Genomic DNA, 57671 nt, shown 5'->3' with positions numbered 1-57671 from the left:
AGGCGGCAGCACCCTGAGCACCACGCAATTGCGTCCCTCATCCTTGGCGTGGTACAGCGCGGCATCGGCCAGGCGCAGAAGGGCGTCCGGATCGGCGGCTCCCGGTGCCGGCTGGACCGCGATGCCGACGCTGATCGTCACCTGCCGCGCCTCCGCGTTCGCGTGGGAGATACCCAGATCTTCGATCGCCCGCCGCAGTGCTTCGCCGATCTGGCGCGCTTCGTCCGCGCCGGTGTTGGGCAGCACGATCGAAAACTCTTCGCCGCCATAGCGCGCCGTCAGGTCGCCCGCGCGCCGCATGCCGGCCGCCAGCGCATGCGCGACCCGGACCAGGCATGCATCGCCGGCCTGGTGGCCGTGACTGTCGTTGAAGCGCTTGAAGTAGTCGACATCGAGCATGATGACGGCAAGCGGCCGGCCGACGCGCGTGGCACGCGCACATTCGGCACGCAATACGTCGTCGAAATGACGCCGGTTCGCCAGGCCAGTCAGACCGTCGGTGATGGACAAGGTCGCCAGTTTGCGGTTGGCGTCTTCCAGCTGTTCCGTGCGTTCGGCAACGCGCCGTTCGAGGCTGTCATGCAGCCTGGCGCTGGAGATCGAGATCATCGCCTGGGCGCCGAGCATGCGCAGGAACGCCACGCGTTCCTCCGTGAACGAGGCTTCTGCAAGCCGGTTCTCGAAATACAGGATGCCGCCGATCTGGCCGCCGTGCCGTATCGGCAGGCACATGACGGCGCGCGGCAGGTGCAACTGCACGTACGGATCGGCGGCAAAGCGCGAGGCGCCCGTGATGCAGTCTTCGATCACCTCGGCGCCGGTGCGAATGACGTAGCGCAGCAGCGACAGCGGGAACTGCGGGTCGCTGGCGGCGTTCAGGTCGAACTGGCGCGATTGCAGGACAGTGACGACATCGCCATCGATATTGGCCTCCAGCTGGTAGCTGCCTTCGGACAGCAACAGCAGGCGCGCCACCTGCGCGCCGGCGTTTTCGCACACGATGGTAATGAGGCGCGTCAGCACGCTGCGCAGGCCCACTTCGTTCGACAGGATCTGCGACGCTTTCAGCAGCGACGCCAGGTCGAGCGCTGAACTGCCGTGCGTGTGGGAGACGGAATGACGTTGTGCGCCGCGGCCATCCATCCTTGACAGCAGTGCGCCATGGCGCGCCTGCAGCTGCGCTACCTTGCCCTGCGCACCCCACTGGCCGTAGTGCGCGATGGCGTCCTGGATGAAGATGCCGGCCACGCGCGCATGTCCTTGGTCGAACCAGCATTCGCCGCACAGTTCATTGCCCAGCGCTTGCATGTTGACGTAGCCCGCCAGGCCGGCCGCGTCGATCGCCTGCTGGTAGCAGCGCGTGGCCAGCTGCAGGTCTTCCCGGTAGCGTGCCATCTCGGCCATCACCAGCAGATGCTTGGCGTCGCTATTGTCCGAGCCTTGCCTGGACCACTCGGCGAGGCTCGTTTGCAGCGTGTCGACCACGGCCAGCACATCGTTCGCATCGGCACGCGCAGGATCGCGCCGCAAGGCGCGGATCAGGATCAGCGCGGCGTAGAAGCTGCACTCGGCAACCTTAGCCTGACCGCGCATGATCTGGGTGACGCTGCCAAGCTGGCCGGCCAGCGGCTCGGCGTCGGCGCTGTCGAACAGGTAGGCGTTGCGTATTTTCCCCTGCAAGAAGTAGGCGCGGTACAGCTGCGAGCCGCCATACTGATCGAGGAAGCGCGCCTCGCTGAAGACCCCATCGTCATAGCTGTCGTGACGGGGCAGGAGACCCATCAGGCATTTGATCGGCTGGACCGCGGCGGCGACGCAGCAATCGGCCATCGCCTGCTGGCCGTTGGCGCGCATCAGCGCCAGGTCGTGCTCGATGTCGTGCATCAGGTGCGGCAGGTAGTCGCCGAGGATGATACGGTCGGTGGCGCGCACGGCCGCCACCACGCCGACCTGCACGAAGTCGGCGATTTCCAGCGCCCAGCCAAACGCTTCTTCGTACAGGGCGTCGGAGCTGCGCAGCGGCTGCGTCCAGTGGTTGCTGAGCGCGCCGAACATCAGGCCCGTGAGCGTGCGCGTCTGCAGGTTGGCACGGCGCCTGGCCAGCGCCATCGCCATCGCCCCGAAGGCGTAGCCGCGCGCGATGTCGCCGCTGTACAGTGCAAGCATCATCGCGTAGCCGACATAGGCGACAGCGCTGAAATCGCTGTTCCCCCGCTGCATCGACAGCCGCGTCATCGACACCACCATCAGCGCGCTCAGATCCTGCTGGCCGGCGTAGTAGCTGGCCATCCACAGGCCCTGCATCATCTGCATCGCGGCCACGGCGTCCGGCTCGCACATGTCATCGGCCGCCAGCAGGGTGCCGGGCGCGTGCGCGCCAGGCTGCTGTCCGATGTCGGCGAGAATGTCGCTGAAGCGCGCCTTCATCTGCGCCACATCGTGCGGAATGTCGATGTGCAGTAGCGCCAGGCCGTCGCGCTGCACGGCAATGGCGTCGAGCAGGCGGCCCTGCAATTGATACTGGTGCGCCTGGATGGCAATGCAGCGCACCTGCTGCAAGGGGCTCAGGGAGCGGGCGCGTACCAGTGGATAGATCGCCTCGGCCGTATCGAACTGGCCGCACAGGTAAGCCGCTTCGGCCGCGCCCAGCTGCAGGTCGAGCCAAAGGCTGGCGTGGACGCTCCATGCCTGCGCCGGCAGCAGCTCGAGACCTATGCGCATGTGTTCCAGCGTGGACTGGAACGCGGCGGAACGCCGTGCCTTGACGCCGGCCTGGAGATTGAGCGTCGCCAGCTGCACGCGCTCGTCCGCATCTTTGATCAGCGCGCGCCCGGCGTTGAGCTGCTCGACGATTTCAAACAGTGTTGCGTCCTGGTGCTGCGGCGCCGTATGCCGCAGGAGCAAGCGGCCGATGAGCAGATGGTTGGCCACGCGCGTAGCGTCGTCGGCGACCAGGTAGGCGGCCTGCTGCACCCGGTCGTGCAGGAAGCGGTAAGCGACGCCGCTGTTGGCCGCATCGCTGTCGCCACTGACGTACTTATAGCGTTCGTCGAGCGGCTGGATCAAGCCTGCCCTGAGCGCCGGCCACAGGTCTTGCTGCGTTTTGCGGTGAGCGCGGTCCATTGCCAGCGCGAGCGTATCGAGCGTGAAGCGGTTGCCGCAGGAGGCGGCCAGTTGCAGCAGATGCTGCGTCACCGTGGGCAGGCGGCGGATTTTTTCCAGCAGCACCTCGACCACATTGTCGGTATATTTGGCCTGTTCTATCGCGGGCAGGTCCCAGTCCCAGCAATCGTCGGCGGCCCGGTAGCGCAGATGGCCCGTCTCATTGAGCGAAGCGAGGAACTGGTTGAGGAAAAAGGGATTGCCGGCCGTCTTGCGGTAGCAAATGCTGGTCAACGGCGCACAATCGTGGGTTGCCACGCGCACGGTGGCCGAGACCATTTGCGCCACCTGCGGCTCGGTCAATGCGCTCAGTAACAGCGTCGACAGGCGTACCTCGCGGGCGAGCAGCTTGTCGCGCAGCGCGATCAGCGGATGGTCGGCGCTCACCTCGTTGTCGCGATACGCGCCGATGAACAGCATGCAGCTCTTGTCGCAGGAGACCATCAGCAGTTCGATCATTCGCAACGTGGCCGCATCGGCCCATTGCAGGTCGTCGAGGAACAGCACCAGCGGATGCCCGGCGCAGGCGAACACTTCGACGAAGCGGGGAAAGAGGCGGTCCAGGCGCAGCTGGGCCTGTGCCGGGTCCGACGCGGGCACTGCGTCCGTGGGGCCGACGATCAGCGCCAGTTGGGGAATCAGTTCGATCAGCATGCCGATGCCGCTGCCCAGCGCCTCGTGCAGTTTGGCGGACCACTGCCGCAGCGTTTCCTCGGGTTGGCCGAGCAGCTGGCGCACCAGCTCCTGGAAGGCCTGGATCAGCGAGGCATACGGCACGTCGCGCTGGAGCTGGTCAAATTTACCGGACAGGAAGCAGCCGCGCCGCGCGATGATGGGCTTTTGCACTTCGTTGACGACCGCCGACTTGCCGATGCCCGAATGGCCGGCCACCAGCAGCATCTCGCACCTGCCCGCAGCGCTGCGTTCAAATGCCGCCAGCAGCACGGCGATGGCATCCTCGCGCCCGTGCAGCGTTTGCGGCACGAGGAAACGGCCGTTGTGGTCGGACAGCTTGAGCGTATGCGCCGGCTTTTGCGCGCGGCATGCTTCGAGATCGCTGCGCAAGCCCTGCAGGCTCTGGTAGCGCTGATCGGCATTTTTTTCCAGCAGCCGCTGGATGATCGGCAGCAGCTGGCCAGGCAAGCTTGCCAGCGCCGGGTGCGACCAGTCGGGACTGCGCGCAATGTGGCAATGCACGAGTTCCATCTCGTCGCCCGTCTCGAACGGCGCCTGGCCGGCCAGCAGCTCGTAGAAGGTGGCGCCCAGCGCATAGAAATCGGCGCGCCAATCGACGCGCCGGTTCATGCGTCCGGTCTGTTCCGGCGCCATGTAGCGCAGCGTGCCTTCCAGCGTCTGGAGATTGGCGATGCCATGGCTTTCGTACGGCAGTTCGCAGGCGATGCCGAAGTCGATCAGCTGCAGCAGGCGCCGGTCGCCATTCCACACCAGATTGGCGGGATTGATGTCTTTGTGGATCACGCCCTGACGATGAACCTCGTCCAGCGCCGCGCACAGTTGCAACGCGATGTCGAAAAAGTCGTCCAGCGCCAAGGCGGGTTGCGACGGCATCCTGCGCGCCGCCACCTGCGCACGCAACACCTGGTCGAGCGCCTGGCCGCCGCAATCTTCCACGATCATCGTCCAGCACCCGCCGTGCAGCTGCAGCGCCAGCGGATGCGCCACGCCAGGATGGCGGCAGCGGCGCGCGATCGCATACTCGCGCTTGAATTGCGCCAGTTGCTGAAAGGAGGGGAACTGCTGATTGGGTTTCTTGACGATCAGCGCGGTGCCATCGGCGGCCCTGGCACGATAAACCCGTGAGCGGACACCGCTGTGCAGCTGTTTGATGATCTCGTGGTCGAAAAGAGAGCGCATGGGCTAGCAGTACACAGACGGTTGCGGGAGCCTGGAGGCGCACATTTCGGAATATTACTTGATTGTAAGTATTATATCAGTAGGGGCCTTTGGAGGAGGGAGAGGGGGGCGGGGTGTTGTAAAAACGTCAGTGGGAGCAGGTTAGCCCGGGTGTGGGAATTGATCGTGATGACAGTCGCGGCAAGGTGAAGAAGTAGAGGTGATGGAGGTGTCGGAATTTACAGACAAGGAAGAGTTACGCGTAGATGCCGCACCTCGGCCAGCACATGCTATTGGGCAAGATACAAGAGGATTTTCTGGAATTGAGGAAGCCTCCATACCTTTCTTGAACTAGTTATCACTTAGGTGCAAGTCCATCGCCTTGCAATATGGGTAGCCACACATTGTGCGCAATTTTTTCGAAACCCGTCGACGTTGGATGAAGCTCGTTAGCCCAGTCGTCGTCACCTAAGGTGCCGCGACTATCGACAAGACGAACGCGGCCGGGATAACGAGCGACCAACCCCTTCAACCGCAAAGTGAACTCGTCGATCAAAAAACGGATGCAGGAATCCTGCAGGTGGGTAGGCACGTTTGCGACTACTAGCGATGCTCGCAGCCATTTGCTTTCGGCACCAAAGATGCCGATACCTGTTGGCCGAGCATAGTCGTAGTTATGTAAATAGATCTTCGTTGGACCGGTTGCATTTTGCGTCGTATTCCAAGTTGCACCAATTATCTTGTCGATAAGAGCGATGAAGCTTCCCGTAACTTTATTTAAAAATCGGTTCAGGCTTTGCTCGTCATCACCGGATCGGTAGCAAGCTTCAGCCGAAGTGCAGGCGGAGCAGTCTTTTAGCAGTAGCGGGCGCATATCGGATAGGCCGGCGAAGTCGTTCCCTCCACCGCTTATGAAAACAGCCGACAAAGAATCCCCATGTAGTTGTAATGCGGTCTGAATTCTTCTTTTATAGGTTCCGTAAACATAATCGTAGGCTTCGGCACCGTTATTTCCGTGAGCTAGAATGTAATGCTCCTTTTTTTCAACCAAATTTCCTAATTTGCTTAATAATGAGCCACCAGGAAGAGGATACCAGAACCAGCTGTCGCCGATTGCCAATATTGACGGCTGATGAAAATCGTTCTGCATCATGGTCTCGTCCCAATAAACATTTTTGTTGTGCATGATAATTTCTCCAGTATGAACCATCTTTGAATTCATGCTTAGGATTCTTGCTGGAAAGCGGACAGATCCCTAAGCATCACGAATATTTTTTCCTCTGGCGATGAGGTCAAGCAGGTGAGAATGCGCGAAACGCGCTTATGAAATTGTTTGATAATTTGTATTTTTGTATTTCATCGGTATAAGAAATGGTGCCTGATTCTATTGGTTGCTTCGGTGCGTCTTCCTTAATTGGCTGAGTAAATTTCTCAATCTGAAAATTTGATGCTAAATTAAATTTCATTCCGTCATCAGTTTTTTGAAACTGTGACTGTATATAATTTTCTTTTTTGATGGATTGTTAAGATTGGCTTTCTATTAGTCAGCAGAGAGCTAATTAGGTTCATTTTTTTGGATTCGAATGGCACCGCCGGCCTTGACGCCGGCGTGAGGCTGCTTGAACAAGCTGATGGTGCTCGCCAGCTCGTCCTCGCTGGCTTTTATCGCCGCCGCACGGCCATGGTCAGCCGCTTTTCTAGAGAGCGTTTGACGTCACTCTGTGGGCGGTGATGGCGGCGATCACGCCGGGGCAGGGGGCAGGGCGTCGTCCTCATGGTCGTACTCCACCACGTCGCCGTCGGGGTAATGCTTCGTGTGGATAGTGTCGTCGGACTCGCGTGCCTCAGACGCTTGCGGATACATCGCCGCGTAATCACGCCGCGCGTTAGGTGGTCTCTCGGGAAAAGACGATCAACTGTTCGCCCATGGTCCGCACCGACTAGGCGGGCGTGCTGTCAGCGTGCCGCGCGGCCCATTTCAGCAGGGGGGACGTCGTACTGCTGTCAGAACTTGTCCCGGTAGGGCGGCATGTGCTTTATCTCGGCCGGATGCTGGATGTCCAGGCAACCGGCCTCGCCGGTTTGACCGCGATGCGCTCGGTCAGGTTCAGCTTGATCGAGATATCGACTGTTTCACGGTTGTTGAATTCGAACTTGAAGGCGATGCCGTGCTTGCGCGTTTTCTCATTGGTCATCAGGTCGAGCTGGTGAACTTACAGCCAGGCGAGCAGGGCCACCATGATGGCGCCGGCGCCGGCGTCGCTCGCGTAATCACGGCGTAAATCTGGCGTAACCGCTAGAGGTTTTTGTCGGGTTTAATTGAGATTAAGAGAAATGCCCGGACGTAAAAAAGCCACTAACCCGCTGATTTATTGGGGTTAAATGGCTTTTTTGATGTTTCTGAATTCTGTGCGCTGGTGCCCGGAGCCGGAATCGAACCGGCACGCCCTTACAGGCGGGAGATTTTAAGTCTCCAGTGTCTACCAGTTTCACCATCCGGGCAGCGCGGCGAGATTCTAGCACAGGTGATGTGTATTACGCCATCTTGTGCCTGAGCGATGGGCCAGCATCAATGGCCTGTTATCAGCTTCCCGCCATCAAAACACTGCCTTGAACTGCACCCCATACGTGCGCGGTTCGTTGACGATGCCTGTCAGGTTGTCGAAATCGATCGCGCCCAGCGACTGGATCTGGTTGGTGATGTTGCGGCCGTACGCGGAGAGTTCGTATTTGTCCCATTTGTAGCCTACACGCAAACCGCCTTCGAGCAGTTCCTTGGCCTTGTATTCCTTCGCTTCATACAGGAAGAAGTTGTAGCTGGTGCGGTAGGCCCAGTCCGTGTAGGCGTAGAACTCGCCATTGGCGAGGGGAATGCTGTACTTTAATGTGAAGTTGGTTTGCCATTCCGGCGCGCGCGGCAGCGGGTTGCCGTCGATGTAGGCCGTGCCCTTGAACGGGCCCAGCGGGTCGGTCACGGTGCAGCCGCTGGCCGGGTTGTTTTGCGCGTTGCCGCAGCTTTGCACGAACAGCTTCTTGTCCTGGATTTCCGTGTGGTTGTAGCTGCCGCCCAGGGTCATGCTGAGCGAATCGCTGAGGTTCGCCTGGAAATCGAGTTCCACGCCGCGGCCCGTGGCCTTGTCTGCGTTGATCAGCTGGTTCATGTTGACGGCGCCGCTGCCGGCCGTCAGTTGCTTGTCCTTCACGCGGTACTGGAATATGGCCAGGCTCAGGCGCGCGCGCTTGTCGAACAGGTCTTGCTTGATGCCCGCCTCGACGGACAGCGCTTTCTCGGCGCCGGCAAACGAAGGGCGGTCGGCCAGGCCGTTCAGGCGGCCCTGCATCGACGGCGCGCGGTAGCCGGTGGCGATGCGCGCGTAGGCATTCGTTGCCGGCGTGAGTACATAGGTGCCGCTCAGGTCCCAGCTGACGTTGTGCGAGGTGTCGTGCAAGTCGAAGGGGCCGGCCGTGGTCGCCTCCACCCGCTTGGCGGAGAAATCCTTCTTGTCGGTCGTGTAGCGCAGGCCGGCGCGCAGTTTCAGGGCGTCCGAGACCGTGTAGTTGAGCGAGCCGAACGCCGCGTACGACTTCGAGCTCTGGTTTTGCGTGGCGTAGTTCGGGCTTTGCGGGTTGCCGGGCGCCAGGCTGTTGAAGCCGATGCTGTCGATCTGGATATCTTCCTTGAAGTAGAACAGGCCAGCTATCCATTGCAGCGGGCCGCGGGCAGACGACTCGGCGCGGAATTCCTGCGAAATCTGCTTGTGGTTGGGGATCACGTCGGCCGTTTCCACGACGAACGGGATGAAGCCGGGGCCCATCGGCGGCGCGGACACGGCGCCATAGCCGCCGTCGACGTCGGCGCGGCTGTAGAAATCGAGCTTTTCGTAGCCGGTGATCGAATGCAAGGTGACGCCGGGCAAGTCCCATTTCAGGCGCATGCTGGCGCCCTTGGTTTTCAGGTGCTGGCGGTTGATGCCGTCGGTCGGGTAGTTGTCGTAATCAAAGCCGTCGACGAGGTCGTTCGTGCCCTGTTTCAGGATATTCGCGCGGAACAGGGTGGCCGTGCCGTCGAGATTGCGCGCGTGCACGTTGAACAGGGCTGTGAAGTCGCGCGTGGGCTTGACCAATACCTGCAGGCGGGCGGCGCTGTCTTCATAGCCTTCGAAATCGCGCGTGCCGGTGGGGCGCGGGTTGTGCACGCGGTCGTCGCGGCGCTGCGTCTGGCCGGAAAAGCGCAGGGCGACCGTGTCGCTGACGGGCACGTTGAACGCGCCTTCCAGGTTCTTCATGCCATCCTTGCCGAAGCCGCCGCTCAGGTAGCCTTCCGTCTTGAAGACGGGCTTGGCGGAATCGAACTTGATCACGCCGGCTGGCGAGTTACGGCCGAACAAGGTGCCTTGCGGGCCGCGCAGCACTTCGACCTGATCCACGTCGAACACGGGAAAGCCCTTGAGCATGGCGTTTTCCTGCACTACGTCGTCCATCACCAGGCCCACGGGCTGCGAGGCGTTCAGGTCGAAGTCGGTATTACCCAGGCCGCGAATGTAGAAGCGGGGAAAGGTGCGGCCATAATCCGATTCGACGGACACGCTGGGCGAGCGGCTGTTGAGGAAGCGGATATCGGCGCCGCCGGCCGTCAGCGTGTCGAGCTTGTCGCCTTTCAAGGTGGCGATGGACATGGGCACGTCCTTGATGTTTTCCGCGCGCCGCTGCGCCGTCACGATCACCGTTTCCAGCTGGCCAGGGCCGGTCTGTGCCGCCGGGACGGCAGGCGCGTCGGCGGCTGGCGCCGGGACGCTATCCTGTGCCATCGCCTGCAGTGGAAAGGCGGCGCTGATTGCCAGGGCAATCAGGGTGTGACGTACTGTGCTGGCATGCGGTGTCATCATGAAACGGCTCCTGTCGGTCAAGGTTGTTGGGGGGTATGCAAGCTGGCGCTGGCCAGCTGAACGAAAAATCATGCTAGCACGGGAAATTTTGGTATTCATGCCATTTTCCAACGATGGCTATTCATATCCGTTTCGACTCAATACGCGAATAAAATCGTATTTGTCGTCACTATCTGGCGGGTGCATAGTGGAGTGCCGGCAGGCTTGTGCGGGAACAAAATAGGCTGGACAAGACGACGAGGTTTCCTGCGGCGGCGCAAAAAAGCATGCGCCATTTCGGCGTAGTAGCGAGATCCGGGGCGGCACAAATACAACAGTTGCCGCGGATTTTTTTATGTGAGGGGCGTGTTGTTGCAACGCGACAGGGGAGGCCGGCTGCGGCTCTCCCCTGTGCGTGTGAAGCGGGGCATGCGTGGCTGCATGCCTGTATGTGCTTAAAACTCTTCCCAGTCGCCGGCCGTCACGGCTTCCGCTTGCGCCGCACGGGGTTTTGCCGGCGCGGCCTGGCGCTTGGCGGGGCTGCTGGCCGCTGCTGCCGGTACCAGGCGCAGCGGCTTGTGGCTGGCGCGTGCCGGTGCTGGTGCGGGTGCCGCCACATGGCTGTCATGCGTCTTGAAGATGCTCACGGTTTCCACCAGGTGGCTGGCCTGCTCGCGCAGCGATTCGGCCGCCGCCGCCGCTTCTTCCACCAGCGAGGCATTTTGCTGCGTGACGCTATCCATCTGGGTCACCGCCTGATTGATCTGCTCGATTCCTGCGGACTGTTCCTGGCTGGCCACCGTGATTTCAGCGATGATGTTGCTGACGCGGGCGACGCTGGCGACCACCTCGGACATCGTCGTGCCCGCTTGCGCCGCCAGCCTGGAGCCCGCATCGACGCGGCTGACGGAATCGTCGATCAGCGCCTTGATTTCCTTGGCTGCGCTGGCGCTGCGCTGGGCCAGGCCGCGCACTTCGGTCGCCACGACGGCGAAGCCGCGGCCCTGTTCGCCGGCACGTGCCGCTTCCACGGCGGCATTCAGGGCCAGGATATTGGTCTGGAAGGCGATGCCGTCGATGACGCTGATGATGTCGACAATCTTGCGCGACGATTCGCTGATCAGGTCCATGGTGCCCATCACTTGCCCCACCACGGCGCCGCCCTTGCTGGCGACGTCCGATGCCGTCGTGGCCAGCACATTGGCTTCGCGGGCGTTTTCCGCATTCTTGCGCACGGTGCTGGTGAGCTCTTCCATTGAGGAAGCGGTTTCTTCCAGTGAACTGGCTTGCTGTTCCGTGCGCAGCGACAGATCGCTATTGCCGCTGGAAATTTCCGCGGCGGCAAGGGAAACGGTGTCGGAATCCTGGCGCACCGACGACACTACCGTGGTCAGCGACTCCTGCATGCGCTGCAGCGCCGACAGCACGCTGGCGGTATCGTGCGGTGCAACGTTGAGTTTGCCTGTCAGGTCGCCGCCGGCCAGCAGGCTGACGGCGTCGCACAGCTGCTTCGGCTCTGCGCCCAGCGCCTTGAGCAGGCTGCGTGTGATGAGCCAGCCCGCCAGGGCTGCCAGCACGATGGACAGCAGGCTGGCGCCGATGAGAATATTCCTGTTGAGCGTGTAACGCTCGTTGTCTTCCTGCAAGATGGCGGTAGAGCGCTGGTCCGTCAGGGCGAAATATTCATCGCTGGCGGCGACGAGGGCGGCCAGCAGCGGGCGGCATTCCTCATTCATCTTGACGATGGCCTGCTCGGTTTTCTTTTGCAGCGCCAGGTCCACGATAGCCATCGCGACGGGAGAATAGCGTTTTTCGATGCCGTCTATCTTGTTGACTATGGCGCGCACTTCATCCGATACCTCAGGCTGCTGTGTCAGCTGCAGCAGATGCTGCATGTTCTTGACGACCTCGGCCTGCGCCTGCAAGACCTGTTTGCGTTCGATCTCCAGGTCTTCCGGCTTGGTGACGAGCACCAGATTCCTGGCCGCCACGGCACGCATGTCGATTGCGTCACGTACGCGGTGCGCCGTATTGGCGCGGGCGGTGATGCCGTTGACATACTGGTCAAAACTGGCGTTGAAGTTGGAAAAGCTCCGCACGGACAGGATCGATATGCCGATGAGGAAAAAGACCAGCAGGCCGAAAGCCAGAGTGAGCTGGGTGCGTACGGTGAATTTGTCCATAATGTCTCTCCAAAATACGTGGTGATGATTAGAAAGGGGGCTTGCGTGAGACCGGTGGCAGGCGCTTGCCTGGCGACGGGTCGAGTCCTACGCAGTGCTTTTCTATCCAGAACACGGATTCGTGGTGCAAGGATGGAATTAATTTAAAAAACCGATTTCAATAATTTATTTGTTTTATTTATTAAATTCATTGTTGCACAAAAAATTCATTAAATCAATGATATTTTGCGTGTCAAAAAACAACTTTCGGCATGGATGCTGGTTCCTGCGCCGTTTGATCGGGCGCAGGACAGTATCTTCGGGGAGGTGGATCAGCCGGGAATGGGCGTGCCCTGGTGAAAAATCATTTGCCAGCGGCCATCGCGCCATTTCCACAAGGAACTGCGCAAGCTGGCGCTGGCGGGCAGGGTGCCGTTGGCGTGGCGTTGCGAGCGGTAGGTAACCAAGGCAACATCGTCCGCCAGCAAGCGGGCCTGAAAATCGTGGATGCTGCGCTGGCAAAAGTCTTCCACCGGCAAGTCCGCCAGGGTTGCCGCGCGCGTCCAGAGATTGCCCGAGCTGCCGAACTCGACGAAGTCGTCAGCCAGCAGGGCCGCCAGCCTGGCCCTGTCGGCGCGCACCGCCTGGCTTTGCAGCGCCGCTTCCAGCGCCTGCAGCTGCGCCGCCAGGCTGTCCTGCTGAGTATCCCGCGCGTCATCCATTGGCAAGATCTTCAGATAGGAAATGCGCCCGCGCCCGATACATTCAGGCAGGCGACCTTGTCGCTGGAAAAGTACTTGATTTGTCCCAGGCCGATGGCGTAGCAGCCGTCGCTGAGCGGGGAAATGGGGCCGGTGAGTTTTTCACCGCCGACCAAGGTCACCACCCAGGGCGTGGTGGCCGGTTTGCCCGCGTGGGCCAGGGCGTGTTGTACCAGGTCTGACATGCTGCCTCCGTTGGAAATCAAAATCCGATGATAGCAGTGTCCGGTGTCGGATAGCCGCTGGATTGACGACAAGAGGGGGGCGCTTTACGCGTCGGCCAGCAAGTTCTTTGGCAGGGCCACCGATACCAGCTTCCAGTGCCACAGGCCGTCGCGCGTCAGGGTCAGTTCGCCGATATGGCTTTTGCTATGGGCGCGCTGCACCACCACGCTGTTCCACGAGGTGTAGCGCAGCCTGTAGTCGGGCTTGGTGTTGCGCTTGCGGCCGCTGATGTCGCTGACCTTGGCGATCGGGTTTTCGTAGCGGTCATTGAGCTTCATCAATGCGACGATGCCTTCGGGCATCAGCATGGTGTCGAGCAAGGGATCGATGACCTCGGGATTGATATCGTCGGCCACTTCCGGCGCCGAGAACAGGGTGTGCAGTTGCTGCCCCAGGCTGCCGCGCAACTGGGCCAGGTCGATCTGCGCGGCCAGCGCCTGCGTATCCTCGTCCATGGTGGCCGCGCGGATCTTGTTCATGGTGAAGTACGGGCTGCCATAGAAGACGCCGGCCAGCGCGACCAGTACCGCTACAGCGAGAAGCATCATTCTTTTCATCGTGCAATCTCTCGGATGCCTGGCGACCCGGTGCGCCTGAGGTGTTGGCATTCTACATAATATTTCCCAAAATCAATATGACGGTTTAGGTAAGTGTTGTTTTAGATCAAGTTTCTTTAGAGTAATTCCGGCGGCAGGGTAATGTCCATCAGTTTCCAGTCCCAGATGCCATGGCGGCGCAGCAGAAACTGGCTGGCGGCGGGGCCGGCGCCGCTGCGCCGCAGCACCACTTCATTCCAAGAGCGGTACGCCATGCCGAAGTCGTGGCGCTTGCCATCAGCCCCCTGCTTGCCGTGCAAGATCAATACCGTGATGCCGGGCGGCGAGACGATGGTGTCGAGCATTTCCTTGAAATCATCGTCATTGGCCGTTTCGCCGCCCGCGCGCAGCTGGCGCGCCACGCTGGCGCGGATCGCAGGCAGGTCGGCCTGCTGCGCCAAGTTTTCCAGGCGCACGGATTTCGCCGCGATGCTGATGCGGTACATGGCGATGTAGGGGCTGACCCAGGTGAAGCCGATGGCGGCGACGGTAAAAATGATCGCGGTGGCGTACTTTCTTTTCATGCTATATCTGCCTGGATCGCAGCTTGCCCGCGAGTGTCAGTAGCCGCCAATGATTTGGTATTCCAGGCCCTGATTTCCTGCGCTACGTACTTGTATCTTGATTTTCCTGAAGGTGATTTCCGCAGGAAAATTTGTGATCTCGAATGATAAATCTTGCGAAAACGACGGCCTTGCCAGGCTGCCCGCATACTCCCGGTAGGCAATGCGCAAAGTCTTATTGCTGTAGCCCTGATATAGCAATTGTGAATTGATGGACCTGTCGATAGGTGCAGTTTCCACTCCCGGGCCGAATTTGATGCCGGGGCTGACGTCTTCGTGCCACCACGCCAGATCGCCTGCGATCATCACCTGGTCCAGCAGGCCATCATTGTTTCGGTCGGCAAAACAGGCATTCTTGGTCATTCCGGGCAGCAGCATATTGAATACCTGCCGTTCAGTGCAGTAAGCAGGTTTTCCCTCGACATCGGCGCGGTACAGGAAGTCGCCCTCGATGACAGCTACACGTCCGCCGCCAATCGACACGGCGCGTCCATCGTAAATCTGATAGCCCGTTTTGCTTGTGTATTGAAATGTGGACAACAGTGCTTCACCGGCAGTGACCTTTGAAACGACATTCAGTTGCGGATCATGGCCGATGCGTTCCATCGTGCGGGTGGTCTCGCGCACTTCCATGGTGGCGCACCCGCTGAGTACCAGGGCAGCGATGGCGACGCGGCATAACTTTTTCATTGATTTCCTTGTTTGTCTTCGAAGCGCTCATACGCAAGCAGGCGCGAGTAAGGGGAAGGTCGTTAAATATTGCCAAATGATAAGTTCAGTTGCTTCTGAAGGAAAGGAAAAATGCGCTTTTTTCTGCCGTGACGAGCGATGGGGACCTCGGTCAGCCTTATGGAGGGCGGATGGTGTAGCATTCGTGCCGGCGCGGACCATCGCGCCGCAATATTGAGGACAACCATGAATATCACTATCAATCAGGTGCTGCAGTCGTATATCGACCCGCTCACCGCCAGCGAGTACGCGGCGCTCGAGCGCAGCCTGCTGGCCGAAGGCTGCCGCGATGCGCTGGTGCTGTGGAACGACGTGCTGATCGACGGGCATAACCGCTACGCCATCTGCCGCCAGCACGGCATCGAATTCAAGACCATCCAGAACACCAGCTTTACCTCGCTTGACGACGTCATGCTGTGGATGATCGACAATCACCTGGCGCGCCGCAGCGTGTCGGACTTCCAGCGCGGCGTGCTGGCCTTGCGCAAGAAGGAAATCGTCGCCGCGCGCAGCCCGGCGCCCGTCAGCGCCCAGGACGCGCCCGATGGCGAAAACGCGCCCAAGCCTCCCATGAGCACGCGCGAAGAGGTGGCCAAGGCGGCCAGATTGAGCAGCAACCAGATCAGCCAGATCGAGAAGATCCAGAAGGCGGCCTCGCCGGAACTGGTGGAAGCCGTCCGTTCGGGCACGATCTCGATCAATGCGGCGGCCACCGTGGCATCGCTGCCGCCGGAAGAGCAGGTGGCGGCTGTCGCCGGCGGCAAAAAATTATTACGCCAAGCGGCCAAGGAAATCCGCGAACAGCGCGCCGCCACGCGCACGCCGCGCGAGCCGAAGGCGCCGCACGTGTCGCAGGATACGCCGGAGACGGGCAACGAACCGTGGGCGGAAAACGCGGCGCAGGCGCCGTCCGAAACGGAGCGCCTGCGCGGCGAGATCGCCAGCTTGAAGCAGAAAGTGGCGCAGCTGCAGGCGGAAAATGTGGAACTCAACCAGCGTATCGCCACCCTGATCGACGCATCCTGATATTGGAGTAGTGCATGCCAGTTCGCCGTGCCTTGTTCGCCGCCATCGCCTGCGGCATCGTTGCCGCTCCTCCCGCGCTGGCGGCGCCCGGCGCTTCCGTCACGGACGTGGCCCGTTGGCAGGCGCAGGCCGCCAACGTCAGCATCGCGCGCGACACCTGGGGCATACCCCACGTGACGGGCAAGACGGATGCCGATGCCGTCTTCGGCCTGATGTATGCGCAGGCCGAAGACGATTTTCCCCGCGTGGAATTGAACTATATCAATGCCATGGGGCGGCTGGCGGAAGTGGAGGGCGAGCGGGAGCTGTACCGCGACCTGCGCATGAAGCTCTTCATCGATCCGCAGGAGCTGCAGGCGCAGTACCGCGCCAGCCCGCCGTGGCTGCAGAAACTCATGGATGCCTTTGCCGACGGCCTGAATTTTTACCTGGCCACGCATCCGCACGTCAAACCTCGCTTGATTACGCATTTCGAGCCGTGGATGGCCCTCAGTTTCAGCGAGGGCAGCATCGGCGGCGATATCGAATCGGTCAACCTGACGCAGCTCGAAGCGTTCTACGGCCAGCAGGCAAGGCCCGCCGCCGTAGCGCTGGCCGGCGTGGAGACCAGGTTGGCGTCAGGTCTGGACCCCGAACCGAGCGGTTCGAACGGCTTCGCCATCGCGCCCGCGATTACCAAAAACGGCCATGCGCTCTTGATGATCAACCCGCACACCTCGTTCTACTTCCGTCCCGAAGTGCAGATGACCAGCGGCGAAGGCCTGAACGCGTATGGCGCCGTCACCTGGGGCCAGTTCTTTGTCTACCAGGGTTTCAATGAGCGCCTCGGCTGGATGCATACCTCGGGCGGCGGCGACGTCATCGACGAATACCTGGAAAGCATCGTCGACAAGGATGGTGCATGGTTCTACCGCTATGACGGCGGGCTGCGGCCCCTGAAAGCCGTGCCGATGACCGTGCCCTATAAACTGGCCGATGGCGCGATGGGCTCGACAACCATCACCGTCTACTACAGCCACCACGGCCCCATCGTGCGCGCGCAGGACGGTAAATGGGTGGCAGTGCGCCTGATGAATGAACCGTTGAAGGCTTTGACGCAGTCGTACACGCGCACCAAGGCGCGCGATTACGCGGCGTTTTATCAAACGATGGAACTGCGCACGAATTCGTCGAACAACACGGTGTATGCGGACGGGGATGGCAATATCGCCTATTTTCATGGCAATTTCATCCCCGTGCGCGACCCGCGCTTCAACTGGAAGCAGCCCGTCGACGGCAGCGACCCGGCCACGGAATGGAAGGGGCTGCACACGGTGGCGCAAACCATCACCTTGTTCAATCCGAAGAATGGCTGGATTCAGAACACGAACAACTGGCCGTATTCGGCGGCCGGGGCCAACAGCCCGCGCCAGCAGGACTATCCCGCCTACATGTCGGTCTACGGCGAAAACGCGCGCGGCCTGCATGCCGTCAAGGTTTTTCAGAACAAGACGGGTTTTACGCTCGACAGCCTGATCGCCGCCTCCTACGACAGCGAACTGACGGCCTTCGAAGCGCTGCTGCCGCCGCTGTTCGCCGCCTACGATGCCCTGCCGGCGGGCGACGCGCAACAGCTGGCGCTGGCCGACAAGATCGCCTTGCTGCGGGCCTGGGACTGGCGCTATTCGCTCACTTCCACGGCCACGTCCCTGGCCGTGTTCTGGGGCCAGGAGCTGGCGGAGCTGACGGGCAAGCAGGCGAGGGAACAAGGCGTGCCCGTGGTCGATTTTCTGGCGACGGACAAGGTCACGGCGGCGCAGCGGCTGGCTGCCCTGGCGACGGCGGCGGACAAACTGCAGCGCGATTTCGGCAACTGGCAAACGCCGTGGGGCGAGATCAACCGCTTCCAGCGCCTGACGGGCGACATCGTGCAGCCGTTCGACGATGCGCAGCCGAGCTTGCCCGTGCCTTACGCGTCGGGCAACTGGGGCGCGCTGGCCGCGTATGGCCAGAGCAGCAAGAGCCGCACGAAACGCATCTACGGCGAACGCGGCAACAGCTTTGTCGCGGCCGTGGAATTCGGCCCCCGCATCAAGGCGAAAAGCATTCTTGCCGGTGGCCAGAGCGGCGACCCGAAGTCGCCCCACTTCCAGGACCAGGCGGCCATGTATGCACGCGGCGAATTCAAGGAGGTGCTGTTTTATCCGGATCAGGTGGAACAGCACCTGGAGCGCAGGTATCGGCCGGGGGAGTGAGGTTTGTGGTGTGTCGGATTACGCCCGGCGTTGCCGAGCTAATCCGACCTACCGCCCTCGGTATGCCGTAGGTCGGATTAGCGCAGCGTAATCCGACACCTCTCCCCTCAAATCGCGTCCAGCGCCGTGCGCAGATCATGGCGCAAATCCTCGATATCCTCGATCCCCACCGACAGGCGGATCAAGCCGTCGCCGATGCCCAGCTTGGCCCGCTGTTCGGCGGGAATGCTGGCATGCGTCATCAGGGCAGGGTGCTCGATCAGGCTTTCCACGCCGCCCAGGCTTTCGGCCAGGGCGAACACCTCGCAACGCTCGAGGAAGCGCCGCGCGCCAGCCAGGTCGGTGTCGAGGTCGATCGAGATGATGCCGCCGAAACCATCCATCTGGCGCTGCGCCAGCGCGTGCTGCGGGTGCGATGCCAGCCCCGGATAAAACACGGTTTTCACTTCCTTTTGCTGCTCCAGCCACTGCGCCAGGGCCAGGGCGCTTGCGCAATGGCGCTGCATGCGGATGGCCAGGGTTTTCACGCCGCGCAAGGCCAGGAAGCTGTCGAACGGCCCGGCAATCGCCCCCACTGAATTCTGCAAAAAGCCCAGCTGCTCGCGCCATTCCGCCTGGCGTTCTTCCGCGCCGACGATGGCGATGCCGCCGATGATGTCCGAGTGGCCGTTCAAATACTTGGTGGTCGAATGCACGACGATGTCGAAGCCGTGTTCCAGGGGGCGCTGCACCAGCGGACTGGCAAACGTGTTGTCGGCCACGGCGATGATGCCCCGCTCGCGGCAGATGTCGGCGATCGCCCGCAAATCGGCCAGTTTCAGCATCGGGTTGGTGGGCGTTTCCACCCACACCATCTTCGTTTCCGGGCGCAGCGCGGCCAGCAGGTTCTCGGGATTCGTCAGGTCGACGTACGTGAATGCGTGGCCGGCCGAACGCCGGCGCACGCGCTCGAACAGTCGATACGTGCCGCCGTACATGTCGTCGCCGGCGACGATGTGGCTGCCCGCGTCCAGCAATTCCAGCACGGACGAAATGGCGGCCAGGCCCGAGGCGAACGCGAACGCCGCGCTGCCGCCTTCCAGGTCGGCCACGCAGCGCTCGAGCGCCCAGCGCGTGGGATTGTGCGAGCGGCCGTAATCGAGGCCCTTGTGCACGCCGGGGCTGTCCTGCACAAAGGTGGAGGTGGCGTAAATGGGCGGCATGATGGCGCCCGTCGACGGGTCGGGCGACTGGCCGGCGTGGATGACGCGGGTGGCCAGATGGCTCTTGCGGGTGGTTTCTTTACTCAAGATAGTGTCCTGCGTAAGTGGTTGAGAAGGTCGAAGCGGGTGATCAGGCCATAGAAGCCGGTATCGTCGGCGACGACGGCCGTCAAGCCCCGGTCCAGCGTGGCGCGCAGGGCGGGCAAGCCGCTCGATGGCGCCAGCGTTTCGATCTGCGTCGTCATGGTGGCGCCCACCAGACCTGCGAAATGGGCGGCGTCGCTCGAGACGTGCAGCAGCAAGTCCGATTCGTCAAGGATGCCGACCAGTTGACCTGCATCAATGACGGGCAGCTGGGCCAGGTCGCTGGCGCGCATGCGGTTGAAGGCCGTGAGCAGGGTGTCGCCGGGCGCCACGCTGACGACGTCGCCCTCGTCGTAGCGGCGCCCGATCAGGTCGCGCAAGTCGCCCGAGAGCGCCCGCTGCAACAGACCCTGGTCGCGCATCCAGCCATCGTTGTAGACTTTAGATAAATAGCGCGTGCCCGTGTCGCACACGAAGGTGACGACGCGCTTCGGCGTCGTCTGTTCGCGGCAGTACTTGAGCGCGGCGGCCAGCAGGGTGCCCGTGGACGAGCCGCCGAGGATGCCTTCGGCGCGCAGCAGGGCGCGCGCGGAATCGAAACTTTCCTGGTCCGTGATGGTGTAGGCTTTGGTGACGCTGTCCATGTCGGCAATGGACGGGATGAAATCTTCGCCGATGCCTTCCACGGCCCACGAGCCGCTCGTGTCGCTGACTTTTCCCGTGTCGATGTATTCGGTGAGGATGGAGCCTTGCGGGTCGGCCAGCACGAATTCGAGCTTGGGCTGTGTCTTGCGGAAGTAGCGCGTCAGGCCCGTCAGGGTGCCGGAGGAACCGACGCCGACGACGATGGCGTCCACGTCATGCCCGCTTTGCTCCCAGATTTCCGGTGCCGTCGTCGTTTCGTGGGCCAGCGGATTGGCGGGATTGTTGAACTGGTCGGCGAAGAAGGCGCCCGGCAGTTCGCGCGCCAGGCGCGCCGCGTAATCCTGGTAGTACTCGGGGTGGCCCTTGCCCACGTCCGAGCGCGTGGTGTGCACTTCGGCGCCCAGCGCCTTCAGATGCAGCACTTTTTCCGTCGACATCTTGTCGGGCACGACGAGAATCACGCGGTAGCCCTTGATGCGGCCCACCAGGGCTAGGCCGATGCCCGTGTTGCCGGCCGTCGCTTCGACGATGGTGCCGCCCGGCTGCAGGCGGCCGTCGGCTTCGGCCGCTTCGATGATGGACAGGCCGATGCGGTCCTTGATGGAACCGCCGGGATTTTGCGATTCCAGTTTCAGGAACAGCTGGCACAGGCCCGTATCGAGCCTGGTCACTTCGACCAGCGGGGTGTTGCCGATCAGCTTGTATAGCGCTGGCGGCTGGGAGGGGGATGGCATTCGATCATTCATGGTGGCTCCTGTCAGAGAAACAGCCGCTCAGGATTGTGTCCCGAGCCGCCTTCCGTGCCGCGCAGTGTAGGCGGGTGGACGAGTGCGGCGAACGAATGTTTCCATGCTTGCATATGCGCATTGCGCATATCGGTCGCAACGCGCGCGATTCGAGTATGCGCCGTTTTTGGCCCGCTTGCCGCACCAACGACGCGACTATTAAGCTGCCGCAAGCCCGCCATTGCGATTTATAATCACGCCTCGAAAAGATACTAAATAGTATTGAAATTACTCAGACAGGGCAGGCGGCAGTGGCAAAACTCTATTTCCGGTATTCCGCGATGAACGCGGGCAAGTCGACGGCCTTGTTGCAAGTCGCGCACAACTACGAAGAGCAGGGCCAGCAGGTGCGCCTGTACACGGCTGCCATCGACAGCCGCTACGGCGTGGGCCGGGTCACCTCGCGCCTGGGCCCGCAGCGCCAGGTCGATATCTTCCATGCCGACACGAATTTCCTCGACGATATTCCCCAGGTGGCCTGCCTGCTGGTTGACGAAGCGCAATTCCTCAGCACGGCACAAGTGCAACAATTGCACCAGCTGGCACAAGTGAAGGGCGTGCCCGTCATCTGCTACGGCTTACGCACGGATTTCAAGGGCGTACCGTTCCCCGGCTCGGCCTATCTGCTGGCGCTGGCCGACGATATCGAGGAATTGAAGAATATCTGTACGTGCGGCAAGAAGGCCACGATGAACATCCGCGTGGACGAGCAGGGCCGCCGCATCAAGGAAGGCGAGCAGATCAGTATTGGCGGCAACGAAAGTTACCGCCAGGCGTGCGGGCGCTGTTTCTACGCGGGTTGACGCTGCTTGCATAGCGTCCCGTCATATCGCTAGCCAACAGTCTCCATATTCGATGGTTTCTCGGCCGCTCGAACTTGATCTTTTTCTCGATAGCCGCACGAATTCGATTTACTGCAAATTCTGAATGCAGACTTGGGAGCTTTGACAAGCGAGCCACGATGACATCGCGGGCAAGGAATTCTTGCCTGTTCATGCTCAATCCACTCGACCGTTTGGTGCTGGATGCGTAGATTATCTAACTCCAGCACAAACTCGCTCGGCCTGCTTGTCGCCGTCAGCATGCTGACGGCATGGCGTGCGCGGGTCAGGCCAACGTAAAGCAACCGGCGTTCTTCCTCTACGTTATCGCCGAGTGGCGGCAGTACCAGATCCAGCAAAGGTTCTGCCGGGCGGTCATCTGGAAATCCTCTAAATCCAGAGTCCAGGCCGGGAAGTATGACGAAATCCGCTTCAGAACCTTTTGCCGCATGCACGGAATTGAATTCAATCGATAGTCTGCCCGCATATTGGGTCTTGAGCGTATGCAGATAGGCGGTCGTGAGGCCTTCAGTTGTCGTGGAATCCTTTTTTGTGCGCCGCAGAATTTGGACGCTGGGACAGGCGATATCAAGTTGACGACCAAGTGCGTACATATGCTCCAGTTCTTCCTGTAAGACTTGCCGCCTGTTTTCTGCGCTGTCAGGATGATGCACGACTCTCACGCAACTGGAAAATGGCGATGCGTTAGCGTAGACTTCTTTTGTCGATTGCCGCGAGTTTTGCATGACCAGTGCCCGGGAGACATCAGCGATACCTTGCGCACAGCGGAAAGTCCTGGAGAGCTTGAGCCTGCTGGTGTGCCTGCCAAGGTAATGGTCCACATTGTTAAAGATATCGATGTCTGATCCGGAGAAACGATTAATCGATTGCCAGTCGTCGCCGACGCAAAAAACGATGGATTCCTGTGGAGACTGGTTCAGAATGCTTTTTACCAAGTCGCCTTTCAAATGACTGATGTCTTGAAACTCATCCACCAACACGAATCGAAATGGCGACGCAACGCTGCCGGTCGCCAGGACGTTTATGGCATCACGCAGCATGTCGGCATAGTCGATCTTGCCCGCTTCTTTAAGCGCTTCCTGATACCCGTGGTATATCAGAATGGCAACATCAAGAAATAGTTCTGCACGGGCTGGGTTGACCGATCCGCTAGCGGCTTCGCGGACGTGCTGTTCGGTATATCCTGAGTTTTTAAATAACAGTACAAAATTGATTAACAACTGCTCAAGATAGCTGGCTTCGCGAAACTGCTGCAATGCGCAGGCCAGAATATTCTGATCAGAGTTGCCGATTTTTACACCGGCCGCTTGCAGGTTTTTCTGTAGGTGTAACCAAATGGAACCGTCGCGCACCTGGGCACTGGTGGTCTCGAAATATACGATGCGCTCAGCCGAATTTTCCGCTTCTCCCATCCATTTCTGATACATGGCGCGCTTCTGTGCTGCACGCTCCTCATATTTGCTTCCTCCCATCCATTCAGGGGCCTTTCCGTGCTCATTCAGCGCGAAATGCTCATGGATGACTCTCACGGTACGCATGCGTCCACCGGGCAGACGTTCTTGGTAAAGATAGCTAAAATCCGGATTGTAAGGTTTGCTCTTGCCGCTCGCGTAGTTGCCAAGTCCCAAGCGCTTTGCTCCGGCCCAATCTGGGCGCTCGTATTCAAAGACCACGCCGCGTAAAATCAGCCAATTTGCGATTGCGCGTTCTTCCAGCGATCGAACATAAATTGACTGGCTGAAAGTTGGAATGCTCGCTTCCCATGGTTTTTTCTTCGGATCACGGCGTAGCCGCAGACGTTCTCTGCAGCATTCCTCGTAGCGCTTTTCACACTCATCCAAATCGCCGCTTGCCCCTATGGGGTTTGGGTCGTCACAAGGGAAGAGACTGAACCATAAAGTTAATGCTTGTTGAAAACTTTCATTCGTATCTAGCAAATTATGAATGACGGATTTCATTAGCCGGCCTTCTTCGCCGTCGTCTTCTTTCAGGACTTTGGGTGTGTACGTGGCGCCATAATGCTCTGTCAAAATGGATAAGCCAAAGCTATGGAAAGTCTTCGATGCCACAGAAACGGGGCGTCCCAAAGCTTTGCTAAGTTTTTCCTTGAGCCTTTTCTTGAGGCCGTTTGCTGCTTCCTTGTTGTATGCCAGCGCAATAATTTCATGATCCTGAAACATTCCGCTCTTGAGGGCAAAGCCAATTTTTCCAACAATACAAGAGCTTTTTCCAGAGCCGGCTGCGGCGATAACCAGTGTAGCGTCCTCAAATGTGAGCGCAGTATCGATCTGTTCTTCAGTTAAGGCACAACTTTCCACATTGTGAAAATAGGCTGCTTCTGATGCTCTCCAATATGCCTTGTATTGCGTATTGTGTGCTTCTTGAGTTTGTTGGGGTGATTCGACAAAGGGAGCGAGGCTAGCCAGACGATGGTGCAGGGCACGAGCACACAGGCGTTGTTTGTCGGTAGATATGCGCAGCTTGAGCAGCGAAGCTGCCTGCATACAGCTTATCTTGAACATGGGCCTTTCCAGCTTGGCAAATCGGGTGGCGACGGAATGGCGGATATACGCATGCGGTTGATAGAGCAAGGACCTTCTTTCTTCCGCTGCGCTTGTATAGCGTTCGATACTGGACAGTTTCAGATCGATGAGGTGAGATGTCGCAGTATTGATGGCATTGGCGACTTCCAGCGTACTTGCTGCTTCTATCGTGAAAGATTCAAATAGCTCACATTTATCCTGTTCATATGATAATGTTATCGTCTCGCACTTGAGGAGCGATTGTAGCCATCCTTGGTTTTCAATACAGACGTTTGATATCCCTTCAATCGGAATCGAAGTATCTCCAATGTGGAGCTTATCGCTGAGAAGGTGGATGGCGCGTGCCTTGCGGAAATTAATCCAGGCGAACCACTTTGATTCTTTTTTCTGCAAAATTTTCTCCAGCCCTTCTTGAACCATGCTGCCAAGGTTTTCGGTGGACAGCGCACTTATTCAAATGATGTATTGCTGGCGTTTTCTCGTATTGTCAACGAGGCATATTCATGTCTGGAATGGCCAGCATATAAAAACCGGCAGTGTATTAATACAGCAATGAGTGTATATGCCGCAATGCCAGATATGCAATCTCAGCCGATCATGAATATGCGCCGATTGAAAGAATGTATGGCGAGAGAGGAGTAACTACGATTCAAGGGTAATGGCGGGGGAGCGAAGCGCGGGAAAGAGGTGGCTGAATGGAAATGCTACTCCACCTCCGGCGCGCCCACATCCGCATCGTCGGCCAGCGCCAGATCGCCCCGCTCGAAGGCGGCCAGGATGTCATTCGCGCGCGCCAGGTCGTGTTCGCGCACCAGTACGCGGGCGCCGCCGATGGCGGCTGCCAGCAGCATGTCGGCCTGCATATGCTGGTCGTCCGTCAGCAGCACGTCGATGCCGGCCGCTGCCAGGCAGCTGCGGATGACGTGCGCATCCGTGGGGATCATCAGCCGGGCAATCAAAACATAGTCGTCGTGCATCGTGTCTCCTGGCAAGTGGGTTCGTCCCCATCTTAGCACCAGGCATGGCCTTATAGCTTGAACACGCCCACCACCTGGTTCAGCTCATGCGCCTGCTCCTGCAAGGCGTCGGCGGCCGCGGCCGCCTCTTCCACCAGGGCCGCGTTCTGCTGGGTCACCTGGTCCATCTGGGCGATGGCCTGGTTGACTTGCTCGATGCCGCTGCGCTGTTCTTCGCTCGCCTGCGCGATTTCCGCCATGATGGTGCTCACTTGCTGCACGCTGGCCACCACGGTGTCCATGGTGGCGCTGGCCTGGCTCACTTGCGCGTGGCCCAGGTCCACCGTGCCGGCGGACGCCTGGATCAGATCCTTGATGTCTTTCGCCGCTGCCGTCGAGCGCTGCGCCAGGGTGCGCACCTCGGTGGCGACGACGGCGAAGCCCCGTCCCTGCTCGCCGGCCCGGGCCGCTTCCACGGCTGCGTTCAAGGCCAGGATGTTGGTCTGGAAGGCGATGCCGTCGATGACGCCGATGATGTCGGCGATCTTGCCGGATGAGCTGCGGATGGCGTCCATGGTGCTGGCCACCTGCGCCACGGCCGCGCCGCCTTCGGCTGCCAGGCTGGACGATTCATGCGCCAGTTTGCTTGCCTGCTGCGCGTGATCGACGTTCTGGCGCACGGTGGAGCTCAGTTCTTCCATCGAGGCGGCCGTTTCTTCCAGCGAACTGGCTTGCTGTTCCGTGCGGCTCGACAAATCCAGGTTGCCGCTGGCGATTTCACCGGACGCCGTGGCGATCTGCCCGGCGCTGCCGCGCACGTTGCCGACCACTTGCGACAGGTTGTCGCTGATGCGGTTCATGGCGCGCAGCAGGCGGCCGATTTCGTCCAGGCTGCTGGTATCGAGGTGCACCGTCAGGTCGCCGGCGGCAATCTGCGCGGCGGCCGTTTCGGCGGCGGCCAGCGGGCGCGAGACGAGGGTGCGCACCAGCCAGTACAGCAGCAGGGCGAAGACGAGCAGGGCGATGAAGCCGGAAATGGCCAGCTGGTTGCGCAGCTGGCGCGCCTCCAAGGTGATCTCGTCCGTGAACGTGCCGCCCGCGATGATCCATTGCCAATCCTTGAATTGACGGTAATACAGCTGCTTTTCGCGCGCGCTGGCAGCCGTTTCGCCGGGCGCCGTCCACGTGTAGCGCATGGCGCCGTCTTTCTGCGCCAGCATTTCCTGGATGAACAGGCGGCCGTCGCTGGCCTTGAACTCGAGCGCGCTCTTGCCTTCGCTGTTCGGGTGCAGCACCATGTGGCCGTAATTGGCGCCGGGGGCCGTGTCGAGGATATAGATGTAGCCCGTCTGGCCGATCTTGACCTGGCGAATCTTGTCTTTCAACATGGCCAGATTCTTGCTGATATCGAGGCCGATGAACAGCACGCCCACCACCTTGCCAGCCGCATCGCGCACGGGGTCGTACTGGGTAATGTATTGCTTGCCAAACAAGGTTGCCATGCCAACAAAACGCTGGCCCGCGCGCAGGGGCGCGTAGCTGGGGTGGTTGTGGTCGAGCTGGGTGCCGACGGCCCGTTCGCCATCCTGTTTTTTCAGCGAAGTGCTGATGCGCACGAATTCATCGCCGTTGGCGGCAAAGATGGTGGCGATCACGCCCGTCTGGGCCGTGTAGCGGTCGACCACGGCCGTGTCGAGGTTGAGCACCTTGCCGCCGTTGGCCAGGGCCGGCGTGGCCTTGCCGGCCACGGCCACCATGGCGCCCGCATCGACCGTGAACGGGCCGGGAAATTCGGCCGCGAACAGGCGCGCGAAGCTGGCCGCCTCGTTGACCATGGCCGTATGGAAGACTTCCGTGGTCGTCATGACGCTATTGAGCTCGCTGGTGACGGCCGCTTCGGCGCGCTGTTCCAGCACGCGCGAGGTGTTGATACTCATCAAGGCAGTCAGGCTGGCGAGGATCAGGCTGACCAGGGCAAACGTGAAGACGGTAATCTTGCCGCCGACACTCCAGTGGCGGGGGGAGAACGAAATTGTAGGCATAGTGTGAGTCTGGCAAAGGGTAATCAGCTCGGCCATTCCTGGTCATGACATGACACGCGGGGAGGGGATCTGGTGGGGAATGCTGTTGAAACGGAGGCGCGCCGGCTTTGGAGCCGCGCGCAGGCAAGCTGGATTTCAGGGCGCGATGATAGCATGTTGCTTGCCGTTTGTTACTAAGTGTTTCCCGCAGGAATCATTTTTTCGCATAAAAACATCACCTGGATCAAGGGTTGCCGCTTCAGCCTATTGACTTTTTTCATTTCAGTGGCGCCCGTGGATATTCGTCGCTGACGAATGATGCGATTTTTCTCACGAATGTTTCATTTTGTAATGAATGAGACGCCGCCTTTAATCCGCGTTTAAGCTTCCAGGAAGAAACTGATCTTCCATGGGAGACTGCCTGGCCGTATCCTGTAGAATAATATGCAGACCAGTCGCGTATTCCCCTTACTGTCTTGCTGGCTGGCGCATGAATAGCTGCGCCGCCTGGAATTGATTCAACTAATTTTCGGAGAAGCCGATGAAGAAGCAAATGATGCTGGTCACCCTGGTGCTTGCCCTGTCAGCCCACGCTGGCGCAGCCCAGACGGACAAGAGCGCCGCTCCTCCGCTCACCATGAAGCCGCTGGCCCAGCAAACGCAGGCCGCCTTGTGGGCATCGCGCGTCCTGACGCGCGTCCATTACAAGGCCATGCCGCTCGACGACGCCATGTCGGAGAAAATCTTCGACCGCTATTTCAAGTCCCTGGACGCGGAGAAACTGTTCTTCGTGCAAGCCGATGTCGACCGTTTCGCCCCCTTGCGCACCAAGCTCGACGACGCCATCGTCAATGAAGACCTGACGGCGCCGTTTGCCATCTACAACCTGTACCAGCAGCGTTTCGACGAGCGCATGGCGTATGCGCGTGAATTGCTCAAAACCAAGTTCGACTTTACCGCCGACGAGAGCTACCAGCTCGACCGCGAAAAGGCCGCCTGGCCGAAGAATGACGAGGAAGTGCGCGACCTGTGGCGCAAGCGCGTCAAGAACGACTGGCTGCGCCTGAAACTGGCGGGCAAGGAAGACAAGGCCATCCGCGAGACGCTGGACAAGCGCTATGAAAGCTACACGACCCGTTCGCGCAAGCTCAACAGCGAAGACGTGTTCCAGATCTTCATGAACGCCTACGCCATGTCGATCGAACCGCACACCAATTACCTGGGCCCGCGCGCCTCGGACAACTTCGACATCGCCATGCGCCTGTCGCTCGAAGGCATCGGCGCCGTGCTGCAGACGCGCGACGAGTACACGGTGGTGCGCGAAGTGGTGCCGGGCAGCCCGGCCGGCCTGTCGGGCAAGCTGAAAGTGGGCGACCGCATCGTCGGCGTGGGGCAGGGCGAAAGCGGCCCCATCACCGAAGTGCTGGGCATGCGCATCGACGACGTGGTGCAGCTGATCCGCGGCGCCAAGGATTCCACCGTGCGCCTCGACATCCTGCCGGCCGACGCCGGCCCGGACGCCAAGCACGTGGTCTTGCCGCTGGTGCGCAAGAAAATCAGCATGGAAGAGCAGGCGGCGAAGAAATCGGTCATCGAAGTGCGCGACAACGGCGTCAAGCGCCGCATCGGCGTCATTTCCCTGCCGACGTTCTACCAGGATTTCGAAGCGCGCCGCCGTGGCGACAAGGACTTTAAAAGCGCCACGCGCGACGTCAGCCGTTTGCTGTCCGAGTTGAAGAAGGACAAGGTCGACAACGTCCTGATCGACTTGCGCAACAACGGCGGCGGTTCGCTGAACGAAGCCGTCGAACTGACGGGCCTGTTCATCGACAAGGGTCCGGTCGTGATGCAGCGCAATGCCGAAGGCAAGGTCGACGTGGAAAGCGATACCAACTCGGGCCTGGCCTGGGATGGCCCGATGGGCGTGCTGATCAACCGCGGCTCCGCTTCCGCTTCCGAAATTTTCGCCGCCGCCGTGCAGGATTACGGCCGAGGCGTCATCATCGGCGAAGGCAGCTTCGGCAAGGGCACCGTACAAACCCTGTTCAACCTCGACCGTTTCGGCGGCAGCGAGAAAGCCCGTTTCGGCGAGCTGAAAATGACCATCGCCCAGTTCTTCCGCATCAACGGCGGCACCACGCAGTTGCGCGGCGTCACGCCCGACATCAAGCTGCCGGCCATGTCCGACACGGAAAACTTCGGCGAATCGAGCTATGACAATGCCTTGCCATGGGTGGCCATCAAGCCGGCGCAATACATGCCGACGGGCGACCTGAAGGATATCGTGCCGCTGCTGGACAAGAAGCATGAAGCGCGCGTGGCCAAGGACAAGGATTTCCAGTACTTGCTCGATGACATCGCCCTGGTCGTCAAGCAGCGCAAGGAAAACCAGATTTCGCTCAATGAAACCGTGCGCCGCAAGGAGCGCGATGCCCAGGAAGCGCGCGCCAAGGCCCGTGAAAAACGCCTGATCGCGCAAATTTCGAATCCTGCCGACGACCTCGTGGTGATTCCCGATCCGAAAGACGTGCTGAAGGGCGCGAAAGCGGCCAGCAAGACGGCCAAGCAAATCGCCGCCGTGAAGGGCGCCTTGCGCACCGATGACGGCTTGCAGGGCGACGAGCGCGCGCTGAGCGCCGAGCTCGATGCCGAAACGGCCGCCAAGAGCGCCAAGGACGTGCTGCTGAACGAAGCGGCGCGCATCCTGGCCGACGAAGTGGCGCTGATCAAGGCCGATACCCGCATGGCGGCCAAGGTCTTGCCGTATGGCGCGGACACCAAGGCGACGCCGGTGACGGCAGCGAAGTAAGGCTTTCATGCACTAGAAAACCGGCTCCTTGCGGAGCCGGTTTTTTTTCGCCCCGATCAGTTATCTGTTGGGTGTATTTCTGTCATTCCAACAATCAATTGGATTGATATGCCGCGATGCAGCATAATGCACTTGTCTCCTCTATTCTCCTCCAAGAAAATAGATTCAGCCCGCTCTCGCAGCGGGCTTTTTTTTGCCTCAGATTCTGTGCGTGGGCGCTTGCACGTCGGGCTGTGCCGCCAGCAAGGCCGTGATCCAGCCAGCAAACGCCTGCAGCTTGGGCGTGGCCAGGCGGCCTTGCGGCGTCAGCAGCGACATCGGCATGGGCGTGGGCGGATGATCGGCCAGCACGGCCACCAGCGCGCCGCTGTCGAGGTGCGCGCGCACCTGGTACACGGCGGCCTGCGCCAGTCCCAGGCCCTGCAGCGCGCAATCGACGCTGGCGTCCGCGTCGTTGACGGCGATGGGGCCGGCCATCTGCACGCGCAGCACTTCCTTGCCTTGCTGGAAATCCCAGTCGAAGGCGCGGCCCGTGCGGCCTGAGTAATGCATGATGCCCTGGTGCGCGGCCAGGTCGGCCAGGGTCTGCGGCGTGCCGTGCCGCGCCAGGTAGGCGGGCGCAGCGCACGTAACGAAGTGCATCAGGCCGACCTGTTTGCCGATGAAGGCGGAATCTTGCAAGGTGCCCACGCGCAAGGCGCAATCGATGCCTTCCTGCGTCAGGTCGACCAGGCGGTCCGTCAGGCTCAGCTGCAATTGCACATCCGGCCAGGCGGCGTGGAAGTGCGCGATATGCGGCACGACCAACCTGCGGCCCACCGTACTGGGCAGGTTGATGCGCAGCAAGCCGCGCGGTTTTGTCGCGTCGGGACCGCGAAATGCCAGTTCCGCCGTGTCGACGGCGCGCAGGATCTCGATGCAGTGGCGAAAGTACTCGGCCCCTTCCGGCGTCAGCGACAAGCGGCGCGTGGTTCGCTGCAGCAATTGCGTGCCCAGGTAGGCTTCCAGTTTCTGCAGGGTGGCCGTCAGCGCGGCGCGCGGCAAATTCAAGGTTTCGGCCGCCTTGGAAAAGCTGTTGGCTTCGACGATGCGCACGAAGGTCTGCATGGCCTTGATCTTGTCCATAGGATAACTTCCATTCTCATTGTTCATTTTATGTGAAAAGTATAAGTGGATTATGCCCTGATTATCTTTGCCATAGTTTTCCCTAGAATGGCGACATCCCTATCGAACCGAGGAAACAACATGAACAAGGCCTCATCTTCCGCTCCCCACGACATTGCACCGGCCATGGTGCTGCTGCTGGCCATCGCTTCCGGCCTCATCGTCGCCAATCTGTATTACGCGCAAACCCTTGTCGGACCCATCAGCGCCTCGACGGGCCTGTCCGCCAAGGCGGCCGGGCTGATCGTCACGCTGACCCAAGTGGGCTATACCCTGGGCCTGCTGTTTGTCGTGCCGCTGGGCGACTTGCTGGAAAACCGCCGCCTGATCGTCACGGCCTTGCTGGTGACGGCCACGGCCCTCGTGGTGGCGGCCCTCTCCACGGGCGCCATCGTCTTCCTCGCCGCCGCCCTGGCCATCGGCCTCGGTTCCGTGGCGGCGCAAGTGATCGTGCCGTTTGCCGCCCACCTGTCGCAGGAAGCGACGCGGGGGCAAACGGTGGGTAAGGTGGTCAGCGGCTTGTTGCTGGGCATCATGCTGGCCCGTCCCGTGGCATCATTGGTGGCCGCGCACGCCAGCTGGCACGTGGTGTTTGGCGGCGCCGCCGTGCTGATGGTATTGCTGGCGCTGGTGCTGCGTCGCGCCTTGCCCGTGCGTCAGCCCGTGTCGAGCATAAAATATCCAGCCCTGATGGCCTCGCTGTGGCACTTGCTGCTGGGCACGCCCGTGCTGCGCCGCCGCGCCGCCTATCACGCGGGCCTGTTTGGCGCTTTCAGCCTGTTCTGGACCGTCACGCCGCTGGTGCTGGCCAGCCCCGCATTCGGTCTGTCGCAAACGGGCATCGCCATCTTCGCCCTGGTGGGCATGGCGGGCGCCGTTGCCTCGCCCATCGCGGGCCGCCTGGCCGATGCGGGCCACACCTTGCCCGCCACGGCTGCCGCGCTGGCGCTGGGTATCGTCGCGTTTGCCTTGCCCATGTTCGCCCCGGAATCGAAGCACGTGGCGCTGGGCTTGCTGGTGGTGGCATCCATCGTGCTCGACATGGGCGTGGCGGCCAACCTGGTACTGGGCCAGCGCGCCATCTTCAGCCTGGGCGCGGAAGTGCGGGGCCGGCTGAACGGCCTGTATTTTGCGCTGTTCTTCGCCGGCGGCGCGGCCGGTTCGGCCATCGGCGCCTGGGTGTATGCCAGCTATGGTTGGCAGGCAACCTTGCTGACCGGCATGGCGTTTCCGGGCCTGGCCCTGCTGGTGTGGCTGGCAGAATTTTTACCCTTGGCCACGCGCCGCACGGCTTGAAACCCTGATGGCATCTCATTATCACTGATGGATATTTCTATCATCATGAATATAAAGTGGCGTGATATGCCGCGATGCCGCAAGATGCACTTGTCTCCTCTATCTCCTCCAAGGAAATAGATTCAGCCCGCTTCCATAGCGGGCTTTTTTTTTGCCTCTTTATTTGCGCTGTTTGCCATCGGCATCACAATAGCCATAACGTTGGGGACTGCCGCACCAGCCAGCTTCCTTTTGTGCTTCGGCTAGCTGGTTGCAATGCACGGTGCGGAAATGTGTCGGCAGATAGCTTTTTAATGTGGCATCAGAGATATTTCGAGGGGAAATTTTTTCGCCTTGCGGGGGCGGCGGGAAAGTCGCTGCAATCGCGCGATCCGCTACATTGTCAATGAAGAGGACAGTTTCGCCCTCCTGCACCTGGCACATATGATTGGTAGTGAAGTCATAACGTTCAGCGGCCTTGATCATGAACAGTGGCCCCTTGTTTGATATGCCCTGGATCATGGCCTGGGCCGCCGAATAACTTCCGATAAAGCCAGCAATGGAGATTGCAAAGAGGAAGTAAGTGGTTTTTTTATTGGTCTTGAAATCGAAAATAAACAAGAACAACAGGAAAATGACCTCAAAAATGATTGCCAGCACAGCATAGGCAAAGGCGCTGAACGAGAAGGCAAATATCAGGGTGGCGAGGCCAAACGAAAAGGGCAGGTAGGACGGCGGAAAAGGAAAATTGGCCGCAAAAAAATCGACAGCGCTCAGGCGCGAAAAAATCACGCAGGCAGACACCGCCAGGGAAACCCCCACTTTTGCCAGCAGGCTTGCAAAAACGGAATTCAGCGAAAAAAGTACCCATGCAATGCCTGACACCCCAACGACGAGAATGCCTGTGAGCGCCACCTGTTCGAGGATGTAATTTACATAATCCTCTGTTTCCTGGATATGCAGGTGCGAAACCAGGAGGATCAGGCCGCCTATCGTGGCAATGGAAAAAATAACAAGTGAAATAATGGTCTTGGGATCGTTATATCTTTCGATCAGCGCAGGGATGATTTTTTCGGTGTCGGGAGATATCTTGATGATAAATCTTCTGATGCTCTCCTTGTTTTCACGCAGCGCCATGAAACTAAAGATTATTCCGGCTGGCGGAATGGTGATGGACGTCAGGATGCACAGCAGTATGAATAAGATTATTTTTATTATCTTCATCATTGTTATTGGGCAGTATCGTCGGCGGATGTTAAATGGAAACCTGCGTGCGGAATATAGCACGCATTATTTGGCATGGACTGCGGTGAATCGCGTGGCGTGAGAAATTGTGTGCGCCTGAAAAACCACTGGCGAGCGACACAGAGTGGGCGATGGACATGGAACAAACAATACCACCAGCCCAGAACCCTTGGTTGCGGCAACCCGCTTTTACCGCAAGCTTGCTGTCAAGAACGGCTGTGGGGCAAGGCTTACATCACCACCAGATCCAGCGCCCGCATGAAGTTGGCCGCCTGCGCATGCGTGATGACAGCGCCTTTCAGCAGCGCAGCTTCGCTCAGTTTGAAACCGTCGATATCGGCGCCGCGCAAGTCCGCGCCCTGGAACTTCGCCAGCTTGATGGTGGCGTTGCGCAAGCTGCCCCCTTCGAAAACGGCGTCGCGGAAGTCGCAGCCGGCCAGGTAGGCGTCGGAAAAATCGAGCTGTTTGAGTATTGCCTTGCGGAACGAAAAGCCGCGCAGGTCGGCGCCCACCAGCAGGCTGTCTTCGAAGGTCAAGCCCAGGTGGGCCGCTTCCTCGAACGAGGCGCCCGTCAGCTTGCAGCCCCGGTAGGTGACCGAGGCCAGCTTGGCACGCCGCCATTTCGTGTTGTTCAAGTCGCAGCCTTCGAACGTGGCGTCGACGGCATCGACGGATTCGAAATCGGCGCTGCCGGCGCGGCAGCGGCGCCAGGTGCTGCGCGCGAGTTTGCTGGCGAACAAGCTGGTGTCGGCAAAGGTGCAGCGTTCAAACGTACAGCCCTGCAAGTCGAGGCGCGACAGGTCTTCGCCATCGAAGGCGCAATCGATGAAGTGGCGCACCGGCAGGGCCAGTTGCTGCTCGATGCCGGCGCGGTCCAGGGTCATGCCAGTTACTGCGGTGTCGTGTGTTGCCATCCGTTTTATATTCCTAATCAAAGCAGGGGAGGGATGGTGCGGCGGGAAAATGCACGAACCAGAACACCTCCCCGGCTGGTGTAACAGCCAAGGGTCAGCGCCGTGGGTCCGCGTGGGCGGGAGCATGCCGGACTGTGCCGGGCACTTACCGGGTTACCAACCGGTGCGCTCATTTTCGATCAGCGCGTATTGTAGCTTGTCCGAATCGGCCTTGCCAGTTCTTGCGAAGCCGGGTTAGTATCGTTGCAGGCGCAGCCACTGCGCCAACGTCGCTCGGACGGATCCGGGCGCTTACGTATAGAGATAACCATGACCGACAGCCAAGCTCCGCGCAGCTTTTCGCGCATCAATCGTCTTCCCCCCTACGTTTTCAACATCACCGCCGAACTCAAGATGGCCGCGCGCCGCCGTGGCGAGGACATCATTGACATGTCGATGGGCAATCCCGATGGCGCCACGCCGGCCCACATCGTGGACAAGCTGGTCGAGACGGTCAAGCGTCCCGACACGCATGGCTATTCCGCGTCCAAGGGCATTCCGCGGCTGCGCCGCGCGATTGCACATTGGTACAAGAAGCGCTACGAGGTCGACATCGACCCGGACAGTGAAGCGATCGTCACCATCGGCTCGAAAGAGGGCCTGGCGCATTTGATGCTGGCGACCCTCGACCGGGGCGACACGGTGCTGGTGCCGAACCCCAGCTACCCGATCCACATCTGGGGCGCCGTCATCGCGGGCGCCGATATCCGTTCCGTGCGCATGGGGCCGGGCGTGGACTTCTTTGCCGAACTGGAACGCGCGATCCGCGAAAGCTACCCGAAGCCAAAGATGATGGTGCTGGGTTTCCCGTCCAACCCCACGGCGCAATGCGTGGAACTGGAGTTTTTCGAGCGCGTCGTCGCGCTGGCGAAGCAGCACAATATTTTAGTCGTCCATGACCTGGCGTACGCCGACATCACCTTCGATGGCTGGAAGGCGCCGTCCATCATGCAGGTGCCCGGTGCGCGCGACGTGGCCGTGGAATTTTTCACCATGTCGAAAAGCTACAACATGGCGGGCTGGCGCATCGGCTTCATGGTGGGCAATGCGGAACTGGTGGCGGCCCTGGCGCGCATCAAGAGTTACCACGACTATGGCAGTTTTACGCCCGTGCAAGTGGCGGCCATTGCCGCGCTGGAAGGCGACCAGAGCTGCGTGACGGAAATCTGCGCGCAGTACCAGCGCCGCCGCGACGTGCTGGTGAAAGGTTTGCATGAAGCGGGCTGGATGGTGGAAAAGCCGAAGGCCTCGATGTATATCTGGGCGCATATCCCGGAAGCCTACCGTCACCTGGGCTCGCTGGAATTTGCCAAGCTGCTGCTGCAAAAGGCCAAGGTGAGCGTGTCGCCCGGCATCGGTTTCGGCGAGTACGGCGATGAATACGTGCGCTTTGCCCTGATCGAAAACGAGGCCCGCGTGCGGCAAGCCTTGCGCGGCATCAAGAATATGTTGCGTTCCAGCGACGGAAAGACGGAAGCGACAGCATAAAAGTTGCCGCATGGAATTGTCTGTTGCCCCTAATATCACTGCTGCGTATTTCTGACATCACGAATATAAAGTGGTTTTATATGCTGCAACGCGGCATCATTCATCTGTCTCCTCTATCTTCCTCCAAGGAAATAGATTCAGCCCGCTCCCGCAGCGGGCTTTTTTTTTGCCTGTCGTTTTGGTCCTGGGCACCGGCCGGCACGCGCGGCGAACGAGGCGCCCGCCCCCGCGCGGCGCGGCCTCGTGAATACGTTCAGCATGCTCATGCATGAATATTAATAATGGATGCATGAAGTTTTACCATTATTTTTCATGGATGAAAGCCTCTATGATGACCCCACACTTCACTGGGAGGCAACCGCCATGACCGTCACGACACACAATTTGGGCTACCCGCGCATCGGCGCCAAACGCGAACTGAAATTCGCCCTGGAAGACTACTGGAAGGGCCACAGCAGCCTGGACGCGCTGGAAGGCCAGGGCGCTGAGTTGCGCCAGCGTCACTGGCAAGACCAGCATGCACTTGACTTCGCGCCCGTGGGCGACTTTTCCTTCTATGACCAGGTGCTGGACCTGAGTTTTACGCTGGGCAACCTGCCGCAGCGCGTGCGCGGCCTGGAAGGCGCCGCGCTCGACAACTATTTCCGCGTGGCCCGAGGCCGCTCGGCCAGCGACAGCGATTGCAGCTGCGTCCACGCCGGCGAGATGACGAAATGGTTCGACACGAATTACCACTACATCGTGCCGGAATTTTCGGCCGAGACGCAATTCAAGATAGACAGCAGCCGCCTGTTGCGGCAACTGGCGCAAGCGCGCCAGCTGAACGTGAAAGCCAAGCCCGTGCTGATCGGCCCCGTCACCTATTTGTGGCTGGGCAAGGCCAAGGATGATTCCGACAAGCTGGCGCTGCTGCAAGCCTTGCTGTCCGTCTACGTGCAATTGCTGCAGGAACTGGCCGCGCAGGGCGTGGAATGGGTGCAGATCGATGAACCGGTACTGGTCACGGAACTCGACGGCGCCTGGCGGCAGGCGCTGGTGACGGCCTACGACGCCTTGAGCAAGGTCAAGCACGTCAAATTGCTGCTGGCCACGTATTTCGGCAAGCTGCAGGACAATTTGCCGCTGGCGTGCCAGCTGCCCGTGCAAGGCCTGCACCTGGACGCGATCAATGCCCGCGATGAGGTGGAGCAAGTAATCGCGCAATTGCCAGCGTCCAGCGTGCTGTCGCTGGGCGTGGTGAATGGCCGCAATATCTGGAAGACGGATTTGAACGACGTGCTGGCGTGGCTGGAACCCGTGCACGCCAGCCTGCAAGACCGTTTGTGGATCGCCCCGTCGTGCTCGCTGCTGCACGTGCCTGTCGACCTGGACAGCGAGCAAAAGCTCGATGACGATATCCGGTCCTGGCTGGCCTTTGCCCGCCAGAAGCTTGATGAAGTGCACACCATCGCCGGCGCCCTGAACCAGGGCCGGGCCTCCGTGCAGGCGGCACTCGATGCTAATCTTGCGGCCGTGCAAGCGCGCCGCCAGTCGACCCGCGTGCACAATCCCGATGTGAAAGCGGCCGTGGCCCGCATCGATGCGACGTTGGGCCAGCGCGCGAGCGCTTATGCCGAGCGTGCCGTCAAGCAAGCTGCGCTGCTGCAACTACCGCTGTATCCGACGACGACCATCGGCTCCTTCCCGCAGACGGCGGAAATCCGCCAGGCGCGCAGCCAGTTCCGCAACGGCCAGCTGGACGAAGCCAGCTACAAAAAGCTGATGCAGGGGGAAATCGCCCATTGCGTGCAGGAACAGGAAACCCTGGGCCTGGACGTGTTCGTGCACGGCGAAGCGGAACGCAATGACATGGTGGAATACTTTGGCGAACAGCTCGACGGCTATGCCTTCAGCCAGTTCGGCTGGGTGCAATCGTATGGTTCGCGCTGCGTCAAGCCGCCCATTTTGTTTGGCGACATCAGCCGCCCCCGCGCCATGACGGTCGAGTGGAGCACCTACGCCCAGTCGCTGACGGACAAGCCGATGAAAGGCATGCTGACGGGGCCCGTCACCATCCTGAACTGGTCCTTCGTGCGCGACGACCAGCCCCGTTCCGTCTCCTGCCACCAGCTGGCGCTGGCCATGCGTGCCGAAGTGCAGGACCTGGAGCGGGCCGGCATCCGCGTGATCCAGATCGACGAGGCGGCACTGCGCGAAGGTTTGCCACTGCGCAAGTCGCACTGGGCCGACTACCTGCGCTGGGCCGTGGAATCGTTCCGCATCACGGCCAATGGCGTGGCCGACGAGACGCAGATCCACACGCACATGTGCTATTCGGAATTCAACGATATCATCGCGCAGATCGCGGACATGGATGCGGACGTCATCACGATCGAAACTTCGCGCTCCGACATGGAATTGCTCGATGCCTTTGACGAGTTCAATTATCCGAATGACATCGGCCCCGGCGTCTACGACATTCACTCGCCCAACATTCCAAGCCAGGAACAGATGGTGAATCTGATGCGCAAGGCGGCCGAGCGCATTCCCGCGCAGCGCCTGTGGGTCAACCCCGATTGCGGCCTCAAAACGCGCGGCTGGAAAGAAGTGATTCCCGCGCTGGCCAACATGGTGGCGGCCGCGAAAACCTTGCGTGCCGACAACGTGGCATAGGAATCGCAGGGGCAGGGGAGGCCGCTATGGCTGAGATATAGAACAATCGTATTTCTGTCATCACAACATGCAATTGGATAATGATGCTGCGATGCGGCATCATTGCACCTGTCTCCTCTACTTCCTCACAGGAATTAGATTCAGCCCGCTCCCGTAGCGGGCTTTTTTTTGCCTGCTTCCGCGACCGCATCCCTTAATATAAGCTTGCTTAACCATAAACATACAAGGTGACAAGTTGATGCAGCCTTTGTTTCGCGCCGCGGGCATGCTCGCGCTGATGGCGCTGGGCGCCTGCTCGGACGAGCGGCATCCGCTTGAGCGCCATCTCGCCCTATTGCGGCCGGATACGGTCGCAGCGCTGCCTGATATGGGGTGGCCGGCCGGCACGCTGCTGTGTCCGCTGGCGCTGTATCAGAACGAGTTGCCCGGTTCGGCGCCGCCTGCGGACAGGGTCAACACCTTCCTGAAGCAAAAGCAGTTTCTCGGTGACGAGAACTGGTCGCTCATCGTCGTCAAGCCGCAACCAGCGGAAAACGCCGGTGCCGGTATCGAGCAACTGTTTTTCAAACGTGCCGATTATGACGTGATCAATGAGTCGCCACGCATCGCGCGCGATGCGCAGACCTTGCCAGCGGGGTTTGCGCCGCAGGTTTGCGTAAGCGTGGAGCAAGCCCGCGTGCTGGTGACGCGTGAACAACGATCGCATCGAAAACTCGTCATTTTTGTCACGGCCTGAACGAGATATTGATAAAGCATATTTCTATCATCACAACATGCAATTGGATATATATGTTGCGACGCGGCATCATTGCACCTGTCTCCTCTACTTCCTCACAGGAATTAGATTCAGCCCGCTCCCGCAGCGGGCTTTTTTTTGCCCGTTTTTAAGGTGCAAACCTGCGCACGCTTGCTTGTCATCATCGCCATCGTGTTGCTTTTGTGCATGCTAAACTGGGCCTTCCCCAGACCAAGGTTGCCCGATGCTTCAATTATTTCGCCACACGCTGGAGTCCACGCCCATCCTCGCCCTGTTTCTCGTCATCGGCGCCGGTTATGCGCTGGGGCGCATCAGCGTGTTCGGCTTTTCGTTGGGCGTGGGCGGCGTGCTGTTCGCGGGGCTGGCGCTGGGCGCATTTGCACCCGGTTCCGTGCCGCCGGCCATGGTCGGCTCCATCGGCCTGCTGCTGTTTCTGTATGGCATAGGCGTGCAGTACGGCGTGCAGTTTTTCGCCGGCTTGCGCGGGGCGGGGCAAAAACACAATCTGATCGCTTTTGCCGCCGTCATGGGCGGCCTGGCTGTCTCCGTCTGGGGCGGGCAGTGGATCGATATCTCGCTGCGCATGGCCAGCGGCGTGTTTGCCGGCGCCATGACCAGCACGGCCGCCTTGCAGGCGGCGCTGGAAGCGTCGCACGGCAATGGCGACGCGGCCGTCGGCTATGCGGTGGCGTATCCGTTCGGCGTCGTCGGCCCCATGCTGGGCCTGTACCTGGCCGGGCGCATATTAAAACCCGTGCTGACGCCGCCGCCGGCCCCCATCGTCGTGTCCGAAATTACCATTGACGAAGCGAAACTGGCGGGCGCAGCCCTGTCCGAACTGGCCGACGGTCCGCTGGCGGGCGTGCAAGTGATCGGCGTGCGCCAGGGCCACCAGAACCGCTTGCCCGATCCCTCGCTGGTGCTCGGCGTGGGCGACGCGCTGATGGTGTCGGGCACGGTGGCGGGCGTGGAGGCGGCGCGCACGGCGCTGGGCCATCTGGACCCGGGTCGGCTGATGAAGGACCGCAGCGCGTTCGACGGCACGGAAGTGTTCGTGTCGGACGCGGAAATCGTCGGCGTGCCGCTGGGCGAACTGAACCTGGCAAAAGATTTCCCCCTGCAGATCGCCTTCATCCGTCGTGGCGACGCCATGATCTTGCCCCATCCTTTCCTGACCCTGGAATTTGGCGACAGGGTGATGGCCATTGCACCAGCGAAACATGCAGCCGACGTGCGCAAGCTGTTCGGCAATTCCATCACGGCCACGGCCGAGTTCAGCTATGTCTCGTTGGGCATGGGCATGGTGCTGGGCGTGCTGCTGGGCCTGGTGCCGATACCGTTGCCGTGGATAGGCTCGTTCAGCCTGGGCCTGGCCGGCGGTCCGCTGGTGATGGCGCTGATCCTGGGACGGCTGGGCAGGGTGGGCAAGATCAGCTGGCGCCTGCCCCTGTCGGCCAACCTGGTCATGCGCAACTATGGTTTGACGATTTTCCTCGCTTCCGTCGGCATGGCCTCCGGCTTGCCTTTCGTGCAGCAGGTGGGCGCCGACGGCTTGCCCATGCTGGCGCTCGGGGCCGTGACGGTGCTGGTGGTGGTAGCCCTCGTGGTGATTTTGGGCAAGGTCTTCCTGCGCCTGCCGTTTCCCGAGTTGCTCGGCATCGCGGCCGGCGCCACGGGCAATCCGGCCGTGCTGGTGTTCGCCAACCGCCTGGCCAGGTCGGACCGCCCGAACCTCGGCTATGCGATGATTTTCCCCAGCATGACCATCGTCAAGATCGTCGCCGTGCAGGTGCTGCTGCATTTGTATGGCTGATGGCGGCAAGAGTCAACCTCGTGCAGGGCCAAGTTGTTTGTTGGCATTAACAAAGTTGATGCCAAAAGCCAGCAGCAAAGCAGCAGCGGCGAAACCTGCGGCAAGCCAGAGGTTGGCCGAGAGGCCCAGCCTGTCCACGGCTTGACCGCCGGCCCACGCCCCGAGCGCAATGCCGATATTGAAGACTCCCACATACAGCGCGGCGACGATCTCCACGGCCCCGGGCGCCGCCTTCAGCATCAAGGTCATCAGGCCGACCGATACGCCGCCGTAGGCCAGTCCCCAAGCCAGCAACACTACGCCGCCAGCGATGCTGGAGTCGCCGACAGCCAGAAACAGCAGTGGCGTGAGCAGCAGGCCGCCCGCGATGGCTAGGATGGTTGGCGCTGCGCGCCGCGCCGCAACGCCGCCGGCCAGGAAGTTGCCAATGATGCCCGCGAAGCCATAGGAAAACAGCAGTGTGCCCAGCCATTGCGCATCAAACCCCGACATCGACAGCAGCAGCGGGCGCACGAAGGTAAAGGCCGTGAAATGGCTGGTTACAAGCAACAGGGTCAGGAGCAGCCCCGCCTGCAACTGCCGGTTGTGCAGCTGTTTGCCGAATTGGCGCAAGGTCGTCGAACCGGCAGCGGGCAGGGCGGGAATGACAGCCAGATGCAGCACCAGTACAAGGCCGCTGAACAGCGCCATGGCGCCGAAGGCCCAGCGCCATCCTGCAACGTCGCCGATTTGTGCGCCTAGCGGCACACCCAGCACGGAAGCGGCCGCCACGCCACCGAAGATAATCGACGTTGCCAAGCCGATCGAGCGGGCAGGAACAAGCCGGGACGCCAGACCGCCGGCGATGGCCCAGATTCCGCCCATGCAAAAACCGACGAGAACACGTGCCGCCAGCATCCACGCCATGTTCTGCGCCAGAGCCGAGGCTATGTTTGCGAGCAACAATAGAGTGAGCAAGCCACAGAGAATTGTGCGCCGGTCCAGGTTTCCCGAGACGATCACGACCAGCGGCGCGAACAAGGCCGCCAGCAATGCCGGCAGCGAGATCATCAGCCCGGCGGTTCCGGTGGAGGTGCCCAGGGTGTCAGCGATCGGCGTCAACAGGCCGACCGGCAGCATTTCCGTCGTCACGACCGAAAAGGTGGCCATGCCGACAGCGCTGACCGCCAGCCACGCGTGGCGGACAGCCGTTTCTGCGGCAGCGTAGGGGGACGTACTCATGGTGCATATCCTTCATTTGATCATTCGATAAACGGCTTGTGCCGGTAAAGGCGGCGTCGGACCGCTGCTATGCAGTGGCAGCGGATGCCAAAGGGGATCGATATCGGTCCCTGCATGCGATGCTTGCAGCGGAGACGCGTCCCAGTGATAATACATACATCGCGTATGAATAGTATATATTCATACGTACTGTATGTAAACAATCATACGTTATGTATGTAAGGAGAAAGCAATGGTTCGCCGCACGCGTGTGGAGATGGAAGAAACCCGAGCATCGTTGCTGGCTACCGCCCGCACAGTGTTCAGCGAGCGCGGTTATGCCGATACGTCAATGGACGACCTCACCGCGCAGGCAGGACTGACGCGTGGTGCGCTGTATCATCACTTCGGCGATAAGAAGGGCTTGCTGCTGGCGGTGGTAGAGCAGATCGACGCGGAAATGGATGGTCGCCTGCAAAGCATCTCCGACAGCGCTGGCGATCTGTGGGAAGGCTTTCGTCATCGCTGCCGTGCCTATCTGGAGATGGCCCTGGAGCCGGAAATTCAGCGCATCGTTTTACGCGATGCCAGGGCGGTGCTGGGAGGCGCTTCACCGGACTCGCAGCGTCATTGCCTCGAGTCGATGCAAGGGCTTATCCGCGAGCTGATTCATCAAGGCATCGTGGCCGACACTTGCCCAGAGGCACTGGCTTCGATGATCTACGGCAGTCTCGCAGAAGCGGCGTTCTGGATCGCCGACGGTGACGAAGGCAATGCGCGCTTGATAAAAGGAGTTGCGGCATTGGATTTGCTTCTACGTGGGATGTTACTAAAAAGGCAATCGTGAAAAGTGGCAATCTCATCAGAAGCGGACCTTTCCGTAGAACCCTTGAGATTAATTTTATTGCAACCATATGAAACCTTGGATGGCTGAAGCCAAACCAGTTTCGTTGCTGAATGTAGAGCTTTGCTTTCTCTTGAAGAAAGAGTTCTATTTCGGTCCGGACAGACATGCAGGCGTGGACACGTCAACATGTACACAGTGCCTTCAGCCGCCTTCATTTCCACGGTCTGAACCATCCATGGTACTTACTTCCGAACTTGGCGGACGAGAGGGCGAGTTGGCTGCCTACTACCGGCAGGTGGTGGAATTGGCTATCTGCCATGGAATGAATTTCAATTCGATTCGCCACCACTTCTGGGTGCGGTTGTGGATGTGGAATGGCAGGGGTGAGCTTTGAATGGTTCAATCATTAACACGGAGGAAAAATATGCAAGTCAAGCGTATCGTTGCCAATGTCCCCGTGTCGGATCCGGGCCTGGCGCGGAGGTTTTACGAGGAGGTGCTGGGCCTGAGCCTGCTGATGGACCACGGCTGGATCATGACGTATGGTGCGCAAACCGAGATGAGTGTTCAAGTGAGCTTCGCCACGCAAGGCGGCTCGAATACGGCCGTGCCAGACCTGTCGATTGAAGTCGATGACGTCGATACCGCATTTGCACGCATGGTTGCCGCAGGGTTTGCCATCGAGTATGGGCTGAGCGATGAGCCCTGGGGCGTCAGGCGCTTTTTCGTGCGTGACCCTTTTGGCAAGCTCATCAATATTCTGTCGCACACATAGACGCGATGCCAACGGCGGCTGCGGGCCGCCAGCCGGCCAATGCCACCCGGCGCCGGCCTGTGTAAAAGCCCTGGCGCCGCTCCCAATCTGTTGTACAATCCTTGAGAACGGTCGTGCTTTTTTGTGCGCTGAGCTTCCTTGCGTGCAGGCATCACGGCAACTCATAAGAACAAGGAGACAGACATGGACCTGCATTACACGGCCGGGGAGACGGCGTTCCGCGACACGGTGCGCGCCTTCCTCGACACCCATCTGCCGGCGGACTTGCAGCGCAAGGTGCGCCAGCATTTGCGCTTGGTCAAGGACGACTATGTGCGCTGGCACAAGATTGTCGCGCAACAAGGCTGGGCCGCGCCGGCCTGGCCCGTCGAATACGGCGGCACGGGCTGGACGTCCGTGCAGCGCCATATCTGGGAAGACGAGTGCGCGCGCGCCGCCACGCCGCCGATTTTGCCGTTCGGCGTCAATATGGTGGCGCCCGTCATCATGGCCTTCGCCAACGCCGAACAAAAGGCATATTACTTACCGCGTATCCTCAACTGCGACGACTGGTGGTGCCAGGGCTATTCGGAGCCGGGCGCAGGTTCCGACCTGGCCTCGCTGAAAACCACGGCCGAGCGCGACGGCGACCATTACATCGTCAATGGCCAGAAAACCTGGACCACCCTTGGCCAGCACGCGGACATGATCTTTTGCCTGGTGCGCACGGACAGCACGGTGCGCAAGCAGGAAGGCATCAGTTTCTTGCTGATCGACATGAAAACGCCGGGCATCACCGTGCGCCCCATCATCATGCTCGACGAAGAACACGAAGTGAACGAAGTCTTTTTTGACAATGTGCGCGTGCCCGTCAGCAATCTGGTCGGCCAGGAAAACAAGGGCTGGACCTACGCCAAGTATCTGCTGGGCCACGAGCGCACGGGCATCGCCGCCGTGGGCCGCTCCAAGCGCGAATTGACTTTCCTCAAGCAGCTGGCCCTGCGGCAGACCAAGCGCGGCGCGCCGCTGCTGCACGATCCCGCCTTTGCCGCCAAGGTGGCTACCCTGGAAATCGAATTGATGGCGCTGGAAATGACGGTCTTGCGCGTCATCAGCGACGAGGGCAAGGGGCCGGGGCCGCAGGCGTCGATGCTGAAGGTGCGCGGCTCCGAACTGCAGCAGCAACTGACGGAACTGATGGTCGAAGCCATCGGCCCGCAAGCCTTGCCCTTCGACCCGGCATTTCTTGACGGCAGCGCGCCGCACAGCAGCGCTGGCGACGACCTGGCCGCGCCGCTGGCTGCCTACTACTTCAATTACCGCAAGACATCGATCTATGGCGGCTCGAATGAAATCCAGAAAAACATCATCACGCAGATGATCCTGGGCCTGTAAGCCAGAAGGAGACGACATGGACTTCCAATTCAATCAGGAACAGCAGCAATTCGCCGACGCGCTCCGGCGCTGGGTCGACAAGGATTACCCGTTTGAGACGCGGCAAACCATCATCCATTCCGCCACGGGTACGTCCGATGCCGCCTGGGCCACCCTGGCCGAGCTGGGCATGACGGCCTTGCCGCTGCCGGCCGCCGCGGGCGGTTTCGACGGCACGGCCGTCGATATGCTGCTGGTGATGCAGGAACTGGGGCGTGGCCTCGTGGTCGAACCGTATTTCGCCACCGTGCTGGGCGCGCGCTTCTTGACCCTGGCGGGCGGCCATGATGCGGTGCTGGAACAGGTGGCCAGCGGCAGCCTGAAACTGGCTTGCGCGCTCGGCGAGCGGCAGTCGCGCCACGACCTGCACGACATCGCCACGACGGCCACGGCCAGCGGCGACGGTTTCGTGCTCGACGGCGAGAAAACCGTCGTCATTCATGGCGCCCAGGCGGATTCTCTGATTGTGTCGGCGCGCAGCAGCGGCGGCCAGGATGAGACGGAGGGCATTTCACTATTCCTCGTGCCCGTCGACGCGCCCGGTGTTTCCGTGCGCGACTACCGCACCATCGACGGCCAGCGCGCCGCCACCGTGATCCTCGTGCAAGTGGTGCTGGGGCATGAGGCCCTGGTCGGACAAAAGGGGCAGGGCTGGCCCGTGCTCGACGCGGCAGTGGATTACGGCGCCGCCTTGCTGTGCGCGGAAGCCGTGGGCGCCATGGACGCCATCTTCGCCGCCACGCTCGACTACTTGAAGACGCGCCAGCAGTTCGGCGCGCCGATCGGCAAGTTCCAGGCCCTGCAGCACCGCATGGCCGACATGTTCATCCACCTGGAGCAAGCCCGTTCGATGGCCATGCTGGCCGCCGCCAAGGCCGATAGCGACGACGCGTTTGATCGCCGCCGTACCGTGTCCGCCGCCAAGGCGCGGGTGGGACTGGCCGCCACCTTTGTCGGCCAGCAAGCCGTGCAATTGCATGGCGGTATGGGCGTGACGGACGAATTGCCCGCCGCCCATCATTTCAAGCGCCTCTCCATGATCGCCCTGACCCTGGGCGACGTGGACCATCACATCGAGCGCTTTATCGCCCAGCCGGGCTTCTTGCCGACGGAGACCGCATGACCGCATCGACCGCTATCGCCCCGAAACACTGGTATTTCGAAGACTTTACGCAAGGCTTGGAAATCGACCTGGGCCAGCGCCACGTGACAGAAAAGGAAATCATCGCTTTCGCCACGGATTTCGACCCGCAGCCGTTTCACGTCGACCATGCTGCGGCGGAAAAGACCATTTTCAAGGGCGTCATCGCCAGCGGCTGGCATACCTGCGGCATGATGATGCGCCTGGTGGTCGATAACCTGCTCAAGCATTCGTCCAGCATGGGCTCGCCCGGCCTGGACAGCATCCGCTGGCTCAAACCCGTGCGCGCAGGCGACACCCTGCAACTGACCTACCAGGTCAAGGAAGTGCGCCCATCGACGTCGAAGCCGGACCGCGGCATCGTCATTTCCGTGTGGAGCGTGCGCAACCAGCATGGCGAGGTGGTGACCACCGTCGAAGGCATGGGCATGTTCGGCCGCCGTCCGGCCGGAGAGCAGCATGCGTGATATCGCCGGCATCGCCGGTTTCCAGGCCTTGTCGGGACAGCACGTGGCCGTCTCCGACTGGCTCACCATCACGCAGCAGCGCATCGACACCTTTGCCGACGCCACGGACGACCATCAGTGGATCCATGTGGACGCCGAGCGCTGCGCGCGCGAGTCGCCGTACGGCTGCACGGTGGCGCACGGCTTTCTCACACTGTCCCTGTTGCCCGCCATGCTGCAGGGTGCGCTGCACATGGCCGGCATCCGCATGGCCATCAACTATGGCCTCAATAAAGTGCGCTTCCCGGCGCCCGTGCCCGTCGGCAGCCGCCTGCGCGCGCGGCTCGACATCCTCTCCGTCGAGGATGTGCCGGAAGGGGCGCAAGTGAACTGGGCCGTGACCATGGAGAGGGAAGGCGACACGAAACCCGTGTGCGTGGCGGAGTTTCTGATGCGTTGCTATCCCTGAGCGGCAAGCTGAGCCCACATCGCAGGTCGGCGTAGGTCGGCTTAGCCCGCAGGGCGTAAGCCGACGCAGGTGCGCGCGCCTTCTCTTTACTCCCCCTCCCACGCGCAATACCTGTCCCGCCCCGTCTGCTTGGCGCGGTACAGCAGGGCGTCGGCGGCGCGGATCAGGGCGCTGGGGTCCATGCCTTCCGTGGGCATGACGCTGGCCATGCCCAGGCTGACGGTGACGTGCGGGCCGGCGCTCGATCTGGCGTGGGCAATTTGCAGCGCGCGCACTTCGTCGAGGATGCGCTGGGCCACCACTTCGGCGCCGTCGCGCGTTTCCTGCGGCAGCAGGATGATGAATTCCTCGCCGCCGTAGCGCGCCAGCAGGTCGGGCGGGCGCACGGCGCAGCGGCGCAGGGCGTCGCTCACCTGCTGCAGGCACAGGTCGCCCGCCTGGTGGCCATACGTGTCGTTGTAATCCTTGAAATGGTCGATATCGGCCATGATGAGGGCCATCGGCACGCCGTCGCGCGCGCAGCGCCGCCATTCGCTGTCCATCGTGTCATTGAAGCTGCGCCGGTTGGCCACGCCCGTCAGCGTATCCGTCAGCGACAGCTCGCGCATGGCGTCGGCCTGCCGCTTGATGGTCAGCTGGCTGCGCACGCGGGCCCGCACGACGGCTGCGTTGAACGGTTTCGTGATGAAATCGACGGCGCCCGCTTCCAGCGCCCGCGTCTCGTCCTCGGGCTGGTTCAGGGCCGTGACGAAAATGACAGGGATGGCGCTCAGGATGGCCGATTCGCGCAGCGCATTGCAGACGGCGTAGCCATCCATGCCGGGCATGACGGCGTCGAGCAGGATCAGGTCCGGCAGTTGATTATGCGCAATTTCCAGCGCCTTTTCTCCGCTAAGGGCGAACAGCACCTCGTGTTCCTCGCGCAGCAACTGGTGCAGGATCTGGATGTTTTCCATGGCGTCATCGACGATGAGGATGCGCCCGTTCATGGCAAGGTTGGTCCAGCTCACTTGTTTTCCTCTCGTTTCAGCTGATCGAGCACGAGTTTTTCCGCTTCGGAAAAATTCAGGGTTTCGATCGCGTTGGCCAGCGCCAGGGCCGCTTCCCGGTCTGATTGTTGCAGGGCGGGGTGCAGCGCGTGGAATTGGGCCAGCGCCTTCAGGTTATTGTTGCGGATCAGGACAAGCAAGTCGGCCAGGCCGGCGCGCAGGTCGGGCTGCGCGCTGCCGGGTGCGGCGGGTGCAGGCTGCCCGCGCCGCAGGGGCGAGGGCAGGGTGCGCGCCGCCTCGATGACTTCGGCCATCGCCAGTTCCAGCTGCCCCAGCAAGGCGGGTGTCGCGTGCGATTGCGCCGTTTTCAGCGTTTTTTCCGCCTCGCCTGCCAGGCTGGCGACGTGGGCGGCGCCCAGGTTGGCCGCCACGCCGCACACGCGGTGCAGCAGCTGCGCCGCCTGCCGCGTCTGGCCGGCGGCCAGCAGGCGCCGCGTGTCCTCGACGGCGTCGCCTTGCGAATTTTCAAAGCGCTTGAGCAGGGCCAGGAAGGCGCCGTAGTCGCCGCCGAAGCGGTGCAGGGCCGCCGCCAGGTCGATGCCGGGCACCGTGGCCGGCACATCGGCCATCCACGCGACGGCGTTCGCGGCCGGCATGGCGCTGCCGCCAGTGCCCGCACCCGGCGGCGCCGGCACCAGCCGGGTCAGGGTCTCGATCATGTCGTCGACATCGATGGGCTTGGCCACATGCGCATTCATGCCGCTGGCTATGGCGCGCAGACGGTCCTCGTCCATGGCATTGGCCGTCATGGCGACGATGGGCAGGTCCGGCAAGCCCAGCGCGCGGATGGCCAGGGTGGCGTCGTAGCCGTTCATGACGGGCATCTGCAAATCCATCAGCACCACGTCCCAGGCGTCCGGTGTGCTCGTGAGCAAGTCGACGGCCAGCCGGCCGTTGGCGGCCACGGCCACGCGCGCGCCCGAGTGCAGCAGGATGTACTGCGCCACTTCCTGGTTGATTTCATTGTCTTCCACCAGCAGGACGCGCATGCCTTCCAGCAAGCCCGACAGGGGCGTGGACACGGGCAGCGCGGAAGGCGCGCTGCGGCCTTCGCGCACGGCCGTCACGGCCGCCAGCAGGCGTGCCGGGGTGGCCGGTTTCGAGACGATGCCGGCCAGCATCAGGCTGTCGGCCAGGCGTTCGAGATTTTCGCTGTCCTGGTCGGCCACCAGCATGATCACGGGCGGCAGCGCCAAGAGCGCCTCGGCGCGCGCCTCGGTGAGCATGGAAATGCCATCCATGCCTGGCATGGCCGCGTCGAGCAGCACCAGGTCTGCCGGCGGCAAGCCGTCCGGGCCACCGGCCTGGCGCAGCAAGGCCAGGCCGGCCGCGCCGCTGTCGGCGCTGCGGCTGTGCCAGCCTTGTGCCGCGCACCAGTCTTCCAGCATGGCGCGCACGCTGGCGTTGTCGTCGATGATCAGCAGCGACAGGGCCCTGGGCGCGCCCTTGCGGCGCGGCTCGTGCGGCGCCGCCGCCTTGCCGAAGCGGCAGCGGAAGCGGAAGTCGGAACCCTGGCCCAGCGCGCTTTTCACGCTCAGGGTGCCGCCCATCAATTCCACCATGCGCCGGCAAATGGCCAGCCCCAATCCCGTGCCGCCGTATTTGCGGCTGGTGCCGCTGTCGCCCTGGGAAAACGCGTCGAAGATGCGTTCCTGCTCGGCCGCGCCGATGCCGATGCCCGTGTCGCGCACGGAAAACTCCAGGGTCACGCTGGCCGCATCATCGGCCGCCATGCCGATGGACAGCACCACTTCGCCATGCGAAGTGAATTTGACGGCGTTGCCCACCAGGTTGATCAGGATCTGTTCCACGCGCAGGGCGTCGCCGATCAGCTCGTCCGGCACGCCCGGGGCCAGCACGAACACGGGCTCCACGCCGCGCGCCCAGGCGCTGCTGGCCAGCAGCACGCCGACGCTGTCCAGCATGCGCTCGAGCTGGAAGCGGCGCTGTTCCAGCACCATCTGTCCCGCCTCGATCTTGGAAAAATCGAGCACGTCGTTGACGATATGGAGCAGCGACTGCGTGGCCATCTGGATCTTGCCGACGTAGCTGCGTTCGCGCCGTTCCAGCGGCGACTCTTCCAGCAGGCGCGCCAGGCCGATGATGGCGTTCATCGGCGTGCGGATTTCATGGCTCATGTTGGCGACGAATTCGCTCTTCGCCGTGCTGGCCGCCTCGGCCTTGTCGCGCGCGCGCACCATTTGCTCGTTGAGTTCGTGCAGACGCAATTCCGTGCGCTTGAGCTCGGAGACGTCCGAGGCCAGCACGAAGAAGCCGCGCACGCCGCCGCTGTCGTCGACGTCGGGGATGTAATTGGTCCACGTATGGCATACCTGGCCCGTGGGGTCGAGCAGGTCGCGCTCGAAGCTTTGCGGCCGGCCCGCCAGCACGCCCTCGACGTGGGGCGCATACACGTCGAACAGTTCCTGTCCCAGCAATTCGCTCATGTGGATGCCGGCCAGCTCGGCGCTGCTGCGGCCAAACCATTCATTATAGAAATTATTTGCGAATCGGCAACGCAAGTCGGCACCCCAGTACGACACCATGCCGGGCAGGTTGTCGGTGACGGTGCGGATGAAGCGCTCGCTCTGTTCCAGGCGCAAGGTGGTGGCGTGCAGCACCTCGGTGGCGCGCTTGCGCTCCGTGATATCGATCGACACCCCCAGCACGTGGCTGGCGCGCCCCACGTCGTCGCGCAGCACCACCTTGCGCGTGGTGAAGTGGCGCGTGGTGCCGTCGGCCGTGTTGATCGGCTCCTGTTCGATTTCCACCATCTGCCCCGTGGCCAGCAGCTTGCGGTCGGCGCTGACGAAGGCGGCCGCCTGCTGCGGCGGGAAGAAGTCGTGGTCCGTCTTGCCCAGCAATTGCTCGCGCGAGCGTCCCAGGGTCAGTTCCGCATGGCGGTTGACCATTTCAAAGCTCAGCTTGTCGGCGCGCTTGACGAAGACCATGGCCGGGATGTTTTCAATGATGGTGCCGAACAGGTGTTTCGAGCGGCGAAATTCCGCTTCGCTGCGCTTGCGCTCGCTAATGTCGAGCCACAGGCCCGACACGCCCAGCAGCTGCTGCTCGGGGCCGAAAATCGGGTGATACGAGACGATCCAGTGACTGAGCTGTTCGCGCTGCCGCCCGCCATGCCCCTGCAATTCGAGGTCGACGATGGGCGATCCCGTCTCGAGCACCTGGCGCACGCAGCGTTCCACCTCCATGCGCACGGCGTCGTCGAACAGCATGGCGCCCACGGGACGGCCCAGATGCTGCGCCACGCTGGCCCCGTGGATGGCGGCCAGGTACTGGTTGATCATGACGACGCGCAAGTCCAGTCCCACGAACAGCATGCCGATGGGCGCCGTCGCGTAGACGGTTTCCAGCAGGCGCGTGGATTTTTCCAGGGCCAGGGTGCGCTCGCCCACCAGGCTTTCGAGCTGTGTGCGGTGGTGCCGCAAGTCGCGTTCCAGCGCGCCCAGCGCGGCTGCCATGTCGGCCGATTCGCGGTCCGTGTGCTTGTTCGAAAGCAGGGGTTTGCCTTGCGCCAGCGCATGGATCTGCACGGTCAGTTCCTGCAGGGTGCGGGCCAGGCGGCCGCCCACACGCCAGGCCAGGGCAAAGCCGGCGCCCAGCAGCAGGGCCAGGATGAGGGAGCCGGTGACGACGGAGCGCAGCAGGGCTTCGGCCACCGTGCTGGTGCGGATGGTGACGGCCACCGTCCAGGCGTCGTCCGGCGCGCGGCGAAAGCCCGTATACACGTCGATGCCTTCCAGGGTGGCGTGGCGCAGCACGCCTTCGCGCTGCTGGCGTATCTGCTCCAGCAAGGGGGCCGGGCTGCGCTGGCCCACATAGCGCTGGGGCGCCAGGGTGCGCGCCACGTTGATGCCGTCGGCGTTGACGATGGCCGCGCCCAGGTAGGCCGGCAGGTGCAGCTCGCGCAGCAGCAAGGGCAGGTAGTCGGGCGGGTACAGCGCCGTCAGCACATAGGCGGGCCCCTTGTTACGCGGCAAGCGTTGGTTCAGGGCCAGCCGCGGCACCTCGTCCGGCGGCGTCAGCAAACTGGTCAGCCGTGGCTTGCCGTAGTCGCGCGCGCGGTCCATGCTGGCGGCCCATTTTTGCGGCAAGGGGGGCGGTGTCTGGCCGGCGGGCAGCGATGTATTGATCAGCTGGCGTCCCTTGGCGTCGGAGACGATGAAGGCGCTGACGGCCAGGCCCGGCTGCAGCAGGCTGCCGGCCAGCGTGCGCAGGGCGTCGATATCGTCGTCTTGCAGGGCGGGCGAGGCGGCCAGGAGGCGCGCGGCCATCTGCGCGCCGCTCAAGTCGCGTTCGATGGCGGCGGAGACGGCGCGCGCCGCCTGCGCCGTTTCGCTGACGACATGGTCGCGTTCGCGCGTGTAGCTTTGCGCCACGAGCAGGAGAAACACGAGGGCCGTCGGAATGACCCAGGCGAACACCAGCCATGAAATTCTTGAGCGTATCGAAGGCAAATCTTGCACCCGGAAAGCTCCCAGAATGGATGAGTCGACAGGCAGGCTCACGCTGGCGCTGGCTGACCTTGAATGAAAAGATGCTAGACGAAATTGATTGTTCTGACAAGCCTAGTTTCTTGGGTGGAAAAAAGGTTGTGCAAGGGATACAGAAGAGGGGGCGCCCATCCCGCTGCGGCGGCGGGAGGGCAGGGAAACTTACGGGACCACGGTCAGCACGTCGACATCGATTTCCGGGCTTTCCATGAAATCTTTTTCTACTTCGCCGCGAATTTCCACGCGGGTCCTGGCGTCGATCTTGCGGTTCATGAAGACCTTGTCGTCGATGTCCACGCGGATTTCCGCCGTGCCGTCGGAAAACGTGTATTTCTCGTTCCCCACTTTGCGCAGCAGGTGGCCGCGCAGCACGACGGCCTGGTCGTCGACGGGATTTTTCAGGATGGCGGCCACATTGCCGGGCGCGGCAGGGCCGGCCGTCGGGCCCACGTACTGGGCGTGCGCGCTGCCGGCCAGCAAGGCGCAGGCGGCGGCCAGGGAGACGATGAGTTTGCGGTGCAGTGGCATGGTATTCCTTCGATAGTGACTGGCGGCTCAGAAAAAGACGGCGGTGCGGGGGATGATAGCACCGGTATTGCCATAGGGCATGTTCGCCCGGACGCTGCCCGTGCTGGCCACGCCATCGTCGAGTTTGCTGTCGATCTGCTCGGCGTAGCCTTCGGGCAGGTTGTCGAAACGGATGCCGTTGCCGGCCCGACCGCCCACTTCATCGTTGTACAGGTAGACGGCGCCGCCCTGGGCGCTGGTCATGAATTGCGAGGTGCCGTTGAACGAGCCGGTAATGAAGCCGCCCAGTGCAAGGTGCTGCGGCGCCAGCGTGAATTCGCGCGGCTGACCGTCGCCGATCTGGCCGTCGCCATTGCCGTTGCCGGCCGAATTGGGTACGTGCACGGTGCCCTGGATATCGTCGCCGGGCAGGGCGCGGAATTTGTCCTGGTAGGCGTTGACGGCGGCCGTCAGCGCATTCGATTGCTGGATGATGTTTTTCACCTTGGCGCTGTCGATCAAGCCTTGTCCCTTGAGCACGCCGCCGAGCAGCAAGCCGATGATGACCAGGACGATGGCGATTTCTACGAGCGTAAAGCCGTGCTGGCGGCGTGGGAGCATGGGGATTTCCTTGGAAAAAAGTGCTGGGGAGTGATATGGCAGTTTACTGCAATTGGCGCCGCGCGCGCACGGCATGTCGGACGGCAGCTCATGGCGCCGCCTTTTTCTTGTCGGCCAGTGCATCGAGCTTGCGCGCGAGAAAAGCGAGTTCGTGCGGGTCGCTGATCTGGCCGCTGGCGATCAGGCCGCCGATCACCAGGCGTGCGCTGTCGAGCTGGTCCATGTCTTCCAGGATGAACGCTTCCATTTCGCGCACCCAGGCTGGCACTTGCGGCCCCGTCGCCAGCCGGCGCAACTGGCGTGCATAGGCGAGCGCCAGCGGCAGGTCGTGCAACTGGTGTTTGGCCACCAGCGCCGCCTGCGCCATGGCGGGCCAGCGGTGCTGCGGGTCGGCGGCGAAGCTGGCGGCGACGAAGGCCAGCATGCGCCGCGCACGCTGCGGATCGGCCACGCCCGCGTACACTTCGCTGGCGGCCACCAGCGGGTATTGGCTGCGCGGGTCGAGCATTTGCGCCGTCTCCAGCCAGCCGGCCAGGCGGTCATAGTCGAGCTTGCGCCATGGCAGGCTGACGCCGGGCTGGTCTTCGAACGATTGCAGGTACAGCAGCATGGCCTTGGCCATGGCCAGCGGCTCGCCCAGGCTGGCCAGGCGCGCCACGGCTGCCGGCGGCGCGGCGGGCAGGGGCCGCGCCTGTGGCGGTGCCTGCTGCTGCGCCAGGCGCCAGCCCAGCTGCAGCAGCAGGCAGGCCGCCAGCAGCCAGCATAGGGGGCGCGGCACGCTCGACCACGGACGCTGGGCGGCGGCCATCAGATGTTCCTGCGGTAAAAGTCGCATAGCGCGCAGCTGGCCAGCAAGCCGACATAGATGGCCGTTTGCGCCGCCACGCGGGCCAGGGCTTGCCAGTCGCCGGTCGCGTACAGCAGCCACTCCGTGCGCGCAAAGGCGTCGAGGCGGGGCAAGAGCAGGGCCAGCACGTCGATGGCGCCTGCCGTGGCCCGTTGCACCAGGGAGTCGCCCGCCTGCGGGCCGTGCGCGAGTAGCTGCAGGCTGCCCAGCATGCGCGCCAGCACATAGAAACCGCTAGTCGCGGCCAGCGCGGGCAAGGCCTGCTGCAGGCTGGCCGCGCACAGCAGGCTGAAGGCGGCGACGATCCACAATTCTCCCAGCAAGGACAGCGCCCACAGCGCGCTTTGCGCGGGCGCGGCGAACAGCGCCATCAGCAGGCCGAACAGCACGGCGGGCGCTGCCGCCAGCGCCCCGTAGCCCAGCAGTTTGCCCAGCAGGTAGGCTGCGCGCGGCATGGGCAAGGCCAGCAGCAATTCCAGGCCCCGGTCGGCCGCTTCGCGCGCCATGCTGGTGATGATGAACGTGGCCAGCAGGAAGACGCCGGCCAGGCGCAAGGCGGCCGCCAGCAGCGCCGCCTGCACGGCGCCGCTTTCCGTCAGCGCCAGTTGCTGCAGAAAGCCGGCCAGGCCGGCGGCGGCGCAGGCGGCCAGCACGAACAGCCACGGCAGGCGGCTGCGCAGCGCTTCGAGCAGCGTGTAGCGGGCGATGGTGAGGGCGGGCCGGAGCATGGATGCGTGCATCAGCGGGGCAGCCTTTGCGCCGCCACCATGCGGTTGAACAGGATGTTCGGCGACAGCCAGACGACGATATCGTCGAACTCGCCGCCGGGCTGCTGCGGGCCGCTGGCGGCGCGGCTGATGACAGTGGTGGCGTTCGATGCATTGTTGCGCTCGTCGACATTGTTGCTGAAAGGAATAGCCTGGCGCTGGCCCTGCACGCCCGTGGCGCCAAAGCCGTTCTTGCCGTGGGACATGATCATGGCGGGGATGTCCCTTAACGCCGTCGCCTGCAGCAGCGCGCCGCCATTGCGCGTGACGATGCTGATGTCGCGCGGCGTGCCCAGGTTGAATTGCTGCTCGCTGTCGCTGAAGGCGGGCGTCACGCTGTAGCGGAACAGATTGTTCCAGCTGTCGCCCTGGCGCAGCCCCAGGGTGGCCCAGGGCAGGAAACCCGCACGTTTTTCGCCCGTGCAGCGGGCGCCGCGCCGGTCTTCCAGGCCATTGCCGGCGGAGATGGCGGGACACGGCAGGTAGCCGTAGCGCAGCGCGTAGCCCGTCAGCGCTTCCTTCGCTTCATTGAGCGCCTGTTGCGTCTCGGCCACCTTGCGCTGTTCCAGCTGCACCGTCAACGGCGTGACCAGGCCGCCGATCATCAGGCCGACGATGACGAGCACGATGGCGATCTCGATCAGGGAAAAGCCGCCCTGGCGGCACGCATGGCGGGCGCTCATGGCAGGTTGCGCGCGGCGCGCATGCGTTGATACAGGGTGGGCAAGGTAATCCAGGTCAGCATGTCGTCAAAGGCGCCACCGGGCAGCGTGGCAAGCTCGGTGGCGGGGCGGTTAATGAAGCGGCGGCTGGCGCCGTCGTTGGCGGCTTCGTCGATATTGCCGCGTGCCGTGTTGATCTGCGCCACGCCGCTGGCGGCCGTGCCGTAGTGATCCTTGCCTTGCGAGAACAGCACGACGGGCAGGCATTGGGCGCTGACGTCGCACTGGTCCTGGCCCGCCACGAAAGCGAATGCGCCGCGCCCGTCGCGCGTGAGCACGACTCTGTTAGCGACAGCGGAAAACGAGACGATGGGCGCGCGCGCCATTTCCGGCGTGACGCTGTAGCGCAGCAGCTTGCCCCAGGCGTCGACGCCGTCCACGCCCAGCGCCACCCACGGCAAAAAGCCGCTGCACTCGGCGTCGTTGGCGCAGTCGGCGGCCCGTTCGCGCCCGTCGAGGGCGGAGGCGGCCGGACGGGGCAGGCGGCCATTGGTCGCCGCAAAGCCCAGCAAGGCGTCGCGCGCCTGCGCCAGGGTGGCCAGGGTGCGCTGCTGGCGTTCGGCTTCGCCCGTGTTGCGCCCGAAGGCGCTGATCAGCAGGCTGGCCGTGCCCAGGCCCAGCACGGCCACCAGCAGCAACAGGGCGGCGCCGCGCTGGCAACGGGGTTGGCGATGCGCCTGGCGCGGCGTCATGGCGGCGCCTCGGTGACCGTGCCGCTGGCCGGGTCGTAGCGCTGGCCGGGCTTCAGGAGCACCACCTGGCCGTTCGACAGGCGCAAGGTCAGGGCGCCGGGCGTGCCGGACTTGTCGCGCGCAAGGCGGTTGTGCGGTTCGTTTTGCGTTTCCTGGTTCAGCCAGACGGTAGAGCGGCCGCTGCTGCGCTGTACCACGCCATTCAATTCCACTGGCGGGGCAGGCGGCCATTGGTCGCCGCAAAGCCCAGCAA

45 protein-coding genes and 1 tRNA gene (1 of these 46 running past the window's edge) are annotated in these 57671 nt (G+C 61.8%); 17 read left to right on the top strand and 29 right to left on the bottom strand.

Annotated features, from left to right (window positions below):
* The 11 genes from JAB8_RS20750 to JAB8_RS20710 all read right to left on the bottom strand — a co-directional run.
* Nucleotides 1-5037: the 5' portion of a diguanylate cyclase gene (locus JAB8_RS20750; RefSeq protein WP_070291243.1), read on the bottom strand. It extends 6 nt beyond the left edge of the window; only the first 5037 of its 5043 coding nucleotides appear in the window; it begins with the start codon at nt 5035-5037; its stop codon lies off the left edge, out of view.
* A gap of 337 nt (nt 5038-5374) precedes the next feature.
* Nucleotides 5375-6238, bottom strand: coding sequence for an SGNH/GDSL hydrolase family protein (locus JAB8_RS28285; protein WP_205602260.1), 864 nt, complete (start codon nt 6236-6238; stop codon nt 5375-5377).
* Between the two features lie 814 nt (nt 6239-7052).
* Nucleotides 7053-7214: a phage tail protein gene (locus JAB8_RS28280; protein WP_275528109.1), complete on the bottom strand. Its 162-nt coding sequence runs from the start codon at nt 7212-7214 to the stop codon at nt 7053-7055.
* Nucleotides 7215-7431: 217 nt separating this feature from the next.
* Nucleotides 7432-7518: transfer RNA gene (locus tag JAB8_RS20745), tRNA-Leu, on the bottom strand.
* Nucleotides 7519-7613: 95 nt separating this feature from the next.
* Nucleotides 7614-9899: a TonB-dependent receptor gene (locus JAB8_RS20740; protein WP_070291246.1), complete on the bottom strand. Its 2286-nt coding sequence runs from the start codon at nt 9897-9899 to the stop codon at nt 7614-7616.
* 437 nt (nt 9900-10336) lie between these two features.
* The gene (locus tag JAB8_RS20735; RefSeq protein WP_070291242.1) at nt 10337-12064 is read right to left on the bottom strand and encodes a methyl-accepting chemotaxis protein; all 1728 of its coding nucleotides are present in this window, start codon (nt 12062-12064) and stop codon (nt 10337-10339) included.
* Between the two features lie 311 nt (nt 12065-12375).
* The gene (locus JAB8_RS20730; protein WP_070222956.1) at nt 12376-12765 is read right to left on the bottom strand and encodes a nuclear transport factor 2 family protein; all 390 of its coding nucleotides are present in this window, start codon (nt 12763-12765) and stop codon (nt 12376-12378) included.
* 11 nt (nt 12766-12776) lie between these two features.
* Complete coding sequence (locus JAB8_RS20725) at nt 12777-12989, bottom strand: hypothetical protein (protein WP_070222955.1); 213 nt, start codon at nt 12987-12989, stop codon at nt 12777-12779.
* 84 nt (nt 12990-13073) lie between these two features.
* Complete coding sequence (locus tag JAB8_RS20720) at nt 13074-13577, bottom strand: DUF2939 domain-containing protein (RefSeq protein ID WP_070222954.1); 504 nt, start codon at nt 13575-13577, stop codon at nt 13074-13076.
* A 125-nt stretch (nt 13578-13702) separates the two neighbouring features.
* On the bottom strand, nt 13703-14149 hold the full coding sequence (locus JAB8_RS20715) for a DUF2939 domain-containing protein (protein WP_070222953.1): 447 nt from the start codon (nt 14147-14149) through the stop codon (nt 13703-13705).
* A 36-nt stretch (nt 14150-14185) separates the two neighbouring features.
* Nucleotides 14186-14878 carry a hypothetical protein gene (locus tag JAB8_RS20710; protein ID WP_070291241.1) on the bottom strand — a complete coding sequence of 231 codons (693 nt, stop codon included), beginning with the start codon at nt 14876-14878 and terminating at the stop codon, nt 14186-14188.
* Nucleotides 14879-15103: 225 nt separating this feature from the next.
* Here JAB8_RS20710 and JAB8_RS20705 point away from each other — a divergent pair, with 225 nt between their 5' ends.
* Both JAB8_RS20705 and JAB8_RS20700 read left to right on the top strand, forming a co-directional pair.
* On the top strand, nt 15104-15943 hold the full coding sequence (locus tag JAB8_RS20705) for a hypothetical protein (protein WP_070291240.1): 840 nt from the start codon (nt 15104-15106) through the stop codon (nt 15941-15943).
* Between the two features lie 14 nt (nt 15944-15957).
* On the top strand, nt 15958-18177 hold the full coding sequence (locus JAB8_RS20700; protein WP_070291239.1) for an acylase: 2220 nt from the start codon (nt 15958-15960) through the stop codon (nt 18175-18177).
* A 107-nt stretch (nt 18178-18284) separates the two neighbouring features.
* Here the strand turns inward: JAB8_RS20700 and JAB8_RS20695 are convergent, their stop codons facing one another.
* Both JAB8_RS20695 and JAB8_RS20690 read right to left on the bottom strand, forming a co-directional pair.
* A complete protein-coding gene (locus JAB8_RS20695) occupies nt 18285-19466 on the bottom strand; it encodes a PLP-dependent aspartate aminotransferase family protein (protein WP_070291238.1) in 1182 nt (393 codons plus the stop codon).
* Nucleotides 19463-20842, bottom strand: a complete 1380-nt coding sequence (locus JAB8_RS20690) for a cystathionine beta-synthase (protein WP_070291237.1) — start codon at nt 20840-20842, stop codon at nt 19463-19465. Before JAB8_RS20690 ends, JAB8_RS20695 begins: the two co-directional genes overlap by 4 nt.
* Before the next feature lie 302 nt (nt 20843-21144).
* Here JAB8_RS20690 and JAB8_RS20685 point away from each other — a divergent pair, with 302 nt between their 5' ends.
* Nucleotides 21145-21696 (top strand): thymidine kinase, encoded by a 552-nt coding sequence (locus JAB8_RS20685; RefSeq protein ID WP_070291236.1) that lies wholly within the window; start codon nt 21145-21147, stop codon nt 21694-21696.
* 29 nt (nt 21697-21725) lie between these two features.
* Here JAB8_RS20685 and JAB8_RS20680 read toward each other — a convergent pair whose 3' ends face one another.
* From JAB8_RS20680 to JAB8_RS20670, 3 genes are all read right to left on the bottom strand, one after another.
* Complete coding sequence (locus JAB8_RS20680) at nt 21726-24698, bottom strand: UvrD-helicase domain-containing protein (protein ID WP_070291235.1); 2973 nt, start codon at nt 24696-24698, stop codon at nt 21726-21728.
* Between the two features lie 284 nt (nt 24699-24982).
* Nucleotides 24983-25255 carry a DUF2007 domain-containing protein gene (locus tag JAB8_RS20675; RefSeq protein WP_070291234.1) on the bottom strand — a complete coding sequence of 91 codons (273 nt, stop codon included), beginning with the start codon at nt 25253-25255 and terminating at the stop codon, nt 24983-24985.
* A gap of 50 nt (nt 25256-25305) precedes the next feature.
* On the bottom strand, nt 25306-27276 hold the full coding sequence (locus JAB8_RS20670) for a Cache 3/Cache 2 fusion domain-containing protein (RefSeq protein ID WP_070291233.1): 1971 nt from the start codon (nt 27274-27276) through the stop codon (nt 25306-25308).
* A gap of 520 nt (nt 27277-27796) precedes the next feature.
* Between JAB8_RS20670 and JAB8_RS20665 the strand changes: the two genes are divergently transcribed.
* On the top strand, nt 27797-30064 hold the full coding sequence (locus JAB8_RS20665; protein WP_070291232.1) for a carboxy terminal-processing peptidase: 2268 nt from the start codon (nt 27797-27799) through the stop codon (nt 30062-30064).
* Between the two features lie 198 nt (nt 30065-30262).
* On the opposite strand, the gene JAB8_RS20660 is transcribed toward JAB8_RS20665, so the two are convergent.
* Nucleotides 30263-31189: a LysR family transcriptional regulator gene (locus JAB8_RS20660; RefSeq protein ID WP_070291231.1), complete on the bottom strand. Its 927-nt coding sequence runs from the start codon at nt 31187-31189 to the stop codon at nt 30263-30265.
* A gap of 120 nt (nt 31190-31309) precedes the next feature.
* Between JAB8_RS20660 and JAB8_RS20655 the strand changes: the two genes are divergently transcribed.
* Entirely contained in the window at nt 31310-32524 is a 1215-nt protein-coding gene (locus JAB8_RS20655; RefSeq protein ID WP_070291230.1) for an MFS transporter, read from the top strand.
* A 159-nt stretch (nt 32525-32683) separates the two neighbouring features.
* Here JAB8_RS20655 and JAB8_RS20650 read toward each other — a convergent pair whose 3' ends face one another.
* Nucleotides 32684-33640, bottom strand: a complete 957-nt coding sequence (locus JAB8_RS20650; protein ID WP_070291229.1) for a hypothetical protein — start codon at nt 33638-33640, stop codon at nt 32684-32686.
* Between JAB8_RS20650 and JAB8_RS29210 the strand changes: the two genes are divergently transcribed.
* A complete protein-coding gene (locus JAB8_RS29210) occupies nt 33639-33830 on the top strand; it encodes a hypothetical protein (RefSeq protein WP_139143116.1) in 192 nt (63 codons plus the stop codon). The genes JAB8_RS20650 and JAB8_RS29210 overlap by 2 nt on opposite strands.
* Nucleotides 33831-33978: 148 nt before the next feature.
* Here JAB8_RS29210 and JAB8_RS20645 read toward each other — a convergent pair whose 3' ends face one another.
* On the bottom strand, nt 33979-34632 hold the full coding sequence (locus tag JAB8_RS20645; protein WP_083287829.1) for a pentapeptide repeat-containing protein: 654 nt from the start codon (nt 34630-34632) through the stop codon (nt 33979-33981).
* 339 nt (nt 34633-34971) lie between these two features.
* Here JAB8_RS20645 and alaC point away from each other — a divergent pair, with 339 nt between their 5' ends.
* The 4 genes from alaC (at nt 34972) to JAB8_RS20625 (ending at nt 41411) form a co-directional block, all read left to right on the top strand.
* The gene (alaC, locus tag JAB8_RS20640; RefSeq protein ID WP_070291227.1) at nt 34972-36189 is read left to right on the top strand and encodes an alanine transaminase; all 1218 of its coding nucleotides are present in this window, start codon (nt 34972-34974) and stop codon (nt 36187-36189) included.
* A gap of 363 nt (nt 36190-36552) precedes the next feature.
* On the top strand, nt 36553-38841 hold the full coding sequence (metE, locus tag JAB8_RS20635) for a 5-methyltetrahydropteroyltriglutamate--homocysteine S-methyltransferase (RefSeq protein ID WP_070291226.1): 2289 nt from the start codon (nt 36553-36555) through the stop codon (nt 38839-38841).
* A 238-nt stretch (nt 38842-39079) separates the two neighbouring features.
* On the top strand, nt 39080-39577 hold the full coding sequence (locus tag JAB8_RS20630; protein WP_070291225.1) for a hypothetical protein: 498 nt from the start codon (nt 39080-39082) through the stop codon (nt 39575-39577).
* A gap of 244 nt (nt 39578-39821) precedes the next feature.
* A complete protein-coding gene (locus tag JAB8_RS20625) occupies nt 39822-41411 on the top strand; it encodes a TrkA C-terminal domain-containing protein (RefSeq protein ID WP_070291224.1) in 1590 nt (529 codons plus the stop codon).
* Between the two features lie 12 nt (nt 41412-41423).
* On the opposite strand, the gene JAB8_RS20620 is transcribed toward JAB8_RS20625, so the two are convergent.
* Complete coding sequence (locus tag JAB8_RS20620) at nt 41424-42632, bottom strand: MFS transporter (RefSeq protein WP_070291223.1); 1209 nt, start codon at nt 42630-42632, stop codon at nt 41424-41426.
* A 232-nt stretch (nt 42633-42864) separates the two neighbouring features.
* On the opposite strand from JAB8_RS20620, the gene JAB8_RS20615 reads away from it, so the two are divergent.
* From JAB8_RS20615 to JAB8_RS20590, 7 genes are all read left to right on the top strand, one after another.
* Nucleotides 42865-43458 carry a TetR/AcrR family transcriptional regulator gene (locus tag JAB8_RS20615; RefSeq protein WP_070291222.1) on the top strand — a complete coding sequence of 198 codons (594 nt, stop codon included), beginning with the start codon at nt 42865-42867 and terminating at the stop codon, nt 43456-43458.
* Nucleotides 43459-43537: 79 nt separating this feature from the next.
* Entirely contained in the window at nt 43538-43852 is a 315-nt protein-coding gene (locus tag JAB8_RS29205) for a hypothetical protein (RefSeq protein ID WP_139143115.1), read from the top strand.
* Between the two features lie 30 nt (nt 43853-43882).
* Nucleotides 43883-44233 carry a VOC family protein gene (locus JAB8_RS20610; protein WP_070222911.1) on the top strand — a complete coding sequence of 117 codons (351 nt, stop codon included), beginning with the start codon at nt 43883-43885 and terminating at the stop codon, nt 44231-44233.
* A gap of 183 nt (nt 44234-44416) precedes the next feature.
* Entirely contained in the window at nt 44417-45607 is a 1191-nt protein-coding gene (locus tag JAB8_RS20605) for an acyl-CoA dehydrogenase family protein (RefSeq protein ID WP_070291221.1), read from the top strand.
* A 16-nt stretch (nt 45608-45623) separates the two neighbouring features.
* The gene (locus tag JAB8_RS20600; protein ID WP_070222906.1) at nt 45624-46769 is read left to right on the top strand and encodes an acyl-CoA dehydrogenase family protein; all 1146 of its coding nucleotides are present in this window, start codon (nt 45624-45626) and stop codon (nt 46767-46769) included.
* Nucleotides 46766-47254: a MaoC family dehydratase gene (locus JAB8_RS20595; protein ID WP_070222904.1), complete on the top strand. Its 489-nt coding sequence runs from the start codon at nt 46766-46768 to the stop codon at nt 47252-47254. The genes JAB8_RS20600 and JAB8_RS20595 overlap by 4 nt, the downstream gene beginning before the upstream one ends.
* A complete protein-coding gene (locus tag JAB8_RS20590) occupies nt 47247-47702 on the top strand; it encodes a MaoC family dehydratase (protein ID WP_070222902.1) in 456 nt (151 codons plus the stop codon). The genes JAB8_RS20595 and JAB8_RS20590 overlap by 8 nt, the downstream gene beginning before the upstream one ends.
* Nucleotides 47703-47788: 86 nt before the next feature.
* Here the strand turns inward: JAB8_RS20590 and JAB8_RS20585 are convergent, their stop codons facing one another.
* The 9 genes from JAB8_RS20585 to JAB8_RS20545 form a co-directional block, all read right to left on the bottom strand.
* Nucleotides 47789-48712, bottom strand: coding sequence for a diguanylate cyclase (locus JAB8_RS20585; protein WP_083287828.1), 924 nt, complete (start codon nt 48710-48712; stop codon nt 47789-47791).
* Nucleotides 48709-53193, bottom strand: coding sequence for a PAS domain-containing protein (locus tag JAB8_RS20580; RefSeq protein WP_254679558.1), 4485 nt, complete (start codon nt 53191-53193; stop codon nt 48709-48711). The genes JAB8_RS20585 and JAB8_RS20580 overlap by 4 nt, the downstream gene beginning before the upstream one ends.
* 231 nt (nt 53194-53424) lie before the next feature.
* Nucleotides 53425-53790 (bottom strand): NirD/YgiW/YdeI family stress tolerance protein, encoded by a 366-nt coding sequence (locus JAB8_RS20575; protein ID WP_070291220.1) that lies wholly within the window; start codon nt 53788-53790, stop codon nt 53425-53427.
* 27 nt (nt 53791-53817) lie between these two features.
* Complete coding sequence (locus JAB8_RS20570) at nt 53818-54390, bottom strand: prepilin-type N-terminal cleavage/methylation domain-containing protein (RefSeq protein ID WP_070291219.1); 573 nt, start codon at nt 54388-54390, stop codon at nt 53818-53820.
* 88 nt (nt 54391-54478) lie between these two features.
* Entirely contained in the window at nt 54479-55198 is a 720-nt protein-coding gene (locus JAB8_RS20565; protein WP_070291218.1) for a hypothetical protein, read from the bottom strand.
* Nucleotides 55198-55977, bottom strand: coding sequence for an ABC transporter permease subunit (locus JAB8_RS20560; RefSeq protein ID WP_070291217.1), 780 nt, complete (start codon nt 55975-55977; stop codon nt 55198-55200). Before JAB8_RS20560 ends, JAB8_RS20565 begins: the two co-directional genes overlap by 1 nt.
* Entirely contained in the window at nt 55977-56687 is a 711-nt protein-coding gene (locus tag JAB8_RS20555; RefSeq protein WP_070291216.1) for a type II secretion system protein, read from the bottom strand. Before JAB8_RS20555 ends, JAB8_RS20560 begins: the two co-directional genes overlap by 1 nt.
* Complete coding sequence (locus tag JAB8_RS20550) at nt 56684-57418, bottom strand: hypothetical protein (protein ID WP_070291215.1); 735 nt, start codon at nt 57416-57418, stop codon at nt 56684-56686. The genes JAB8_RS20555 and JAB8_RS20550 overlap by 4 nt, the downstream gene beginning before the upstream one ends.
* Nucleotides 57415-57671 (bottom strand): hypothetical protein (locus JAB8_RS20545; protein ID WP_217494235.1); only part of this gene is annotated, 257 nt, incomplete at its 5' end. The genes JAB8_RS20550 and JAB8_RS20545, both read right to left, overlap by 4 nt.

It is taken from the genome of Janthinobacterium sp. HH106, from assembly GCF_001758725.1.
Classification (GTDB): domain Bacteria; phylum Pseudomonadota; class Gammaproteobacteria; order Burkholderiales; family Burkholderiaceae_D; genus Janthinobacterium.
This window is presented reverse-complemented; position numbering and strand designations above follow the sequence as displayed.

What these genes read in the sequence shown, in the direction of transcription:
- JAB8_RS20570 (WP_070291219.1), bottom strand. Translation starts at nt 54,390, where the DNA reads ATGCTCCCACGCCGCCAGCACGGCTTTACGCTCGTAGAAATCGCCATC.
- JAB8_RS20590 (WP_070222902.1), top strand. Translation starts at nt 47,247, where the DNA reads ATGCGTGATATCGCCGGCATCGCCGGTTTCCAGGCCTTGTCGGGACAG.
- JAB8_RS20600 (WP_070222906.1), top strand. Translation starts at nt 45,624, where the DNA reads ATGGACTTCCAATTCAATCAGGAACAGCAGCAATTCGCCGACGCGCTC.
- JAB8_RS20605 (WP_070291221.1), top strand. Translation starts at nt 44,417, where the DNA reads ATGGACCTGCATTACACGGCCGGGGAGACGGCGTTCCGCGACACGGTG.
- JAB8_RS20665 (WP_070291232.1), top strand. Translation starts at nt 27,797, where the DNA reads ATGAAGAAGCAAATGATGCTGGTCACCCTGGTGCTTGCCCTGTCAGCC.
- JAB8_RS20550 (WP_070291215.1), bottom strand. Translation starts at nt 57,418, where the DNA reads ATGACGCCGCGCCAGGCGCATCGCCAACCCCGTTGCCAGCGCGGCGCC.
- JAB8_RS20565 (WP_070291218.1), bottom strand. Translation starts at nt 55,198, where the DNA reads ATGGCCGCCGCCCAGCGTCCGTGGTCGAGCGTGCCGCGCCCCCTATGC.
- JAB8_RS20555 (WP_070291216.1), bottom strand. Translation starts at nt 56,687, where the DNA reads ATGAGCGCCCGCCATGCGTGCCGCCAGGGCGGCTTTTCCCTGATCGAG.
- JAB8_RS20710 (WP_070291241.1), bottom strand. Translation starts at nt 14,878, where the DNA reads ATGAAAAAGTTATGCCGCGTCGCCATCGCTGCCCTGGTACTCAGCGGG.
- alaC (WP_070291227.1), top strand. Translation starts at nt 34,972, where the DNA reads ATGACCGACAGCCAAGCTCCGCGCAGCTTTTCGCGCATCAATCGTCTT.
- JAB8_RS20560 (WP_070291217.1), bottom strand. Translation starts at nt 55,977, where the DNA reads ATGCACGCATCCATGCTCCGGCCCGCCCTCACCATCGCCCGCTACACG.
- JAB8_RS20725 (WP_070222955.1), bottom strand. Translation starts at nt 12,989, where the DNA reads ATGTCAGACCTGGTACAACACGCCCTGGCCCACGCGGGCAAACCGGCC.
- JAB8_RS20645 (WP_083287829.1), bottom strand. Translation starts at nt 34,632, where the DNA reads ATGACCCTGGACCGCGCCGGCATCGAGCAGCAACTGGCCCTGCCGGTG.
- JAB8_RS20720 (WP_070222954.1), bottom strand. Translation starts at nt 13,577, where the DNA reads ATGATGCTTCTCGCTGTAGCGGTACTGGTCGCGCTGGCCGGCGTCTTC.
- JAB8_RS20660 (WP_070291231.1), bottom strand. Translation starts at nt 31,189, where the DNA reads ATGGACAAGATCAAGGCCATGCAGACCTTCGTGCGCATCGTCGAAGCC.
- JAB8_RS20615 (WP_070291222.1), top strand. Translation starts at nt 42,865, where the DNA reads ATGGTTCGCCGCACGCGTGTGGAGATGGAAGAAACCCGAGCATCGTTG.
- JAB8_RS20735 (WP_070291242.1), bottom strand. Translation starts at nt 12,064, where the DNA reads ATGGACAAATTCACCGTACGCACCCAGCTCACTCTGGCTTTCGGCCTG.
- JAB8_RS20705 (WP_070291240.1), top strand. Translation starts at nt 15,104, where the DNA reads ATGAATATCACTATCAATCAGGTGCTGCAGTCGTATATCGACCCGCTC.
- JAB8_RS20610 (WP_070222911.1), top strand. Translation starts at nt 43,883, where the DNA reads ATGCAAGTCAAGCGTATCGTTGCCAATGTCCCCGTGTCGGATCCGGGC.
- JAB8_RS20575 (WP_070291220.1), bottom strand. Translation starts at nt 53,790, where the DNA reads ATGCCACTGCACCGCAAACTCATCGTCTCCCTGGCCGCCGCCTGCGCC.
- JAB8_RS20655 (WP_070291230.1), top strand. Translation starts at nt 31,310, where the DNA reads ATGAACAAGGCCTCATCTTCCGCTCCCCACGACATTGCACCGGCCATG.
- JAB8_RS20625 (WP_070291224.1), top strand. Translation starts at nt 39,822, where the DNA reads ATGCTTCAATTATTTCGCCACACGCTGGAGTCCACGCCCATCCTCGCC.
- JAB8_RS20690 (WP_070291237.1), bottom strand. Translation starts at nt 20,842, where the DNA reads ATGCCATCCCCCTCCCAGCCGCCAGCGCTATACAAGCTGATCGGCAAC.
- JAB8_RS20715 (WP_070222953.1), bottom strand. Translation starts at nt 14,149, where the DNA reads ATGAAAAGAAAGTACGCCACCGCGATCATTTTTACCGTCGCCGCCATC.
- JAB8_RS20595 (WP_070222904.1), top strand. Translation starts at nt 46,766, where the DNA reads ATGACCGCATCGACCGCTATCGCCCCGAAACACTGGTATTTCGAAGAC.
- JAB8_RS20740 (WP_070291246.1), bottom strand. Translation starts at nt 9,899, where the DNA reads ATGACACCGCATGCCAGCACAGTACGTCACACCCTGATTGCCCTGGCA.
- JAB8_RS20650 (WP_070291229.1), bottom strand. Translation starts at nt 33,640, where the DNA reads ATGGCGCTGCGTGAAAACAAGGAGAGCATCAGAAGATTTATCATCAAG.
- JAB8_RS29205 (WP_139143115.1), top strand. Translation starts at nt 43,538, where the DNA reads ATGGCTGAAGCCAAACCAGTTTCGTTGCTGAATGTAGAGCTTTGCTTT.
- JAB8_RS20700 (WP_070291239.1), top strand. Translation starts at nt 15,958, where the DNA reads ATGCCAGTTCGCCGTGCCTTGTTCGCCGCCATCGCCTGCGGCATCGTT.
- JAB8_RS20730 (WP_070222956.1), bottom strand. Translation starts at nt 12,765, where the DNA reads ATGGATGACGCGCGGGATACTCAGCAGGACAGCCTGGCGGCGCAGCTG.
- metE (WP_070291226.1), top strand. Translation starts at nt 36,553, where the DNA reads ATGACCGTCACGACACACAATTTGGGCTACCCGCGCATCGGCGCCAAA.
- JAB8_RS20675 (WP_070291234.1), bottom strand. Translation starts at nt 25,255, where the DNA reads ATGCACGACGACTATGTTTTGATTGCCCGGCTGATGATCCCCACGGAT.
- JAB8_RS29210 (WP_139143116.1), top strand. Translation starts at nt 33,639, where the DNA reads ATGAAACTAAAGATTATTCCGGCTGGCGGAATGGTGATGGACGTCAGG.
- JAB8_RS28285 (WP_205602260.1), bottom strand. Translation starts at nt 6,238, where the DNA reads ATGAATTCAAAGATGGTTCATACTGGAGAAATTATCATGCACAACAAA.
- JAB8_RS20670 (WP_070291233.1), bottom strand. Translation starts at nt 27,276, where the DNA reads ATGCCTACAATTTCGTTCTCCCCCCGCCACTGGAGTGTCGGCGGCAAG.
- JAB8_RS20620 (WP_070291223.1), bottom strand. Translation starts at nt 42,632, where the DNA reads ATGAGTACGTCCCCCTACGCTGCCGCAGAAACGGCTGTCCGCCACGCG.
- JAB8_RS20630 (WP_070291225.1), top strand. Translation starts at nt 39,080, where the DNA reads ATGCAGCCTTTGTTTCGCGCCGCGGGCATGCTCGCGCTGATGGCGCTG.
- JAB8_RS20680 (WP_070291235.1), bottom strand. Translation starts at nt 24,698, where the DNA reads ATGGTTCAAGAAGGGCTGGAGAAAATTTTGCAGAAAAAAGAATCAAAG.